This is a genomic window from uncultured Sphingomonas sp. (assembly GCF_964237335.1).
GTDB lineage: Bacteria > Pseudomonadota > Alphaproteobacteria > Sphingomonadales > Sphingomonadaceae > Sphingomonas.
The window spans coordinates 56,307-113,977 of the sequence record NZ_CAXSHM010000006.1; the positions used below are offsets into that span (position 1 = coordinate 56,307).

General features: G+C 69.9%; 42 protein-coding genes and 1 pseudogene (2 of these 43 cut by a window edge). 29 read left to right on the top strand and 14 right to left on the bottom strand.

Annotation, left to right across the window (positions count from 1 at the left end; genetic code table 11):
* The 3 genes in view from malQ to ACFE65_RS05095 are tightly spaced (at most 33 nt apart) and all read left to right on the top strand, a layout consistent with a single transcriptional unit that may run on beyond the window.
* On the top strand, window positions 1-1,738 hold the 3' portion of the coding sequence (gene malQ, locus ACFE65_RS05085; protein WP_375381310.1) for a 4-alpha-glucanotransferase. It extends 233 nt beyond the left edge of the window; only the last 1,738 of its 1,971 coding nucleotides appear in the window; the start codon falls outside the window, past its left edge; it ends in the stop codon at window positions 1,736-1,738.
* Window positions 1,735-4,137: a malto-oligosyltrehalose synthase gene (treY, locus tag ACFE65_RS05090; RefSeq protein WP_375381261.1), complete on the top strand. Its 2,403-nt coding sequence runs from the start codon at window positions 1,735-1,737 to the stop codon at window positions 4,135-4,137. Before malQ ends, treY begins: the two co-directional genes overlap by 4 nt.
* 33 nt (window positions 4,138-4,170) lie before the next feature.
* On the top strand, window positions 4,171-6,633 hold the full coding sequence (locus ACFE65_RS05095; protein WP_375381262.1) for a glycogen/starch/alpha-glucan phosphorylase: 2,463 nt from the start codon (window positions 4,171-4,173) through the stop codon (window positions 6,631-6,633).
* A gap of 30 nt (window positions 6,634-6,663) precedes the next feature.
* Here ACFE65_RS05095 and ACFE65_RS05100 read toward each other — a convergent pair whose 3' ends face one another.
* Genes ACFE65_RS05100 through ACFE65_RS05110 form a run of 3 tightly spaced genes read right to left on the bottom strand, consistent with a single transcriptional unit; the run spans window position 6,664 to window position 12,782 of the window.
* Complete coding sequence (locus ACFE65_RS05100) at window positions 6,664-8,256, bottom strand: efflux transporter outer membrane subunit (protein WP_375381263.1); 1,593 nt, start codon at window positions 8,254-8,256, stop codon at window positions 6,664-6,666.
* Complete coding sequence (locus ACFE65_RS05105) at window positions 8,256-11,564, bottom strand: multidrug efflux RND transporter permease subunit (RefSeq protein WP_375381264.1); 3,309 nt, start codon at window positions 11,562-11,564, stop codon at window positions 8,256-8,258. The genes ACFE65_RS05100 and ACFE65_RS05105 overlap by 1 nt, the downstream gene beginning before the upstream one ends.
* A gap of 6 nt (window positions 11,565-11,570) precedes the next feature.
* A complete protein-coding gene (locus ACFE65_RS05110) occupies window positions 11,571-12,782 on the bottom strand; it encodes an efflux RND transporter periplasmic adaptor subunit (protein ID WP_375381265.1) in 1,212 nt (403 codons plus the stop codon).
* A 389-nt stretch (window positions 12,783-13,171) separates the two neighbouring features.
* On the opposite strand from ACFE65_RS05110, the gene ACFE65_RS05115 reads away from it, so the two are divergent.
* From ACFE65_RS05115 to ACFE65_RS05130, 4 genes are read left to right on the top strand one after another with little or no spacing between them, the layout of a single operon-like run.
* Window positions 13,172-15,412: a DPP IV N-terminal domain-containing protein gene (locus ACFE65_RS05115; RefSeq protein WP_375381311.1), complete on the top strand. Its 2,241-nt coding sequence runs from the start codon at window positions 13,172-13,174 to the stop codon at window positions 15,410-15,412.
* A gap of 56 nt (window positions 15,413-15,468) precedes the next feature.
* Window positions 15,469-16,497, top strand: a complete 1,029-nt coding sequence (locus tag ACFE65_RS05120) for an aspartate-semialdehyde dehydrogenase (RefSeq protein WP_375381266.1) — start codon at window positions 15,469-15,471, stop codon at window positions 16,495-16,497.
* A complete protein-coding gene (locus ACFE65_RS05125) occupies window positions 16,497-16,940 on the top strand; it encodes a hypothetical protein (protein ID WP_375381267.1) in 444 nt (147 codons plus the stop codon). Before ACFE65_RS05120 ends, ACFE65_RS05125 begins: the two co-directional genes overlap by 1 nt.
* Before the next feature lie 26 nt (window positions 16,941-16,966).
* Window positions 16,967-17,728: an alpha/beta fold hydrolase gene (locus tag ACFE65_RS05130; protein ID WP_375381268.1), complete on the top strand. Its 762-nt coding sequence runs from the start codon at window positions 16,967-16,969 to the stop codon at window positions 17,726-17,728.
* A gap of 15 nt (window positions 17,729-17,743) precedes the next feature.
* On the opposite strand, the gene ACFE65_RS05135 is transcribed toward ACFE65_RS05130, so the two are convergent.
* The 3 genes from ACFE65_RS05135 to ACFE65_RS05145 form a co-directional block, all read right to left on the bottom strand.
* Window positions 17,744-18,271, bottom strand: a complete 528-nt coding sequence (locus ACFE65_RS05135) for a hypothetical protein (protein ID WP_375381269.1) — start codon at window positions 18,269-18,271, stop codon at window positions 17,744-17,746.
* An 86-nt stretch (window positions 18,272-18,357) separates the two neighbouring features.
* The gene (locus ACFE65_RS05140; RefSeq protein ID WP_375381270.1) at window positions 18,358-19,809 is read right to left on the bottom strand and encodes an AMP nucleosidase; all 1,452 of its coding nucleotides are present in this window, start codon (window positions 19,807-19,809) and stop codon (window positions 18,358-18,360) included.
* A gap of 97 nt (window positions 19,810-19,906) precedes the next feature.
* On the bottom strand, window positions 19,907-20,386 hold the full coding sequence (locus ACFE65_RS05145) for a peroxiredoxin (RefSeq protein ID WP_375381271.1): 480 nt from the start codon (window positions 20,384-20,386) through the stop codon (window positions 19,907-19,909).
* Between the two features lie 114 nt (window positions 20,387-20,500).
* On the opposite strand from ACFE65_RS05145, the gene ACFE65_RS05150 reads away from it, so the two are divergent.
* From ACFE65_RS05150 to trxA, 10 genes are all read left to right on the top strand, one after another.
* Entirely contained in the window at window positions 20,501-21,061 is a 561-nt protein-coding gene (locus tag ACFE65_RS05150; RefSeq protein WP_375381272.1) for a YqgE/AlgH family protein, read from the top strand.
* Window positions 21,062-21,111: 50 nt separating this feature from the next.
* Entirely contained in the window at window positions 21,112-21,945 is an 834-nt protein-coding gene (locus tag ACFE65_RS05155; protein ID WP_375381273.1) for a sterol desaturase family protein, read from the top strand.
* A 106-nt stretch (window positions 21,946-22,051) separates the two neighbouring features.
* Window positions 22,052-23,467 carry an adenosylhomocysteinase gene (ahcY, locus tag ACFE65_RS05160; protein WP_375381312.1) on the top strand — a complete coding sequence of 472 codons (1,416 nt, stop codon included), beginning with the start codon at window positions 22,052-22,054 and terminating at the stop codon, window positions 23,465-23,467.
* Between the two features lie 273 nt (window positions 23,468-23,740).
* Window positions 23,741-26,107, top strand: coding sequence for a PAS-domain containing protein (locus ACFE65_RS05165; RefSeq protein WP_375381274.1), 2,367 nt, complete (start codon window positions 23,741-23,743; stop codon window positions 26,105-26,107).
* A 10-nt stretch (window positions 26,108-26,117) separates the two neighbouring features.
* Window positions 26,118-26,561: a tRNA (adenosine(37)-N6)-threonylcarbamoyltransferase complex ATPase subunit type 1 TsaE gene (tsaE, locus tag ACFE65_RS05170; protein ID WP_375381275.1), complete on the top strand. Its 444-nt coding sequence runs from the start codon at window positions 26,118-26,120 to the stop codon at window positions 26,559-26,561.
* Window positions 26,558-27,529, top strand: a complete 972-nt coding sequence (locus tag ACFE65_RS05175; RefSeq protein ID WP_375381313.1) for an aminoglycoside phosphotransferase family protein — start codon at window positions 26,558-26,560, stop codon at window positions 27,527-27,529. The genes tsaE and ACFE65_RS05175 overlap by 4 nt, the downstream gene beginning before the upstream one ends.
* Window positions 27,526-28,281, top strand: coding sequence for a nucleotidyltransferase family protein (locus ACFE65_RS05180; protein ID WP_375381276.1), 756 nt, complete (start codon window positions 27,526-27,528; stop codon window positions 28,279-28,281). The genes ACFE65_RS05175 and ACFE65_RS05180 overlap by 4 nt, the downstream gene beginning before the upstream one ends.
* Window positions 28,282-28,291: 10 nt before the next feature.
* Entirely contained in the window at window positions 28,292-31,246 is a 2,955-nt protein-coding gene (gene addB / locus ACFE65_RS05185; protein ID WP_375381277.1) for a double-strand break repair protein AddB, read from the top strand.
* A 6-nt stretch (window positions 31,247-31,252) separates the two neighbouring features.
* On the top strand, window positions 31,253-34,687 hold the full coding sequence (addA, locus tag ACFE65_RS05190) for a double-strand break repair helicase AddA (RefSeq protein WP_375381278.1): 3,435 nt from the start codon (window positions 31,253-31,255) through the stop codon (window positions 34,685-34,687).
* Between the two features lie 52 nt (window positions 34,688-34,739).
* On the top strand, window positions 34,740-35,063 hold the full coding sequence (trxA, locus tag ACFE65_RS05195; protein ID WP_375381279.1) for a thioredoxin TrxA: 324 nt from the start codon (window positions 34,740-34,742) through the stop codon (window positions 35,061-35,063).
* Window positions 35,064-35,112: 49 nt separating this feature from the next.
* Here the strand turns inward: trxA and argJ are convergent, their stop codons facing one another.
* The gene (gene argJ, locus ACFE65_RS05200; RefSeq protein ID WP_375381280.1) at window positions 35,113-36,333 is read right to left on the bottom strand and encodes a bifunctional glutamate N-acetyltransferase/amino-acid acetyltransferase ArgJ; all 1,221 of its coding nucleotides are present in this window, start codon (window positions 36,331-36,333) and stop codon (window positions 35,113-35,115) included.
* A 242-nt stretch (window positions 36,334-36,575) separates the two neighbouring features.
* On the opposite strand from argJ, the gene ACFE65_RS05205 reads away from it, so the two are divergent.
* From ACFE65_RS05205 to ACFE65_RS05235, 7 genes are all read left to right on the top strand, one after another.
* Complete coding sequence (locus ACFE65_RS05205) at window positions 36,576-37,202, top strand: energy transducer TonB (protein ID WP_375381281.1); 627 nt, start codon at window positions 36,576-36,578, stop codon at window positions 37,200-37,202.
* Between the two features lie 43 nt (window positions 37,203-37,245).
* Window positions 37,246-38,052 (top strand): energy transducer TonB, encoded by an 807-nt coding sequence (locus ACFE65_RS05210; protein ID WP_375381282.1) that lies wholly within the window; start codon window positions 37,246-37,248, stop codon window positions 38,050-38,052.
* A gap of 71 nt (window positions 38,053-38,123) precedes the next feature.
* A complete protein-coding gene (locus ACFE65_RS05215) occupies window positions 38,124-38,387 on the top strand; it encodes a hypothetical protein (protein WP_375381283.1) in 264 nt (87 codons plus the stop codon).
* Between the two features lie 93 nt (window positions 38,388-38,480).
* Complete coding sequence (gene secA / locus ACFE65_RS05220; RefSeq protein ID WP_375381284.1) at window positions 38,481-41,246, top strand: preprotein translocase subunit SecA; 2,766 nt, start codon at window positions 38,481-38,483, stop codon at window positions 41,244-41,246.
* Between the two features lie 182 nt (window positions 41,247-41,428).
* Entirely contained in the window at window positions 41,429-42,886 is a 1,458-nt protein-coding gene (guaB, locus tag ACFE65_RS05225) for an IMP dehydrogenase (RefSeq protein WP_375381285.1), read from the top strand.
* A 102-nt stretch (window positions 42,887-42,988) separates the two neighbouring features.
* A complete protein-coding gene (locus tag ACFE65_RS05230) occupies window positions 42,989-44,176 on the top strand; it encodes an RsmB/NOP family class I SAM-dependent RNA methyltransferase (RefSeq protein WP_375381286.1) in 1,188 nt (395 codons plus the stop codon).
* Between the two features lie 34 nt (window positions 44,177-44,210).
* Window positions 44,211-44,720: a tetratricopeptide repeat protein gene (locus ACFE65_RS05235; RefSeq protein ID WP_375381287.1), complete on the top strand. Its 510-nt coding sequence runs from the start codon at window positions 44,211-44,213 to the stop codon at window positions 44,718-44,720.
* A 152-nt stretch (window positions 44,721-44,872) separates the two neighbouring features.
* Here ACFE65_RS05235 and rsmA read toward each other — a convergent pair whose 3' ends face one another.
* The 4 genes from rsmA to ACFE65_RS05255 all read right to left on the bottom strand — a co-directional run bounded on the left by rsmA (window position 44,873) and on the right by ACFE65_RS05255 (window position 50,549).
* On the bottom strand, window positions 44,873-45,718 hold the full coding sequence (gene rsmA, locus ACFE65_RS05240) for a 16S rRNA (adenine(1518)-N(6)/adenine(1519)-N(6))-dimethyltransferase RsmA (RefSeq protein ID WP_375381288.1): 846 nt from the start codon (window positions 45,716-45,718) through the stop codon (window positions 44,873-44,875).
* A complete protein-coding gene (gene pdxA, locus ACFE65_RS05245; RefSeq protein WP_375381289.1) occupies window positions 45,715-46,767 on the bottom strand; it encodes a 4-hydroxythreonine-4-phosphate dehydrogenase PdxA in 1,053 nt (350 codons plus the stop codon). Before pdxA ends, rsmA begins: the two co-directional genes overlap by 4 nt.
* Window positions 46,745-48,220, bottom strand: a complete 1,476-nt coding sequence (locus ACFE65_RS05250) for a peptidylprolyl isomerase (RefSeq protein ID WP_375381290.1) — start codon at window positions 48,218-48,220, stop codon at window positions 46,745-46,747. Before ACFE65_RS05250 ends, pdxA begins: the two co-directional genes overlap by 23 nt.
* A 64-nt stretch (window positions 48,221-48,284) precedes the next feature.
* Window positions 48,285-50,549 (bottom strand): LPS-assembly protein LptD, encoded by a 2,265-nt coding sequence (locus tag ACFE65_RS05255; RefSeq protein ID WP_375381291.1) that lies wholly within the window; start codon window positions 50,547-50,549, stop codon window positions 48,285-48,287.
* Between the two features lie 187 nt (window positions 50,550-50,736).
* On the opposite strand from ACFE65_RS05255, the gene ACFE65_RS05260 reads away from it, so the two are divergent.
* The 4 genes from ACFE65_RS05260 (at window position 50,737) to ACFE65_RS05275 (ending at window position 53,828) form a co-directional block, all read left to right on the top strand.
* Complete coding sequence (locus tag ACFE65_RS05260; RefSeq protein WP_375381292.1) at window positions 50,737-52,209, top strand: leucyl aminopeptidase; 1,473 nt, start codon at window positions 50,737-50,739, stop codon at window positions 52,207-52,209.
* A gap of 111 nt (window positions 52,210-52,320) precedes the next feature.
* Window positions 52,321-52,791, top strand: coding sequence for a DNA polymerase III subunit chi (locus ACFE65_RS05265; RefSeq protein WP_375381293.1), 471 nt, complete (start codon window positions 52,321-52,323; stop codon window positions 52,789-52,791).
* A gap of 82 nt (window positions 52,792-52,873) precedes the next feature.
* Complete coding sequence (ndk, locus tag ACFE65_RS05270) at window positions 52,874-53,296, top strand: nucleoside-diphosphate kinase (RefSeq protein ID WP_375381294.1); 423 nt, start codon at window positions 52,874-52,876, stop codon at window positions 53,294-53,296.
* 13 nt (window positions 53,297-53,309) lie between these two features.
* Window positions 53,310-53,828, top strand: coding sequence for a GNAT family N-acetyltransferase (locus ACFE65_RS05275; RefSeq protein ID WP_375381295.1), 519 nt, complete (start codon window positions 53,310-53,312; stop codon window positions 53,826-53,828).
* A 9-nt stretch (window positions 53,829-53,837) separates the two neighbouring features.
* Here the strand turns inward: ACFE65_RS05275 and ACFE65_RS05280 are convergent, their stop codons facing one another.
* The 3 genes and pseudogenes from ACFE65_RS05280 to purM all read right to left on the bottom strand — a co-directional run bounded on the left by ACFE65_RS05280 (window position 53,838) and on the right by purM (window position 56,416).
* Window positions 53,838-54,434 carry a hypothetical protein gene (locus ACFE65_RS05280; RefSeq protein ID WP_375381296.1) on the bottom strand — a complete coding sequence of 199 codons (597 nt, stop codon included), beginning with the start codon at window positions 54,432-54,434 and terminating at the stop codon, window positions 53,838-53,840.
* 284 nt (window positions 54,435-54,718) lie between these two features.
* A pseudogene (gene purN, locus ACFE65_RS05285) lies at window positions 54,719-55,267 on the bottom strand (phosphoribosylglycinamide formyltransferase); the annotation flags it as partial.
* Window positions 55,268-55,309: 42 nt separating this feature from the next.
* Window positions 55,310-56,416, bottom strand: a complete 1,107-nt coding sequence (gene purM, locus ACFE65_RS05290) for a phosphoribosylformylglycinamidine cyclo-ligase (RefSeq protein ID WP_375381297.1) — start codon at window positions 56,414-56,416, stop codon at window positions 55,310-55,312.
* Window positions 56,417-56,479: 63 nt separating this feature from the next.
* On the opposite strand from purM, the gene ACFE65_RS05295 reads away from it, so the two are divergent.
* Window positions 56,480-57,671 carry the 5' portion of a heavy-metal-associated domain-containing protein gene (locus ACFE65_RS05295; RefSeq protein ID WP_375381298.1) on the top strand. The gene runs 65 nt beyond the window's last position, so the window shows 1,192 of its 1,257 coding nt (coding positions 1-1,192); the start codon lies at window positions 56,480-56,482; its stop codon lies off the right edge, out of view.

Sequence of the window (57,671 nt, forward strand, 5' to 3'; positions counted from 1 at the left end):
CTGGGCCGAGGCGACGTTGGTGTTGGAGGACGGGACCGAGCGCCGGGTCGAAAGCGGCTTTTCGGTCGCCGCGATCGGCTACCATCGGCTGATCCGCGGCGAGGAGGACGTCCGGTTGGCGATCGCGCCGCCGCGGTGCTTCCGCGTCGGCGACGCGGCGGGCGGGCGGCGGGCGTGGGCGGCGGCGGCGCAGATCACGTCGCTCCGCGATGCGCGCACGACGCCTTATGGCGACCTGGGCACGCTCGCCGAGACCGTCCGTGCGCTCGGCCGACGCGGCGCCGATGCGGTGGCGATCAGCCCGACGCATGCGCTGTTCCCGGCCGATGCCTCGCGGTACAGCCCCTATGCGCCGTCGAGTCGGCTGTTCCACAACATCCTGCTGGGCGATCCCGCGCTCGCGGCCATGGCGGTCGCGTCAGACCCCGGCGACGAGCTGATCGACTGGAGCACCGCGATCCCCGCCCGCCTGGCGCAACTGCGCACCGCCTGGCGGGGCGCACGCGAGCCCGTCCGCGACGCGGTGGCGCTGTTCCGCGAGCGGGGCGGCGGCGAGCTGGAGCGGCACGCGCGGTTCGACGCGTTGCACGCGCACTTCTTCGCGGCCTCGGACGCGCGGGGCTGGCGGGAATGGCCATCGGAGTATCACGATCCGGCCGGCGACGCGGTCGCGCGGTTCGCCGAGGCTCACGCGGACGACGTCGCCTTCTACGCCTTCGGCCAATGGCTCGCCGCCGCCAGCCTCGACGCGGCGCAGGGCGCGGCGCGGCAGAGCGGGATGGCGATCGGGCTCGTCGCCGATCTGGCGGTCGGCATGGACCCGGGCGGCAGCCATGCGTGGAGCCGGCCGGACGACCTGCTGGTCGGCCTGTCGATCGGCGCGCCGCCCGACCTGTTGGGTCCCGACGGCCAGAGCTGGGGCATCACCGGCTTCGCCCCCGCCGCGCTGCGCCGGACCGGGTTCGACGCGTTCATCGCCACGCTGCGGGCGGCGATCGGTCGGGCAGGCGGCATCCGCATCGATCACGCGCTCGGTCTCGCGCGGCTGTGGGTGGTGCCGGACGGCGCGTCGGCGAAGGAGGGCGCCTATCTGACGATGCCGATGGATGACCTGATGCGGATCGTCGCGATCGAGTCGGTCAAGTTCCGGGCGATCGTGATCGGCGAGGACCTCGGCACCGTGCCGCCGGGCCTGCGCGACGCGATGGATGCGCGGGCGATGCTGGGAATGCGTGTGCTCCAGTTCGAGCGCGACGGGAACGGCGGCTTCACTCCGCCCCGCAACTACGAGTCGGGCACCGCGGCGATGACCGGCACGCACGATCTGCCGACGATCGCGGGCTGGTGGCGCGGGCGCGACATCGACTGGACATGGGATCTGGGCCGCACCAGCCGCGCGCCCGACAAGGCGCACGACCTCGCCACGCGCGAGGAGGACAAGGCGGCGTTCTGGACGGCGGCGGTCACGGCCGGGGTCGGCGAGGGCATCCAGCCGGACCGCGACGAGCCCGATCGCGCGGTGGATACCGCCATGGCGTTCGTCGGCGCCACGCCCTCGGTCCTGGCGATCGTGCCGCTGGAGGACATCGCCGGCGCGATCGAGCAGCCCAACATCCCGGGCACGATCGACGAACATCCCAACTGGCGTCGCCGCCTTGCCGAACCGACCGAGGCGATCCTCGACCGACCTGCCGTCGCGCGCCGCATCGCCGACCTGAAAGCCGCCCGCACGTCATGACCGTCCCCCGCGCGACCTATCGTTTGCAGTTCCACGCCGGCTTCACCTTCGCCGACGCGGAAGCGCTGGTGCCGTATCTCGATCGGCTGGGGATCAGCCACGTCTACGCCTCGCCGATCACCGTCGCCACCAAAGGCTCGACGCACGGCTATGACGTCGTCGATCCGACGCGGATCAGCCCGGAGCTGGGCGGCGAGGCCGGGTTCCGCTCGCTCGTCGCGGCGCTGCGCGCGCGTGGCATGGGGGCGATCATCGACATCGTGCCCAATCACATGGGGATCGCGGGCGGCGAGAACGCGTGGTGGCAGGACGTGCTCGCGAAGGGGCAGGGAAGCGAGTGGGCGCGCTTCTTCGACATCGACTGGCGCCGGCCGGTGATGCTGCCGGTGCTGGGCGATTCGCTCGCGGCGACGATCACGGCGGGTGGGCTGTCGGTGGTGCACGAGGATGGCCGCTGGCACGTGGCCCAGGGCGACAGCCGCTTCCCGATCCGCGACGAGGATCAGGCCGGCGCGGGCGACGCCGATCTCGCCACGCTGCTCGATCGCCAGCATTACCGCGTCGCCTATTGGCGCACCGCCGACGACGAGCTCAACTGGCGCCGGTTCTTCACCGTCAGCGAACTCGCTGGCCTCAGGGCCGAGGACCCGGTCGTGTTCGAGACGACGCATGCGCTCTACCTGCGCCTGTACGCGCAAGGGCTGATCGACGGCCTGCGCGTCGACCATGTCGACGGGCTGACCGACCCGGCCGGCTATTGCCGGACGCTGCGCCAGCGGCTCGATGCGATCAGGCCCGGCGGCTATCTGGTTATCGAGAAGATCCTGGGCGCCGGCGAGGCGCTGGCGAGCGACTGGGGCGTGGACGGCACCAGCGGGTACGACTTCATGGAGGAAGTGTCGGCGCTGCTCCACGATCCCGCCGGGGAGGCATCGCTCGGCGCCTTGTGGCAGGACGTCGACGGGCAGTCGGCGGCCTTCCCGCCCGAGGAACTGCGCGCGCGGCAGGAGATGCTCGCCTGGTCGTTCGAGGGCCAGCTTGCCGCCTGTGTCCGCGCGTTCGAGGGACTGGTCGCGTCCGGCCCGGCGGCAGGCGGCGTCACTGGCGGCATGCTCCGCCGCGCGATCGAGCGATTGTTGTGGGTCTTTCCGGTCTATCGCACCTACGGCACCGGCGATGCCGCGCCGGCGAGCGACACGGCGGTCCGCGACCGCGCGCGTGAGCGGGCGCTCCCGCTTGCGGCACCGGGGGAGGCGGGCATCGTCGATCTGGTCCTCGCGTGGCTGGCGGGCGAGGGGCCGGGCGATCCGACGCTCGCGGCCGAGGCGGTGCGCCGGTTCCAGCAACTGTCCGCGCCGATCGCCGCCAAGGCGGTGGAGGACACCGCTTTCTACCGCTACGGCCGGCTGCTCTCGCGCAACGACGTGGGCTTTGCGCCCGAGCTGTTCGCCTCGTCGGTGGAGGACTTCCACGTCGCGATGGCGGCGCGTGCCGCGCGCTTCCCGCACGCGATGCTCGCGACCGCCACCCACGACCACAAGCGTGGCGAGGACGTGCGCGCCCGGCTCGCGGGGTTGAGCGGCATTCCGGGCGAGTGGGGCGATGCGGTGCAGCGCTGGCACGAGACCGGAGCGGAGGCACTCGACCCCATTGATCCCGTCGACGCCTACATGCTCCTCCAGACGCTGTACGGCGCCTGGCCCGCCGGGCTATCGACGGATGATCGGGCGGGGCTGGTCGCATTCGCCGACCGCGTGATCGCCTGGCAGGAAAAGGCGCTGCGCGAGGCGAAGCTGCGGTCGTCGTGGCAGGCACCCGATGATGAATATGAGACACGCTGCGCCGACGCCGTCCGGCTGCTGCTCGATCCTGCCCGATCGCCTGCGTTCTTGGGCGACCTCGGACAGTTCATCGCGGACACCGAGCCTGCCACGCTGGCGACCTCGCTCGCCCAGGTGGCGTTGCGCTTCACCGTCCCGGGCATGCCCGACTGCTATCAGGGGACGGAGCTTGCCGACCTGTCGCTGGTCGATCCCGATAACCGGCGTGCCGTCGACTACGCCGTCCGCGAGCGGCTGCTGGCCCACGGTGGCGACGCTAAGCTCGCGCTGATCCAGCATCTGCTCGCGCTGCGGCGCGCCGATCCGGCCCTGTTCGCCGACGGCGGCTATCGTCCGCTTCGCGCGACCGGGCGCCGCGCCGAGCATGTCGTCGCGTTCGAGCGGCACTTCGAGGGACGTCGCCTCCGATGCGTGGTCGGCATCCGCCTGTCCACCGCCCTGTTCGGTGCGGGCGCGCCCGTTCCACCCCGCGAGTGGTGGGGCGATACTGTGCTCGAAGACGGCAGTTCGGTCGGCGATCTGATCGCCGCCTCACCCATCTGGACCGAATTGACGTAGATTAGCCCTGGCGGGTTCAGCTAGGGCTGCGGCATGGCTTCCGATGCGTCCGTTCCGCCCCGCCCGCTCCGCGTTTCCGAGCTGACCCCCGCCGCACTCGCCGAGGCGATCGTCGACACGCTCGTCCACCGGATCGGCAAGGACGCGAAGGCCGCCCGCCCGCACGACTGGCTGTCCGCGACGATCCTGACGGTGCGCGACGACATCATCGACCGATGGATGGACTCGACGCGCGCCGCGCACGCCGCCGGCGCCAAGCGCGTCTATTACCTCAGCCTGGAGTTCCTGATCGGGCGGCTGCTGCGCGATGCGCTCAATAACCTCGCCATGGACGATCGGGTCGGGCAGGCGCTCGCCTCGCTCGGCGTCGACTTGGCGATGATCGAGGAGATCGAGCCCGACGCCGCGCTCGGTAATGGCGGCCTCGGGCGGCTGGCGGCCTGTTTCATGGAGAGCCTCGCGACGCTCGACCTGCCGGCCTATGGCTACGGCATCCGCTATGTGAACGGCATGTTCCGCCAACGGATCGACGACGGCTGGCAGGTCGAGCTGCCCGAGACGTGGCTGAGCCACGGCAATCCATGGGAGTTCGAGCGCCGCGAGAGCGCCTATTTCATCGGCTTCGGCGGCGAGGCGGTCGCCAACGCAGCGGGCGCGGTCCACTGGAAGCCGGCGGAAGGCGTCGAGGCCGTCGCGGTCGACACGCCGGTGGTCGGCTGGCGCGGCCAGCGGGTCAACACGCTCCGCCTGTGGACGGCGCGCGCGTTCGATCCGATCCGGCTCGACCGGTTCAACGCGGGCGACTTCGACGGCGCGCTGGCAGGGCAGCTCCGCGCCGAGACGCTGACGCGGGTGCTCTATCCCAATGATTCCACCGCCGCCGGGCAGGAACTCCGGCTGCGGCAGGAGTATTTCTTTTCCTCCGCCTCGATCCAGGACATCGTCCGGCGTCACATCCAGTATTTCGGCGAGGTCCGCACGCTGCCCGACAAGGCCGCGATTCAGATGAACGACACGCATCCGGCGGTGGCGGTCACCGAGCTGATGCGCGTGCTGATCGACCATCACGAGCTGTCGTTCGACGAGAGTTGGGACATCACGCGCGCGACCTTCGGCTATACCAACCACACGCTGCTTCCCGAGGCGCTGGAGAGCTGGCCGCTGCCGCTGTTCGAGCGGCTGCTGCCGCGGCACATGCAACTCGTCTACCAGATCAACGCCTGGCTGCTGCGCGAGGCGCGGGCGGCGCCCGGCATCGACGACGGCGCGGTGCGCGCGATCAGCCTGATCGACGAAGGTAGCGATGGGGGCGGCGAGCGACGCGTCCGGATGGCGAACCTCGCCTTCGCCGGGTCGCACAGCATCAACGGCGTCGCGGCGCTGCACACGCAGCTGATGAAGCAGACGGTGTTCGCGGACCTGCACCGGCTCTACCCGACGCGGATCAACAACAAGACCAATGGCATCACGCCGCGCCGCTGGTTGCAGCAGTGCAACCCGGGCCTGACGGCGCTAATCCGCGAGGCGATCGGTGACGGCTTCCTGGACGACGCCGAGCGGCTCGCGGACCTGGCGCCGTTCGCCGATGACGCGGCGTTCCGCGACCGGTTCGCCGCGGTGAAGCTCGCCAACAAGCAGGCGCTGGCGACGTACCTCGGCGGGGAGATCGCGCTGCGGCTCGATCCGCATGCGATGATGGACGTGCACATCAAGCGCATCCACGAATATAAGCGCCAGCTACTCAACATCATCGAGACGGTAGCGCTGTACGACCAGATCAGGAGCCATCCCGAGCGCGACTGGACGCCGCGCGTGAAGCTGTTCGCGGGCAAGGCGGCATCGAGCTATGTCGTCGCCAAGACCATCATCAAGCTGGCGAACGACGTCGCGCGGCGGATCAACGCCGACCCGATGGCCAGCGACCTGCTGAAGATCGCGTTCGTGCCCAATTACAACGTCTCGCTCGCCGAGCGGATCGTGCCGGCGGCGGACCTGTCGGAGCAGATCAGCACCGCCGGGCTGGAAGCGTCGGGCACCAGCAACATGAAGTTCGCGCTCAATGGGGCGCTCACGATCGGCACGCTGGACGGCGCGAACGTGGAGATCCGCGACCGGGTGGGGGCGGAGAACATCGAGATCTTCGGCCTGACCGCGCATGAGGTGGCGGACCTGCGGCGTGACGGATACCGACCGCGCGACTTCATCGATCGCTCGCCGGAACTGGCGCAGGCGCTGTCGGCGATCGCGTCCGGCGTGTTCTCGCCCGACGATCACGACCGCTATCGCGGCCTGATCGCCGGGCTGTACGACGACGACCGGTTCATGCTCGCCGCCGACTTCGACGCCTATGCCGCGGCGCAGCGCCGGATCGACGCGCGCTGGGCCGACGGCGCGGGCTGGACGGCGGCCGCGATCCGCAACGTCGCCAACGTCGGCTGGTTCTCGTCGGACCGCACGATCCGGGAGTATGCCACGGAGATCTGGGGCGTGATGTAGCGGCGCGCGTAGACGCCGCCGGCAACCCGGTCAGCGCGTCGGCAGCCGCTGCTCGGGAACGACGGTCGGGCCACTCGCGGGCGCATCGAGCGTCGAGTCGCCGCCGAGCACCTGGTAGAGCGTCACCAGATTGTCCGCCGCGGTCAACTCGGTCTCCACGAACGTCTGCTGCGTCGTATAATAGGTGCGTTGCGCGATGAGCGTGTTGAGGAACGTGTCGACGCCGCCGGTGTAGCGCGCGCTCGCCAGCGTCAGCGTGTCCGCGGCGGCAGCCAGGTTGCGCGTCTGCGCCGCGACCTGATCCGCGATCGTGCCGCGCCGGGCGAGCGCATCGCCGACCTCGCGGAACGCAGTCTGGATCGTGTGCTCGTACGTGGCGAGCGCCACGTCGCGTTCCGCCTTGGAATAGGTGACGTTGGCCCGCGCCGCGCCCGCCTGGAAGATCGGATAGGTGACCGACGGCGCCGCCGAATAGCTGAACGCGCCGGCCGTGAAGAGCGACGAGAAAGCGGTGCTGGCGAACCCGGCGATCGAGGTGATCGACACGGTGGGGAACAGTTGCGCCCGCGCCGCGCCGATCTGGGCATTGGTGGCCCGCAGCGAATATTCCGCCTCCACAACGTCCGGGCGCCGCAGCAGCACCGACGAATCCACCCCCGCGGGCAGCGGCACGACCGTCGCCGCCGCTTCGTCCAGGCTATGCGGCAGCAGCGCCGGATCGACCGGCGCGCCGACCAGCAGTTGCAGCGCGTTGACGTCCTGCGCCACCAGCGTCGTCTGGCTGGCGAAATCGGACTGGGCGGTCGCCAGCACGGTGATCGCCTGCGTCAGGTCGCTGCGCGGCGCGATCCCGCCGGTCAGCCGTGCCTGGGTCAGCTGCACCGTCTTGCCCGCGCTCTGCACCGTCTGCTGCGCGATCGTCAGCAGGCTGCGGTCGGCCGCATATTGCAGCCAGTCGGTCGCGATCTCGGCCACCAGCGTCAGCCGGGTCGCGCGCGCTGCGGCCTCCTGCGCAAAATAACGATCCTGCGCCGCGCGGCTGAGCGAGCGGACGCGACCGAACAGATCGATCTCGAACGCGGTCGAGGCAAGGCCCAGCGAGAAAGTATTGCCGGTAGGGCTGACCGAGTCGACCGAGCTGGAACCGCCGCTACCCGTCGTCCCCGTGGTTCCGGTCGTGCCGCTGCCCGTTCCTGTCGTGCCGGTGCCAGTTCCTGTGGTTCCGGTGCCGGTGGTTCCGGTGCTCGTTCCCGTACCGGAGGAGGCGACCGCTCCGTTACCGTTACCGTAGCCGGACCGGGAATATCGCGCCGAGGCGTCGATCTCCGGAAACAGGTCCGCGCGCTGGATGCGGTATTGCGCGCGCGCCGCGACGATGTTGGCGAGCGCCACGCGCAGGTCGCGGTTGTTCGCCAGCGCCTCGCCGATGATCGCCTGCAACCGCGGATCGCGGAACACGTCGCGATAGCTGACGCTGGGCAGCGCCGCCTCGGTCTGCCGCAGATACGCATCCCCGACCGGCCACGACGGCGGCACCGGCAGGTCGGGCCGCACGTAATGCGGATCGAACGAGCAGCCCGCCAGCGCCGAAAGGGCGAGCAGGCACGGCAGCAGGCGACGCATCAGGCGGGCTCCGGCGCCGGCAGCAGCGGCGTGTCGCCGGGACCCGTCAGGAGCGGCTGGTCGCCGGGTCCGCCCCTCGGCTTGCCGCTGTCCTTGCCGTCGCTATGATCGTCGGTGCCGCCGCGAGGCTTGCCGTGACGGCTTCCCGTCGGATCGCGCAGGCCGGCTCGGACGAGCACGAAGAAGAACGGGATATAGAAGATCGCCAGGAACGTGGCCGTCAGCATCCCGCCGATCACCGCGGTGCCGATCGCGACGCGGCTGTTCGCGCCGGCACCCGTCGAGATGGCGAGCGGCAACACGCCCAGGATGAACGCGAACGACGTCATCAGGATCGGTCGGAGCCTGATCTTGGCCGCTTCCATTGCGGCGTCCATCGGGCTCTTGCCCCCGCGTTCCGCTTGCTCGGCGAACTCGATCATCAGGATCGCGTTCTTGGCGGCGAGGCCCATCGTGGTGAGCAGCCCGATCTGCAGATACACGTCGTTGATGAGGCCGCGCAGCGTCACCGCGAGCACGGCGCCCACAAGCCCGAGCGGGATGACCAGCAGCACGGCGAACGGGATCGACCAGCTTTCGTACAGCGCCGCCAGGCACAGGAAGACGACCGTCAGCGACAGGCCGTAGAGGATCGGCGCCTGACCCGAGGACAGCCGCTCCTGGAACGACAGGCCCGCCCAGGCGACGCTGGTGCCGGGTATCTGGCCGGCAAGCTTCTGCATCTCCTCCATCGCCTGGCCCGAACTCTGCCCGGGTGCGGCCGAACCCTGAAACTCGTAGGAAGGCTGGGCATTGAAGCGAGACAGGCTGACCGGCGCCTGACCCCAGCTCGACGAGGAGAAGGCGGGGAACGGCGTCATCGCGCCGGTCGATCCGCGCACATACCATTGGTCGAGGTTCGTCGGGTCCGAGCGGTACGGCGCATCGCCCTGGACGTACACGCGTTTCACCCGGCCACGATCGATGAAGTCGTTGACGTAGGTGCCGCCCCATGCGGTCGAGAGTGTCGTGCTGACGTTCGCCTGCGTCAAGCCGAGCACCGCGAGCCGCTGCGGATCGGCGTCGACCTTCAGGGTCGGCGTGTCGGGCAGCTCGGTGATGCGGACGCCGACGAGCAGCGGATCGGCGAGCGCCTTGGCCTGCAGTGCATCCCGCGCGGCCTCGAACTTCGCCTGGCTCATCGTGCTGGTGTTCTGCAGCTCCATCGTGAAGCCGTTGGATTGGCCAAGACCGCGGATCGAAGGCGGGATCAGCGCATAGACCTGCGCGTCGCGCACGCCGCGGAACGCGCTCGACGCGCGCGCAGTGATCGCGTCCGCGCCGTTCGCCTTGCTCTCGCGCTTGTCGAAGTCCGATAGCGCGATGTAGGCGAGGCCGGTATTCTGGCCGCCGGGAACGCCGCCGAAGGCCCGGCCGACGGCGGAAAACAGGGTCTGGGTGTTTCGGCCTTCGTATTGGCTAAGATAGTCTTCGATCGAGTCGCGTACCGCTTTCGTCCGGTTGAGCGTGGCACCGGCTGGAAGCTGGAATTGCACCAGCACGATCCCCTGATCCTCCGTCGGCAGGAAGCCGGTGGGAAGGCGCAGGAACAGGATCGCCAACAGCGCCACGACGCCGGCGTAAATGAGCAGGAACAGCCACCGCCGGGCGATCACGACGCGCACGCCGCGCTGGTATCTGTCGCCCGCCGCCTCGAACCCGTTGTTGAACTTGTCGCGGGCGAGGGCGACGACATGCGCGACGCGCGGCAGCCTCCGCGCGAACCCGCTGTCCTCGACGGGATCGCCGTCGTCGCCCTTCTTCTTCTGCTTCAGCAGCGTGGTGGTCAGCGCCGGCGACAGGATCAGCGCGACGAGCACCGACAGGACCATCGCCGACACGATCGTCAGCGAGAACTGGCGATAGATGACGCCCGTCGATCCGCCGAAGAACGCCATCGGCAGGAACACCGCGGAGAGCACCAGCGCGATCGCGATCAGCGCGATCGTGATCTCCTCCATCGAGGCGATCGTGGCGTCGCGCGGACTCATGTCCGGGTTCTCCTCCATCAGCCGTTCGACGTTCTCGACGACCACGATCGCGTCGTCGACCAACAGGCCGATCGCGAGCACCAAACCGAACAAGGTCAGCGTGTTGATCGAAAAACCCGCGAGATAGAAGATCGCGAACGTGCCCAGCAGCACCACCGGGACGGCGATCGCGGGGATCAGGGTCGCGCGCCAGCTCTGCAGGAACACGAACATGACGATGACGACGAGGATGATCGCCTCGATCAACGTCTTCACCACCTCCACGATCGACAGCTTGATGAAGTCGGTGGAATCGTTGGCGTAAGCGACCTTGTAGCCGTCGGGGAAACCCTTGGCGAGCGTCGCGATCTGCGCCTTCACGAGCTTCGCGGTCGCCAGCGCGTCCGCTCCCGGTGACAGCAGCACCGCGATGCCCGCTCCCGGATGCCGGTTGACCAGGCTTTCGGTGGAATAATCCTCCGGCCCGAGCTGAACGCGGGCGACGTCGCGGATCCGCACGGTCGCGCCGGTCGGCAACGTTTTCAGGACGATGTCGCCGAACTGCGCGGGCGTCTGCAGCCGCGACTGCGCGGTCACGGTCGCATCGAGATACTGGGCGGGCCCGGTCGGCTGCGCGCCGATCTCACCGGCCGAGACGTCGGTGTTCTGCGCCGTGATCGCGGTGTTGACGTCGCTCGGCATCAACTGGAACGCGTTGAGCTTGTTGGGATCGAGCCAGATCCGCATGCCGTATTCGGAGCCGAACACGTTGGTGTTGCCGACGCCCTTGATGCGGCCAAGCGGATCCTGGATCGTCGACGTCAGCACGTCGGACACGTCCCCGGAGGTCGCCTTGTTCGTCGAATCATAGACAAGGGCGATCAGCAGGAAGTCCGGGTTGGACTTGCGCACGATCAGCCCCTGGGACTGGACCTGCTGCGGCAGGCGCGACAGCGACTGCTGCACTTGGTTCTGCACCTGAACCTGCGCGATGTCGGGGTTCGTGCCCTTCACGAAGGTGACGGTGATCGTCACCTGTCCGCGACTGGAGGACGAGGATTGGAAGTACAGCAGCCCGTCGATGCCGGTCAGCGTCTGCTCCACCACCTGCGTCACCGCGTTCTGCAGCGTGGTGGCACTGGCGCCCGGATAGGTGGCCTGGATCGTCACCTGCGGCGGCGCGACGTCGGGATATTGCGCGATCGGCAGGCCCAGGATGCCGCCGATGCCGGCCATCATCACGACGATGGCGAGCACCCAAGCGAAGATCGGACGATCGATGAAGATGCGGGAGATCATCCGGCGTCAGCCCGCCTTCGCCGCGCCACTGCCGCTGGCGCTCTTGTCGCCCTTCTTGGGTGGCGCGATCTTCTGGGGCGTGTTGTCCGGCACCGGGCGGATCGCCTGGTTGGGCTTCAGCGTCGCGAGCCCTTGCGTGATCACCTTGTCTCCCGGCTTCAGCCCGCTCGTCACGACCCAGAAGGGGCCGTCGGTACGATCCGCGGTGACGGTGCGCTGGATCGCGTGGTTGTTCGCGCCGACGAGGTACAGCGTCGCGGCGCCCTGCGGATCGCGCGTGATCGCCGGCTCCGGCACCTTGATGGCGTTCTGGTCGGTCGCCTGGGCGAAGTTCGCGCGCACGAACATGCCGGGCAGCAGGACGCCCTGCGGATTGGGGAAGCGCGCGCGCAGCGTCACCGTGCCGGTGGACTGGTCGACCACGACCTCCGAGAACTCGACGCTGCCGGTCTGGCCATAGTCGCTGCCGTCGTCGAGCTTCAGCCGAACCACCGCGCGGGTCGGCACGATGCCGTCGTCCTTCGACAGCGCGCGGCGGAGCGCCAGGAGGCTGGAAGCGGACTCCTGGATGTCGACATAGATCGGGTCGAGCTGCTGGATCGTCGTCAGCGGATCGGTCTGGCTCGTCGTCACCAGCGCGCCGACCGTGAACAGCGATCGGCCGATCCGGCCGGTGATGGGCGCGGGAACGGTGGTGTAGCGCAGGTTGATCCGTGCCGTCTCGAGCGCCGCCCGGTTCTGGAGGACCGCTGCGCCGCCCTGGCGCGCGGTGGCGAGCGCGTTGGTGTAATCCTGCTTCGACACCGCCTCGATGTCGGCCAGCGGCTTGTAGCGATCGGCCTGGAGGCGCGTGGCCTCCGCATTCGCCTGCGCGCTTGCGAGGTTTGCGTTCGCCTGGTTCACCGACGCGCGATAGAGGCTGGGATCGATCTGATAGAGCGGCTGCCCCGCATGGACGATCGATCCCTCGACGAAGTACCGCTTCTGGACGAGGCCGGATACCTGCGGCCGTACGTCCGAACTCTGGTAGGCCACGGTACGCCCGGCGAGTTCCGTATCGAGTGCCACGCTGCTGGCTTGGACGACGACATAGCCGACCTGCGTCGGGCCGTGGGCGCCCGGTCCACCCTGCTTACCCTTGCCCCCACCACCGCCGGCCCCATCGCCGCTACCGCTGCTGCTGCTGCAGCCGGCGAGCGCAGAGGCCAACAGGGCCACGCCGACCAGTGCCGCACCGCTCGAGGATGGCGCGCCGCGGCGCCGGATTGGTTCACTCAGCAAGGTCGCCCGATCTGCCAGAAAGCCGAACGTCACCCGGGCCAGCGATGACCGGACCGGAAACGCTGCCCCCTTAGCGCCGCTTCGTGCAGGTGCGAAGCCGAATCGACCGAGGGAGGCTGATCCAGGCGTTGAAGACTCACCGGAGCGCGTCGGCCTTTACGTGCCCCTTCGCCCGCGCGATAGCGGCGCGCCAGCGTTCGTCGGCGGCATATGAAGGTGGCGGGATGCGGACATGGGTGGCCGGGATCATGGTGGCGCTGGCGGGGTCGACGTCGGCATGGGCGACGCCCGGGTTGGGGACGCCCGGGTCGGTGGCGGGGGCCGCGATGGCCGCTGACCCGCCCGTCCAGACGCCGGCCGCGCCCGCGACACCGGCAGCGGAGGCGGCTCGCCCCGCCGGAGCGCTGACGCTCGCCCGCGTCTTCGCCAACCCCGAGCTGTCGGGACCGCAGCCGCGCGCGCTGAAGCTGTCGCCCGACGGCGCGCTGCTGACGTCGCTGCGCAACCGGGCGGACGAGAAGGAGCGGTTCGATCTGTGGGCGACCGACACGCGCACCGGCGTCGCGCGGCTGCTGGTCGATTCCAAGAAGGTCGGCTCGGGCGCGGAACTGTCGGAGGCGGAGAAGATGCAGCGCGAGCGCACGCGCATCGGCGGCCAGCGCGGCATCGTCGGCTATGACTGGGCGCCCGACGGCAGCGCGATCCTGGTGCCGCTCGATGGCGACCTGTACCTCGCCGACGTCAGCGGTGGCGTGCGCCGGCTGACCACTATGCCCGGCGGCCAGTTGAACCCGGCGATCAGCCCGCGGAGCGGCTTCGTCAGCTTCGTGCGCGGCCAGAACCTGATGATCCAGCCGCTGAGCGCCAGTGGAGCCGGGAGCGGCGAGGCGAGGGCGGTGACGCAGCGCGGCGGCGGAACGATCCACTGGGGCGAGGCCGAGTTCGTCGCGCAGGAGGAGATGCACCGCGACACCGGCTATTGGTGGGCGCCCGACGAGAGCCGGATCGCGGTCGAACGCTTCGACGAGGCGCCGGTCGGCGTCGTCACCCGGGCCGCAATCGGCGCGAACGGCACCAAGGTGTACGACCAGCGCTATCCCGCCGCCGGCACCCCCAACGTGACGGTGGAGCTGTACGTCACCCGGATCGACGGGTCGGGCCAGGTGAAGGTGGATCTCGGCGCCGATCCCGACATCTACCTCGCCCGCGTCGACTGGACGCCAGACGGCAAGACGCTGCTGGTGCAGCGCGAGACGCGCGACCAGAAGCGGCTCGACATGCTGCGCGTCGATCCCGACACGGGCAAGTCGACGGTCTGGTTCACCGAGAAGTCCGGCGACCGCAGCTGGCTCAACCTGTCCGACGCCTATCACGCGATGCCGAACGGCGACCTGATCTGGAGCTCGGAGCGCGACGGCTATCGGCACCTCTATCGCTTCAGCAAGGGCAAGTGGACGCAGCTGACGCATGGGCCTTGGGTGGTGACCGACCTCGTCGGCGTCGACGAGAAGGCGGGGCGGCTGTACTTCACCGGCACGAAGGACGACGTGCTGGAGAACCAGCTCTATTTGCTCGACATCGCGCATCCGGCGCAGGTCACCCGGCTGACCGAGCGCGGCTGGACGAACGGCGCCACGATGGACGTGGCCGCCACGCGCCTGATCGTCAGCCGCTCCAACCCCGGCCAGCCGCCGCAGCAATATCTCGCCGACACGGCCGGCAAGCGGCTGGCGTGGATCAACGAGAACGCGCTGGTGCCCGGGCACCCCTATTACCCCTATGTCGCCCAGCACCAGCGGACGCAGTTCGGGACGCTGAAGGCCGATGACGGCACGACGCTGTATTGGGAGATGATCGCGCCGCCGGCCGTGCCGGGCAAGCGCTACCCGGTGTTCTTCCAGCACTACGGCGGCCCCGGCACCGGCCAGCAGGTGACGCGCGGCTGGCAGGGCGCGCTGCCGCAATATCTGGTCAGCCAGGGCTGGGTGTTCTTCCAGATCGACAACCGCGGCTCGTTCAACCGCGGCAAGGCGTTCGAGGACAAGATCTATCGCGCGATGGGCAGCGTCGAGGTCGCGGACCAGTTGAAGGGCGCCGAGTATGTGAAGTCGCTGCCGTTCGTCGATCCCGATCGCATCGCGATCTATGGCTGGTCCTACGGCGGCTACATGACGCTCAAGATGCTGGCGGCGAACCCGCACGTCTATGCCGCCGGCGTGTCGGGCGCGCCGGTGACCCGGTGGGAACTGTACGACACCCACTATACCGAACGCTATATGGGCAGCCCGAAGACGGACGCCGCCGCCTACCTCAAGTCCGACGCGCTGACGGACGCGACCGCGATCGCCGACCCGATGCTGCTGGTCCATGGCATGAGCGACGACAATGTCGTGTTCGAGAACTCCACCGCTCTCGCCGCGAAGCTGCAGGCGGCGGACCGGCCGTTCGAGATGATGTTCTACCCGGGCTACACGCACGCGGTGCGCGGGCCGGGGATCAGCGAGCATCTGTGGGGCACGATCCTCAACTTCCTCGATCGGGAAGTGAAGGACAAGCCGGCCAAGTAAGGCTATCCGGCCTCGAACGGCGGGCGCGCTGCAGACGTCCGTGAAAGGATTGATCGATGGGTTACCGGATCGTGGTCGCGGGCGCGACGGGCAACGTCGGGCGCGAGATGCTCAACATCCTCGCCGAGCGCGAGTTTCCCGCCGACGAGATCGCCTGCGTCGCGTCGTCGCGCTCGATCGGCGAGGTGGTGGACTATGGCGACACCGACCGTCAGTTCACCGTCAGGAACATCGAGCATTTCGATCCCGCCGGCTATGACATGGCGCTGTTCGCGATCGGGTCGGAGGCGACCAAGGTCTATGCCCCCAGGTTCGCGGCCGCCGGCTGCACGGTGATCGACAACTCGTCGCTCTACCGCATGGACCCGGACGTGCCGCTGGTCGTGCCGGAGGTGAACCCCGAAGCGATCGACGGCTACAAGCGGCGCAACATCATCGCCAACCCCAATTGCTCGACCGCGCAGATGGTCGTCGCGTTGAAGCCGCTGCACGACGTCGCGCGGATCAAGCGGGTGGTGGTCGCGACCTATCAGTCCGTGTCGGGCGCGGGCAAGGCGGGGATGGACGAGCTGTTCGAGCAGAGCCGCAACATCTTCGTCGGCGATCCCGCCGAGCCGCGGCTGTTCACCAAGCAGATCGCCTTCAACGTCATCCCGCACATCGACAGCTTCCTCGACGACGGGTCGACGAAGGAGGAATGGAAGATGGTGGTCGAGACCAAGAAGATCCTCGATCCCAAGATCAAGATCAGCGCGACCTGCGTCCGCGTGCCCGTGTTCGTCGGCCATTCGGAGGCGATCAACATCGAGTTCGAGGACGAGATCAGCGCCAACCGCGCGCAGGCGATCCTGCGCGAGGCGCCGGGCGTGATGCTGATCGACCGGCGCGAGGACGGCGGCTACATTACGCCTGTCGAATGCGTCGGCGAGTTCGCGACCTTCGTCAGCCGGGTGCGCGAGGACCCGACCGTTGAGAACGGCCTGTCGCTGTGGTGCGTGTCCGACAACCTCCGCAAGGGCGCGGCGCTCAACGCGGTGCAGATCGCCGAGCTGCTCGGCCGGCGGCACCTGCAGAAGGCGGCGTGATGCGGCGGGCCGCCCTGCTGACCGGCGTCATGCTGGTCGCGGGCTGCTCGCCCAATCCCCGCAACGAGATACCGGCGATCGCCGCGGCGGCGCTGACCGACATGGCGAGCACCGATCCCGGCCGGCACCTGTGCGTCCAGCGGACCATCGCGCCGTGGCGGCCGGCGGCGGAGGCCGGCCGCTACGATCCGCCCGCGCCGCCGGGGTTCGGGCCGCTGTACGCCGCCGAGTTCCACGGCGGCGGCGGGCTGAAGGGCGCGTCGGTGGGCGGCGTTCCGGTCGGCGGCGGGGCCGGGTGCGTCGACTTTCGCGGGCCGTTGGTGAGCGGCGACCGCGCGATGATCGAGGCGCATCTGGGCGAGGCGAGTCTCAACAACTGGTTGCGACGGACCGACGGCGACTGGCGCGTGGTGATGACGACGTCGAGCACATACCGGCGCTAGGGCCGCCCAGCCGAGGATCGACAGACATGACACCCGCTTCGATCGAACCGCACTATTTCGCTGCCGATGACGGCACCCGGCTCGCCTGGCACGAGGTGGGCGAGGGGAGGGCCGTCGTCCTGATCCACGGCTATCTGTCCGACGCGCGGACGAACTGGATCAGGTTCGGTCATGCCGCGGCCATCGCGGCCAGGGGCTTTCGCGTCGTGATGCCGGACCTGCGCGCGCACGGAAGCAGCGACAAGCCGCATGACCCGGCGCGCTATCCGCCCGACGTGCTCGCGGGCGACGGGCACGCGCTCATGCGCCACCTCGGCCTGACCGATTATGACCTCGGCGGCTACTCGCTCGGCGCGCGCACCGTCTGCCGGATGCTGGCGACCGGCGCCGCGCCGCGCCGCGTCGTGTTCTCCGGCATGGGGCTGGACGGGTTGACCGACGTCGCGCGGCGCGCGGGTCATTTCCGCCATGTGCTGACCAACCTTGGCCGGCACGAGCGCGGCTCGCCGGCGTGGATGACGGAGGCGTTCCTGAAGACGACCGGCGGCGATCCGGTCGCGCTGCTCGCCATCCTCGACACCTTCGTGGCAACGCCCCGAGCCGTGATCGAGGCGTTCGACGAGCCCGCGCTGGTCGTCAACGGCGCAACGGATCACGACAACGGCTCGGCCGCTGCGCTCGCCGACGCGCTGCCGCACGCGCGTTACACCGAGGTGCCCGGCAACCACATGAGCGCGGTCACACGCCCCGAACTGGGGGAGGCGATCGCGGACTTCCTCGCGGGGTGACCGGCGGGTCCGTCCTCAGGCTTCCTCGGGGATCGTGCTTTCGTCGGCGATCCCGGCGCCGAACGACTTGGTCGAGTCGGTCCCGTCCGGCTGGTGCGCCTTGACGTCGGGCGCCACCGGCGGCTCCTTCGGCTTGGGCGTGCTGCCCCGGAGCGCGAAGACGGCGGCGGTCGCGGCCGCACCGGCGGCGGCCAGCCCACCGGCGATCGCGACGGAGCCCCAGCTCCGGCCCGACTTGGCCGGCGTCTTCTTGCCGCGACCCTTGCCGCCGGTCGGGGGCGTGGCGCGCTTGGCGGCGCGGGGCTTCACCGCCTTGGCCGCGGACCTCGCCGCGCCCGCGACCGCCGCGGCGGGCTTGCTGGCGGCGTCGACGACGGCCTCCTCGGCCTTGGCGATCGTCGACTTCACCGCACGCGGCTTGCGCGCCGGCTTGGGAGCGGCGCCCTCGGGCTTGACGGCGGCCGGACGGCCCACGCGGCGACGGGTCGGCGCTGGAGCGGGCGCGGTCTCGGCGGCAGGGGCGTCGGGCGTGTCGTCGGCCATGATCGGTTCCTGTGCAGTAGGGACGGGTCGTCAATCAACGCATCGCCGCCACTTGGTTTCCCTGCCGCAACGATTCCCGCCTGGCGCTACCGGAACGGCGGCTCGTCGAACGCGCGCAGCTTGCGGCTGTGGAGCTTGGGGCCTTCGCGTCGCAGCTCCTCGCACGTCTCGATGCCGATCTTCATATGCTCGGCGATCGCGCGCTCGTAGAAGCGGTTGGCCTGGCCGGGGAGTTTGAGCTCGCCGTGCAACGGCTTGTCCGACACGCAGAGCAGCGTCCCGTACGGCACGCGGAAGCGATAGCCCTGCGCGGCGATCGTCGCCGACTCCATGTCGATGCCGACCGCGCGCGACAGCGAGAAGCGCAGCGCGGACTGCGAATAGCGCAGCTCCCAATTGCGGTCGTCGGTCGTCACGATCGTGCCGGTGCGCAGCCGACGCTTGAGCTCGTCCCCCGACTGGCCCGAGATAGTGGCGGCGGCGCGCGCGAGCGCCTGCTGCACCTCCGCAATCGCCGGCACCGGGATCTCGGGCGGCAGCACGTCGTCCAGCACATGATCGTCGCGCAGATACGCGTGGGCGAGGACATAGTCGCCGATGCGTTGCGAGGGCCGCAACCCTCCGCAATGCCCGATCATCATCCACGCCTCCGGGCGCAGCACCGCGAGATGGTCGCAGATCGTCTTGGCGTTGGACGGGCCGACGCCGATGTTGACCAGCGTGATGCCGGTGCGGTCGGGCGCGATCAGGTGATAGGCCGGCATCTGATGCCGCCGCCATGCGCTGTCCGTCACCAGCCGCTCGACGTCGGCTCCGTCATCGATCACCACCCCGCCCGCGCCCGACAGCGCGGTGAACCGACTTCCCTCACCCAATTGCGACGCACCCCAGCGGACGAACTCGTCGACGTAGCGATGGTAGTTGGTGAACAGCACGTATCTCTGGCAATGCTCGGGCGGGGTGCCGGTGTAATGCCGCAGGCGCGCGAGGCTGAAGTCGGTGCGCAGCCCGTCGAACAGCGCGAGCGGCCGCTCCGCCTCCGACGATTGCCAGAGCCCGTCCGCGATCTCGTCGCCGATATGCGCGAGCTCGGTCGCCGGGAAGAAGCGCGCGATCTCCGACGCCGACACCTCGTCGAGGCTCAGCGCATGGCCGGGATCGAGCACATAGGGGAAGGGGATTTCCTGCCGCCCCGCCGCCGCCTCGACGGTGACGTCGTAATCCTCGATCAGCAGCGTCAGCTGTTCGGTCAGATAGTCGGCGAACAGCGCGGGCTTGGTCACGCTGATCCGATAATCGCCCGGGATCGACAGCCGGCCGAACGAACGCATCGGCGTCGCGCGCACCGCGCCGCCCTCCGACGGGTCGCCGCGATACGTCAGGCGGATCTCGGGATAGGCGAACGATCCGTCGCGCCGTGTCTCCGGATCGGGCGGGGAGCCGTCGCGGATATAGGCGGTGAGTGCTTGCTGGAGCCGATCGACCGAGGCGCGGTACAGACGGTCCAGCTTGGCGACGATGTCGGCGGCTTGGGTCATGCCGGGGTGGCTACGGCGCGGGTATGACGCTGGCAAGACCGGTGCCGCCCGCCGGCCCACACTGCGACGGGCGGAAGGGCGGGCAGGCGGGATCGGGTCAGATCTGATCGAGGAGATGCTCGGCCGAGCTCACCGAATATTGGCCCGGCTCCTCGACGTTCAGCTGCTCGATCACGCCGTCCTTCACCAGCATCGCATACCGCTGGCTGCGCTGGCCGAGGCCGAACTTCGATCCGTCCATCGTCAGACCCAGCGCAGTCGCGAAATCGCCGTTGCCGTCCGCCAGCATCGTGATTGCGTCCGCGCCCGTCGACTTGGCCCAGGCGGCCATCACGAACGGGTCGTTGACGGAGGTGCAGGCGATCTCGTCCACGCCCTTCGCCTTCAGCTCGCCCGCCTTGTCGATGTAGCTCGGCAGGTGGCGCGCCGAGCAGGTGGGCGTATAGGCGCCGGGCACCGCGAACAGCGCGACGGTGCGGCCCGCGAAGAAATCGTCCGAGCTCACCTGGTCGGGACCGTCGGCGGTCACCTTGGTGAGGGTGGTGGTGGGCACGCGCTGGCCGGTGCTGATCGTCATCGGGAGGTCTCCTGGCTGTCGCGCTGTGGATGCGCGGCCGCGCTCCACCTCGCAAGCGCGGCGACTGATTTCAAGCATGGCGACACCGCCGCCCGCCGCCTAGGATGGCGACGAATGGAGACCAGCAACTTCCTGACCGGCCAGTTCCTCCTCGCGATGCCCGGCATCGGCGACCCGCGCTTCGATCGTGCGGTGATCGCGATGTGCAGCCATGACGAGGACGGCGCGCTCGGGATCGGGCTGGGCAGCACGCTTCCGGGCCTGGGGCTCCACGACCTGCTCGGCCAGCTCGACATCGACCTGGGCACCGCCCCGGACGCGCCCGTCCATCTCGGCGGGCCGATGGAACCGCGGCGCGGCTTCGTCCTGCACTCCACCGATTGGGGCGGGCAGGACACGGTGGACGTCGCAGGCCGGTGGGCGATGTCGGCCACGCTCGACATCCTGAGCGCGATTGCCGGCGGGTCGGGGCCGAGCCGCTGGGCGGTGGCGCTCGGCTATGCCGGCTGGGGCGCGGGGCAGCTGGACGGCGAGATGACGCGCCACGGCTGGCTCAACGTACGCGGCGACGCGGGCCTGCTGTTCGACGTGCCCGCGGACGGCCGCTGGGAGCAGGGCTTCGCCTCGGCCGGGATCGACTGCCGGCTGCTGGCGGCATTCACCGGGACGGCCTAGCCCGAGCCGCATTTAGCAGTTGGCAAGGTGACCCCGATTATCTGGACGTCATGGATACCCTGATCCACCTTTCCGCCGTCCTGCGCGCGACGGCCATCGCCTGGTGTTTCAGCCTGTCGATCATGACGGCAGTGGAGCTGACGCTTCCCCGCGATCGCTACCCGGTATCCGGCCGCCTGGCGGGCGTGATGTTCTGGACGTTATGGCTGTCGGCCAATGCGACCGCGGTCGCGCTGTTCCACCTGTTATGGCGAAGCCTCGGCATCCAGCCGATCGTCCTGCTGCCGACGAGGGCCGCGTGGGCCGGTCCGCTGGCCTGCGTGATCGCGCCTCTGCTGGGATCGATCGTGTACGACTTCTTCTTCTACTGGTGTCATCGCGCGCAGCATCGCTGGCTGTGGAAATATCATGCGGTGCATCACTCGATCACTGAACTTTCGGCAGTGAACGCCTTTCACCATATCAGCGAGCCGTTGTTCCAGATCGCCCTGATCGCGATCCCGTCGAGCCTGATCGCCGCGGACCTCACCGTCGCGATGCCGATCGTGATCATCCTGCTTCAGCTGCAGGCGGCCTTCATCCACTCGTCGACGACGCTTCACCTGGGGCCGCTTCGCTGGCTGCTCGTGGACAACCGGTTCCACCGCATCCACCATTCGGTCGAGCACCGGCATTTCGACTATAATTTCGGTGCGATGACGACGATCTGGGATCGTCTGTTCGGCACGGCCTGGATGCCCGCGAAGGACGAGTGGCCGGAGACCGGCATCGCCGAAGTCGGTCAGCCTGCGACGCTACGCGACTGGGTGATGCTGCCCGCCGATTACACGGCGGCCGTCGAGCAGGATCCGGTCGTCGCTCGGCGGACTGTTCCCGCCGCATGATATAAAGACATCTTTATATTTGCATGCGAAACCTGGAACCGGTAGGGCGCACGCCATCAAACCTGCCGGAGATACGACCGTGGCCACCGTCCTCGACACCCCCCCCATCCAGACAGGCGCCAGGACGCAGGACTATGTCGTCCGCGACATCAGCCTTGCCGCGTTCGGTCGCAAGGAGATCGACATCGCCGAGACGGAGATGCCCGGCCTGATGGCGCTGCGCACCGAGTTCGGCGCGTCTCAGCCGCTGAAGGGCGCGCGGATCACCGGGTCGCTGCACATGACGATCCAGACGGCGGTGCTCATCGAGACGCTGACCGCGCTGGGCGCTGAGGTCCGCTGGGCGACGTGCAACATCTTCTCGACGCAGGACCATGCCGCCGCCGCGATCGCCGCGACCGGCGTGCCGGTGTTCGCGGTCAAGGGCGAGAGCCTGGCCGAGTATTGGGACTATGTCGGCGACATCTTCAACTGGGGCGCGGACGCGGATGGCGACACCGCCAACATCATCCTCGACGACGGCGGCGATGCCACGATGTTCGCGCTGTGGGGCGCGAAGATCGAGGCCGGCGCGACGCTGGGCGAGCCGGAGAACGACGAGGAGGTCGAGTTCCAGCGCGCGCTGAAGGCGTATCTCGCCAAATATCCGGGCTATCTGACTCGTACCGTCAAGAACCTGAAGGGCGTGTCGGAAGAGACCACCACCGGCGTCCATCGCCTGTACGAGATCGCCAAGAAGGGCGAGCTTCCGTTCCCCGCAATCAACGTCAACGATTCGGTGACCAAGTCGAAGTTCGACAATCTGTACGGCTGCAAGGAGTCGCTGGTCGACGCGATCCGCCGTGCGACCGACGTGATGCTCGCCGGCAAGGTCGCCTGCGTCGCGGGCTTCGGCGACGTCGGCAAGGGCTCGGCCCAGTCGCTGCGCAACGGCGGCGCGCGCGTGATGGTGACGGAAGTCGACCCGATCTGCGCGCTGCAGGCGGCGATGGAGGGCTTCGAGGTCGTGACGATGGACGAGGCGGTGAAGCGCGCCGACATCTTCTGCACCGCGACCGGCAACGCCGACGTCATCACCGCCGAGCATATGGCGGCGATGAAGCCGATGAGCATCGTGTGCAACATCGGCCATTTCGACAGCGAGATCCAGATCGCCGCCCTGTCCAACTACGCCTGGGACGAGGTGAAGCCGGGCACCGACCTGGTGAAGTTCCCCGACGGCAAGCAGATCATCATCCTCGCCAAGGGCCGCCTGGTAAACCTGGGCTGCGCGACGGGGCACCCGTCGTTCGTGATGAGCGCGTCGTTCACCAACCAGACGCTGGCGCAGATCGAGCTGTTCACCAAGGGCGAGAACTACAAGAACCAGGTCTATGTCCTGCCCAAGCACCTCGACGAGAAGGTCGCGGTGCTGCACCTCGAGAAGCTGGGCGTGCACCTGTCGCAACTGACGCCCAAGCAGGCCGGCTATATCGGCGTGCCCGTCGAGGGCCCGTTCAAGCCCGACCACTACCGCTACTGATCCGCTCGCGGATCGCCGGGCAGCGAGGCCGCGTCCGTCATCCGACGGGCGCGGCCTTGCTTTGTTGGACCGAAATGGCAAGCAAGGAGCCGCTCTTTGCTTCGTCGGGTAAGTTTGCCGTCCGGCACATGGCGCGCCCACACCCTCCGCGCGTACGCGAGGAGGGTGCGACTTTAGGGACTTTTGCCGCATGGCGCGCCGCCGATTGCCGCCCCCCGGCGGGATGGCCTAAGAGCGACGGATGACGGGGCAGGCCAGCGACGCTACGGGGCGATGGGCGTGATTGGGACGACCGCGCTCCTCCTGGCCGGCGCCATCGTCGCCGCGCTCGTCGTGGGCGGCGCGGCGATGCTGTTCGTCGGCGTACGGGCGCGCAAGGCGGCCTCGGGCGAGGCGCACACCGCCCGCCGGCTGCAGGCGATGGTCGCCTCCGCGCCGCTGCAGGCGATGGTCGTACGTGTGGACGGCCAAGTGGAGCTGTCGGACCGGCTCGTCGGCTGGCTGGGGCTGACGTCGTCGCCGCGCTATCTGGCCGATCTGCAGAGGCGTGATCCTGACGGCGGTGGCGGGTTGACGCAGGCGGATGCGGCCGCGCTCGCCGCCGATGTCGCCGCCGCCGCAAAGGCGGCCCGCCCGTTCTCGCGCAGCCTGCGACCGCAAGGATCGAACCGGGTGCTGGTCGCCCGCGGCGCCCGGGCGGCGGCCGGCGCCGCGCCGCACGGCGCCGTCGTCGTCTGGATCTTCGATGCGACCGAACGCGAGGAGGAACTGGCGCGCGTCGCCGGCGAGGCGGAGCGGCTGCACGCAGCGTTCGAGGCACTGGCCGGGCTGATCGAGGCGGCGCCGCTGCCGATGTGGTACCGCGGCGCGGACCTGTCGCTGATGCTCGCCAACACCGCCTATGTCGCGGCCGTCGAGGGCGTGGATGCGGACGACGTCGTCTCGCGCGGGCTGGAACTAGTGGAGGCGACGGGCGCCGGCGGGCCGCTTGCGGGCGCCGCCGCGGCGCGCGACGCCGGGCGCCCGCACGAGCAGGTTGTGCCCGCGACGATCGACGGTGCCCGCCGGATGCTCAAGGTCGTCGACGTGCCGCTCGCGACCGGCGGTGTCGCCGGCTATGCGATCGACGTCGAGGAGCTCGAACAGGCGCGTGCCGGGGTCAAGCGCTTCGCCGATGCCCAGCGCGCGATGCTCGACCGCCTGTCGTCCGCGGTCGCGCAGTTCGGTGCCGACCGCAGCCTGGTGTTCTGCAACCAACCGTTCCGCCGGCTGTTCGCGATGCGCGCCGAGTGGCTGTCCGACCGGCCCGAGTTCGACCGCGTGCTCGAACGGATGCGCGAGGCCAATCGCCTGCCCGAAGTCCGCGACTTCCCCGCCTGGCGCGCGGAGCGGAGCGAGTGGTTCTCGACCACCGGTGCCGGCCACGAGGAGAACTGGCATCTGCCGGGCGGCGTCCACCTGCACCTGGTGGGCCAGCCGCTGCCCGACGGCGGCCTGCTGCTGGTGTTCGAGGATCGCACCGAGCAGGTGCAACTCGCCGGCGCGCGCGACACGTTGCTGCGCGTGCGGACGGCGACGTTCGACAACCTGTTCGAGGCGCTGGGCGTGTTCGCCGCCGACGGCCGGTTGCAGTTGTGGAACAACCGCTTCCGCTCGCTGTGGGGCGTCGAGGAAGAGTTCCTGAACGCGCACCCGCGGGTCGACGCGATCGCGGAAGCGGTCGCGAACAGGCTCGCGACGCCCGCCCGCGCCGCGCTGATCGCCGAGCTGGTCCGGTCGGCCACCGTCGAGCGCCAGCAGCGCGGCGGGCAGGTGGCGTTCGCCGACGGCCGGCATTTCGAGTTCGCCGCCGTGCCGCTGCCCGACGGCAACGCGCTCTTCACCATGCTCGACATCTCGGACAGCCGCCGGATCGAGCAGGCGCTGCGCGACCGGAACGAGGCGTTGGAAGATGCGGATCGCGTCAAGACCAGCTTCGTCGCCAACATGAGCTACGAGCTGCGGACGCCGCTCACCTCGATCAGCGGCTTCGCGGAGATGCTGCACGGCGGCTATGCCGGCAAGCTGACGCCGCAGGCCGACGGCTATGTCGAGGCGATCCTCGACTCCGTGGAGCGGCTGGGCGTGCTGGTCGACGACGTGCTCGACCTGACGGGCGGCAAGGACGGCGGCGCGCCGATGGAGCGCGAGGACGTCGATCTCGGGAGTGTCGCGCGGGCGGCGGCGGAGACGGTGATGCCGTCGGCCAAGCGGCACCGCATCGACTTCGCCGTCGAGATCGCGCGGTCGACCGGGCGCGTGACTGGCGATCGGCGACGGTTGAAGGAGGTGATCGAGCACCTGCTGCGCCACGCCGTCACCGCCAGCGCCGAGGGTGGCCGCATCCTGCTCCACGCCGACGGCAATGCGACGCGGGCGCGGATCGTGGTCTCGGACGACGGCGCCGGGATGGACGCGGATGCCGTCGCGCACGCCTTCGATCGGTTCGCCGGGTCCGGCGTGACGACCAGCGGCGAGCGGGCGCTCGGACTGGGCTTGCCGCTCGCCCGCCAGTTCGTCGAGGCGCATGGCGGCACCGTCGAGCTGGTCAGCGAGCCCGGCCAGGGCACACTGGTGACGGTCGAGCTTCCTCGTCGGTGAGAGCCGCGCGATGATCCTGGCCGATGCGGCCGAGACCGACAGGCTAGGTCGGCGGCTCGGCGCGCTCGTGCGGCCCGGCGACGTGATCGCGCTCGAAGGTCCGCTCGGCGCCGGCAAGACGAGCCTTGCGCGCGGCCTGCTCGCGGCCCTGGGGCTCGCGGGCGAGGCGCCGAGCCCGAGCTTCGCGATCGTCCAGCCCTATGCGCCGCCCGAGACGCGGCTACCGGTGCTCCATGTCGACCTCTACCGGATCGAACGGGCGGACGAGCTGGACGAGCTGGGCCTGGACGAAGCGCTCGCCGAGTCGGTTCTACTGGTCGAGTGGCCGGAGCGGGCCGGTGACGGGCATTGGCCCGACGCGCTGAGGCTGTCGCTCGCGATCCGGCCGGACGAGGGGCGCGCCTTGACAGCCCGGGTGCCCGCGGCATGGAAGGACCGATGGCCACCGACATGACACCGCCTGCGGGCGCGCCGGCGTTCCTCGCGGCGCACGGCTGGGATGGGGCCGCCATCGCGCCGCTGGCGGGGGACGCGTCGTTTCGGCGCTATTTCCGCGTGACGGACGGCTCCCGCTGCGCCGTCCTGATGGACGCGCCGCCGCCGCGGGAGGACCCGCGTCCGTTCCTCGCCGTCGCCGCCTGGCTTACGGAACACGGCTTCCGCGCGCCGATCGTCCACGCCGCGGACCCGTCGGCGGGGTTCGTGCTGCTGGAGGACCTGGGCGACGACCGAATGCGGGAGGCGATCGACGCCGATCCCGACGCGGCGGTCGGTCTGTACGAGCAGGCGATCGAGGTCCTGGTCGGCTTGCGGGCGCATCCCGCCGGCCCCTTCCCGCCCTATGACAAGGCGGTGCTCCATCGCGAGGCCGCGCTGTTCGTCGACTGGTATTGCCCCGCCGTCGGGCTGACGCTGGATGCGACCGGGTATCGGCGGGCGTGGGACGCGGTGCTTGATCCGGCGATCGCCGACGAGCCGGTGACGGTGCTACGGGATTACCACGCCGAGAACCTGATGTTGACGGGTAGCCCGCCCGCGCTCGGCTTGCTCGACTTCCAGGATGCGCTCGCCGGTCACCCTGCCTATGACCTCGTCTCGCTGCTGCAGGACGCGCGGCGCGACGTCGATCCCGAGCTGGAGCGGTCGATGCTGGCCCGCTATGTCGCAGCGACCGGCGAAGGGGAGCGGTTCATGGACGCCTACCATGTGCTGGGCGCGCAGCGGAACGCGAAGATCCTCGGCATCTTCACGCGGCTGTGGCGACGCGACGGCAAGTCCCGTTACGCCGCGCTGTGCCCGCGGGTGTGGACCTATCTGGAGCGGGACTTGAGCCATCCGGCGCTCGAGCCGGTGGCGCGCTGGTTTGACGGGAACGTGCCGCGTGACAGGCGCGGCGATCCGCTGCTGCTGGCGGCCCAATGACGCTGCCGGTCATGCTGCGCCCCGATCCGGGCGGCGCCGTGCCGCAAACCGCGATGGTGCTGGCCGCAGGGCTGGGCAAGCGGATGCGACCGCTCACCGCCACCCGACCCAAGCCGCTGGTCGAGGTGGCGGGCAAGCCGCTGATCGATCACGTGCTCGACCGGCTGCGCGCCGCGGACGTGCGGCGCGTGGTGGTCAACGTCCATTACCTGGCGGATGCGATCGAGGCGCATCTGGCGGCGCGGGCTAGCGACCTAGATGTCGTGATCTCCGACGAGCGCGACCGGTTGATGGAAACCGGCGGCGGCCTGGCGCGCGCGCTGCCGCTGCTGGGAGACGCGCCTTTCCTGTGCGTCAACAGCGACAATCTGTGGGTCGACGGACCGGCCGACGCGATCCGGCTGCTGGCGGCGCAGTGGGACGATGAGGCGATGGACGCGCTGCTGCTGATGGTGCCCTATGCGCGCGCCGCCAATCACCAGGGGCAGGGCGACTTCCACCTCGATGGGCGCGGCCGGATCGTCCGGCGTCGTCAACCCGGCCGCGTCGCGCCGTTCGTCTACACCGGCGTGCAGATCCTATCGCCGCGCCTCATCGCCGACTGGCCGGCGGGGCCGTTCTCGACGATGTTCTTCTGGGAGCGCGCCATCGCCGCAGGGCGCGCGTTCGGGGCGGTGCATCAGGGGCTATGGTTCGACGTCGGGACGCCGGGCGCGATCGCGCGCACCGAGGCGCGGCTGGCCGAGGGTTGAGCGACACGCCATGGCGCTTCACCTCTACACCATACCCGCGGTCCGCTCGTTCGCCGACGCGCTCGCCGGCGGCCTGATCGACCGCTACGGCGGCGATCCGCTAGGCCTCGCCCGGGGCCTGGTGCTGCTGCCCAACAACCGCGCGCGCCGGGCGGTGACCGACGCGTTCGTGCGCGCCAGCGGTGGCGGGCTGCTGCTGCCGCGGCTGGTCGCGATCGGCGACGTGGAGGCGGCGGAGGGCGTCGGTGCGCTCCTCGAACCGGCCGGTGCCGAAGCCGTACCGCCCGCGGTGGCACCGCTCCATCGGCGCATGGTGCTGGCCCGCCTGGTGGGCGAGGAACGTCGGCGTGCCGGCGCGCCGGTGGACGCGGCCGAAGCCGTACGCCTGGCGGGTGACCTTGCGCGGACGCTCGACCAGTTGCTCGTCGAGGAGATCGCGCCGCATCGGCTGCGCGATCTGGAACTGGCCCCCGAGTTATCCGCGCATTGGCAGCGCAATCTCGCGTTGTTCGAGCTGTTGCTCGATCGCTGGCCCGACGAGCTGGCGCGGATCGGCTGCGTCGATCTCGCGACCCGGCGCGCCATATTGCTCGATCGCGTCGCCACGCGGTGGCGCGGTGAGCCGCCGCCGGGGTTCGTCTGCGCTGCCGGCATCACGGACGCGGCACCCGCCGTGGCGCGGCTGCTGCGCTGCGTCGCGGGCCTGACCCGCGGGTCGGTGGTGCTCGCCGGCCTCGGCATCGACCTTGATCAGGAGGAATGGGACGCGATCGGGCCGTTCGTTCCCGACTCGGTGACCGGCCGCGCGCGCCGCCCGTCCGAGACGCACCCGCAATACCATTTGAAGCGACTGCTCGACCGGATGGGCGTCGCGCGCGGCGAGTTCGCGGTGTGGCGCGACCGGACCGGGCCACGGTCGACGCCGGCGCGGGCCAAGGCGATCGCCAGCGCCTTCGCCCCTGCCGAGCTGACCGGCCGCTGGACCGATCTGCCGGCCGAACAGCGCCGGTTGAGCGGCGTCGCGCTGGCCGAGTTCGCGACGGCCGCCGACGAGGCACAGGGTATCGCGCTCGCGCTGCGCGAAACGCTGGAGACGCTCGAGCGGACGGCTGCGCTGGTGACGCCCGATCGCGCGCTCGCCCGGCGCGTCGCGGCGCATTGTCGACGGTGGGGGATCGACATCGACGACACCGCCGGGAGGCCGCTGTCGATCCTGCCGCCGGGCACACTGCTGACCGCGATCGCCGAAGCTGCGGCGCAGCGGTTCGCGCCGCTCGCGCTGCTGGCGCTCGTCAAACACCCGCTGGTGCGGGCGGGCGACCGGCGGCTGCGCTGGCTTGACGGGGCACGGGCGCTGGATCGGGCGCTGCGGGGGCCGCGGCCGGCGGCCGGGCTGGGCGGGATCGACGCGCACCTCGCCGACCGGTCCGGTCGCGACAAGCAGGTGCGCGCGGCGGCCGCGGCATGGTGGCCCGAGGCACGCATCCTGCTGGAGCCGGTGGCCGAACATTTCGACGATCGTCCCCGGCCGCTCGCCGCGCTCGCCGCCTGCCTCCGCGAGGCGGCGCAGGAGTTGGCGGGGGACGAGGCATGGACGGGACCCGCCGGCCGGGCCGCCGCCGAGCTGCTCGCCGACCTGGAGGCGCAGCCGGACGGGCCGGCCGAGGTCGATCCCGCCAACCTCGCCCAGTTGCTGGTCACGCTGATGGATGAGGTGGCGATCCGGCCGCCACAGGGCGGCCATCCGCGCCTTGCGATCTACGGCCTGATCGAGGCGCGGCTGCAGTCGGCGGACCTGATGATCCTGGCCGGCCTCAACGAGGGTGTCTGGCCCGGTGGCGGCGCGCCGGACCCGTGGCTCGCGCCGCGCCTGCGTGCCGATCTCGGCCTCGCCGGGCTCGACGCCCGCGTCGGTGTCGCCGCGCACGATCTGGCGCAAGGGCTCGGCGCGCCGGCGGTGCTGCTGACCCGCTCGCGCCGCGATGCGCGCTCGCCCGCGCTCGCGTCGCGGTTCTGGCTGCGGCTGGAGGCGCTGGCGGGCGACCGGTTCGATCGCGCCGACGATCTCGTCGGCTGGGTCCATGCGCTGGACGATGCGGGCGAGCCGCAGCCTGCCGCCCGCCCGGCGCCGATGCCGCATGCCTCGCTTCGGCCCAAGGCGATCGCCGTCACCGAGGTCGATCGGTTGAAGGCCGATCCCTACGCCTTCTACGCGCGCCGCATCCTGCGCCTGTCGCCGCTCGACGCGGTGGATGCCGACCCGAGCGCCGCGTGGCGCGGCACCGCCGTGCACGACGTGCTCCAGCGCTGGGCGCAGGAGGACGATTGCGCGCTCGAGAAGCTGCGCCCGCGCGCCGCGGCGATGATCGCGGATGAGCGCACCCACCCGCTGCTCCGTGCCTTGTGGTGGCCGCGCCTCGCCGAAGCGATCGACTGGACCGCGGCCGAGATGGCGCGGTTGCAGGCGGAAGGGCGTGACGTGCTGGCGGTGGAGGGGAGCGGCGAGGCCGAGCTTGCCGGTGTGACGCTCACCGGCCGGTTCGACCGGATCGACCGTTTGCCAGGCGGCGGGCTCGGCATCGTTGATTACAAGACTGGCAAGCCGCCGTCGGCGCGCGCGGTGGCGGAGGGGTTCAGCCTACAGTTGGGGCTCCTGGGCCATATCGCGGCGGCGGGCGGTTTCGGACATGTCGATGGCGAGCCGGGCGCGTTCGAATATTGGTCGCTGGCGCGCAACCGTCAGGGTGGGTTCGGCTATCGGGAAAGCCCGTGCGACCCCGACGGCAAGCGGGACAAGGTGGTGACGTCGGAGTTCGTCACACTCGCGCAGGCCAGCTTCGCCGAGACCGCGCGGCGGTGGCTGACCGGCGAGGAAGCGTTCGTCGCCAAGCTGCACCCCGAATATGTGCCCTATGCCGACTACGACCAACTGATGCGCCAGGACGAATGGTACGGTCGTGAGTAGGGGCCTGTGAGTAGGGCCGCCTCCGGCACGCTGCCGATCCTGAAGGCCGCGCAGGCGCAGGCGAGTGCGCCCGATCGGCATGTCTGGCTCGCCGCCTCCGCCGGCACGGGCAAGACGCAGGTGCTGGCGGCGCGAGTCTATCGCCTGCTGCTGCGCGGCGTCGATCCGTCCGCCATCCTGTGCCTGACCTTCACCAAGGCGGGCGCGGCGGAGATGGCGGGGCGCATCAACGGCCGGCTCGCGGCCTGGGTGCGGATGCCCAAGGCGGACCTGCGCAAGGACCTGCTCGCGCTGGGCGAGGAAGCGTATGACGACGCGCTGGTGGCGCGGGCCCGCACGCTGTTCGCCAAGGTGCTCGACGCACCTGGTGGTGGCCTTCGCATCCAGACGATCCACGGCTTCTGCCAGTCGCTGCTCGCCGCCTTTCCGCTCGAGGCGGGGCTCGTGCCCGGCTTCCGGCCGCTGGAGGCGCGCGAGGAGGCGATCCTCGCGCGCGACACGCTGGCCACCCTGCTGGTCGATGCGGAGCGCGAGGGCAGGCCCGCGCCGGTCGCGACGCTCGGCGCGCTCAGCATCCGGCTGGGGGAGGGCGGGGCCGAGGAGTTCTTGCGCGCCTGCACCCATGCCGGCGAGGCGTTGAACGCGCTCGCGTCGCCGATCGCGCCGTGGCTGCGCGGACAGCTGGGGCTGCCCGACGGCCCGATCGAGGATCACCTGACCGGTGCCTGCGGTGACGACGCGTTCGATCGCGAGGCGCTGGAGGCGGTGGCGGCGATGAACCGGCAGTGGGGCACGAAGGGCGGCGTCGGTCGCGCGGAGGCGATCGGGCTCTGGCTCGCCGGCGCGGCGGAGGCGCGCAGCGCGGGGCTGGAGGCGCTGCATCAGGTGTGGGCCAAGTCGGATGGCGATCCCCGCTCGTTCGCCAAGGGACAGGCGCCCACGGATCCGCGCTATGCGGACCTCGCCACCCGGCTGCACGGCCGCTGCGCCGAGCTGCTGTCGCTGCGGGTGCGCGCGGCCTATGCCGACCTGCTCGCCGACGCGCTGACGGTGGGTCGCGACTATGCCGATGCCTACTCGCGGGCGAAGCGGCGGACGGGCGCGGTCGATTTCGACGACCTCATCTCGGCGACCGTGCGCCTGCTCGGCGAGCCGGGCATGGGCGACTGGGTGCGCTACAAGCTCGACCTCTCGACCGATCACATCCTGATCGACGAGGCGCAGGACACCAATGTGCGCCAGTGGCAGATCGTCGGCGCGCTGGCGGGCGAGTTCTTCGCCGGCGAGGGCGCGCGGGCCAGCCGTACCCGCACCTTGTTCACGGTCGGCGACTACAAGCAGGCGATCTTCGGATTCCAGGGTACCGACCCGCTGTTCTTCGCCGCCGCGGAGAAGCATTTCGAGAAGCTCGCGACGGCGGCGCCCGACGATCCGGCCGACGCGGGCCCCGAGTGGACGCGATTGTCGCTGATGCAATCGTTCCGGTCCACCCGGCCGATCCTCGAGTTCGTGGACGTCGCGGTCGACCAGATCGCGGCGCCCGGCATGGGGGACGCCGCGCCGGCCGAGCGTCATGCGAGCGAGGTGCCCGGTCCCGGCGCGGTCGAGCTGTGGCCGCCGGTGATCCTCGGCGGCGACCCCGACGACGAGGAGAGCTGGGTCGACGACGCCATTCGCGAGCTGGCGAAGCGCATCGCGCGCCGGGTGCGCGGCTGGCTTGATGAGGGTCTAATCCTCGGCAGCCGCGGCCGCGCGCTCCGGCCCGAGGACGTCATGATCCTCGTCAAGCGCCGGGGCGAGCTTGCGTCGCTGCTCGTCGCGCGGCTCCATGCCGAGGGCGTGCCGGTCGCGGGCGTCGATCGGCTGCGGCTCAACGGTCCGCTCGCGGTGCAGGACCTGCTCGCCGCGGTGCGGTTCGCGCTCCAGCCGGAGGACGACCTGTCGCTCGCCTGCCTGCTCGTCTCGCCGCTGATCGGCTGGAGCCAGGACGATCTGATGGTGGCCGCGCCGCGCGAGCGGGGCAGCCTGTGGCTGCATCTGCGCACGACGCAACCGCCCGAGAGGCTGGCGCCGCTGTCGGCGATGCTGGCGCGGGTCGACCTAATGACGCCGTACCAGTTCCTGGAGGAGCTGCTGTCGGGTCCGCTCGGCGGTCGCCGATCGCTGCTACGACGGCTGGGGCGCGAGGCGCGGGACCCGATCGACGAACTGCTCGCCGCCGCGCTCGATTTCGAGACCAAGACGGCGCCGTCGCTGCAACGCTTCCTCGACTGGTTCGATCGCGGCGAGGTGGAGGTGGTGCGCGATCCGTCGGCGCCGCTCGACGCTGTCCGGGTGATGACCGCGCATGGCGCCAAGGGGTTGCAGGCGCCGCTGGTGATCCTGGCCGATGCCTGCGTCGATCCGACGCTCAGCCCGCGCTCGACGCTGCGCTGGACGCCGGAAGACGGCGCGTTACCAGTGCCTGTGATCCGCCCGCGTGCCGGAGAGCGGGGCGGCCCGCTCGATGACGTGGTGACGGAAGCGGACCGGCGCGAGCTGGAGGAGCATTGGCGGCTTTTCTATGTCGCGGCGACGCGGGCGGAGGAGCGGCTGGTGATCGCCGGCTCGCTGGGTTCACGCGCCAAGGGCATCCCGCCTGCGCAAAGCTGGTACGCCACCGCGGCGCGGGCGATGGACACGCTTGGCGTCGGCGGCGAGCCCGCCGAGCGCCTGTTCGTCGGAACCGATCCGCAGCCGCCGGTGCGCGCCACGGCGAAGACGCGAGCCGAGCGCGCCGACCCCGCGCCACTGCCGACCTGGGCGGGCCGCCCGGCGCCACAGGAGGCGCGGCCGCCGCGCCCGCTTGCCCCCTCGTCGCTGGGGGTGGACGAAGTGACCGATCCGCCGCCCGGCCCGGCGATGCGCAGTGCCGCCGAGCGCGGGCGGCTGTTGCATGGCTTGTTCGAGCGACTGCCCGACGTGCCTGGTCCACGGCGTGCGGACGCCGCCGACCGGTGGCTGGCCGGGCAGGGCATCGCCGATCCGGCGGAGCGGGCGGCGATTGCGAACGACGTGCTGGCTATCATCGACGATCCCCGCTTCGCGGCGTTGTTCGGTGCGGGTTCGCTGGGCGAGGCGCCGATCGCGGCGGTCGTCGCGGACGGGGTCGTGGTGTCGGGCACCGTCGATCGGCTGCTCGTGACCGACGAGCGGATCCGCGTGGTCGACTTCAAGACCGGCCGCCGCGCGCCCACCGGACTGGACGAGGTGCCGCCTTATCATCTGCGACAACTCGCGGCCTATGCGGCGGCGCTGGGGGTGATCTTCCCGGGCCGGCCGGTGGAGGCGGCGCTGCTCTATACCGCGGGGCCGGTGCTGATCGAGCTGCCGCCCGAAATGCTCGCCGCGCACAAGCCGGGATTGCCGACGACGGAGCAAAGCTTGGCCGCGGGCGGTTGAGCGCGGGAACGCAACGCCCTACCTTTGATCCAGCACCAAGGAGCAGCCCCAGATGGCCACCAAGAAGATCACCGACGACAGCTTCCACGCCGACGTCATCAGCGCCGACAAGCCGGTGCTGGTCGATTTCTGGGCCGAGTGGTGCGGCCCCTGCAAGATGATCGGGCCGAGCCTGGAGGAGCTGTCCGAGGAACTGGGCGAGCAGGTGACGATCGCCAAGATCAACATCGACGAGAACCCCGACGCACCCGGCCGCTATGGCGTGCGCGGCATCCCGACGATGATCCTGTTCAAGGCCGGCGCCCCCGCCGCAACCAAGGTCGGCGCCTCTCCCAAGGGCCAGATCAAGGGCTGGTTGCAGGGCGAACTGGCTTGATGCCCATGGCCCCGGGTCGCTACCGGGGCCAACGCGACCGGAGCGCCGTTCAGCTCCGGTAATGCGCGTTGATGGTGATGTAGCCGTGCGTCAGGTCGCAGGTCCAGACGGTCGCTCGGCCGTCGCCTAGCCCGAGGTCGACGCCGATCTCAACCTCCTGACCCTTCAGGTGCGCCGCCACCGGCGCCTCGTCATACCCCGCAACCACCTGCCCCTCGCGCGCGACGAGCGTGTTGCCGAAGCGGATCGTCAGCAGGTCGCGCTCGGCCGATTCGCCCGCCTTGCCGACCGCCATGACGACGCGGCCCCAGTTGGCGTCCTCCCCCGCTACCGCGGTCTTCACAAGCGGCGAGTTGGCGATGCTCATCGCGATGCGGTGCGCGCTGCGGTCGCTTGTCGCCCCCGTCACCGCAACCTCGATGAACTTGGTCGCGCCCTCGCCGTCGCGCACCACCAGCTTGGCGAGGCGCAGGCACAGGTCGGCGAGCGCCGCGCGGAAGGCGTCGGCGCCCGCGCTCTCGTCATCCACCAATGCCGCGTTGCCCGCCGCACCGGTCGCGAAGGCGAGCACGGTGTCGCTGGTCGATGTGTCGCCGTCGACGGTGATGCATGAGAAGCTGCGCGCGTTCGCGTCGGCCAGCGCGCGCTGGAGGAAGGCGGGCTCGGCCGCAGCGTCGGTGAACACGAAGCCCAGCATCGTCGCCATGTCGGGCGCGATCATCCCCGATCCCTTGATGATACCGACCAGCGTCACCTCCCGCCCGTCGACGATCGCGGTGGTGCTCGCCGCCTTGGGGAAGGTGTCCGTGGTGCCGATCGACGTAGTGGCATCGAGCCATGTGGTGGCGGGCGCGACGAACGCGGCGGCGAGCCCCGCTTCCGCCTTATCGACCGGCAGGGGCACGCCGATCACGCCGGTGGAGGCGACGAACACGTCCGAGGGCGCGCAGCCCGCGTGGCGCGCGACCGCGGCGGCGATCGCCTCGACCGCCTCGCGTCCCCGCCCGCCGGTGAAGGCGTTGGAGTTGCCCGCGTTCACCACCAGCGCGCGCGCGTGGCCGAGCACCAGCGCGCGGCGGCACCATTCCACCTCGGGCGAGGGACAGCGGCTGTTGGTCAGCACACCCGCGACGCTCGTGCCGGCGGGGAAGGTGGCGAGCGTCAGGTCGCACCGATCCCAAGCCTTGTACCGCGCCCGTGCGACCTGGAGCGAGACGCCGGCGACCGGCGGTAGGTCGGGGAATGGCTGGGCGAGGGGGGAGGTTGTCATGGGTGCAAATCCGAGCCGGGGGGAAAGTAGGTAACAGTAGGTAACACCAAAAACGTGTTTTGGCGCATGCATGCCCGGGAGGAAGGCAGGATGGCTGCCCTGGAGGCACGAGAGAGGCGAGCGTGACGGTAGCCGCGTCGCTTTGACATGGAATGGGCGCTGTAGGACAGCGCGGAGTGCGTGACCGGGCGTCGGACGATCCGCCTGATTGCCCCGGGGACGATCTGGCGTAAGAGGAGGTCGTGCCGCACCTGTTGCCGCCCGCTCCCTTGTCGATCGCCCGGCCGGTGCGGGGCGATCCCGGTGCATGGTTCGACGCCGACAGCTATCCCGCCGCCGCGATACGACGGTCGGCGCAGGGCCGCACCGTCGCCCGGCTCGCGATCGGCACCGACGGGCGCGTGACCGGCTGCACGATCCTGACCTCGAGCGGTGATGCCGATCTGGATGCCGCGACCTGCGCGGTGTCGTTGCGAGCAGGTCATTTCGCGCCGGCGCGCGGCGCGGATGGAGCAGCGATAACCAGTAGCTATACCCTGCCTGTCCGCTGGGTGCTGCCGCGCGACGACGACACGCCGGCAAGGTCGCGATCGGACGATCGGCCGTCGCACGATCGTGGCTGGTTCGAACGGGTGATGGCCGCGCATCATCTGATCGGCGGGATCATGGCGCTGGTCGCGTTTTTGAGCACCCGGGTACGACGGAGGCTAGTCGGCCGGGGCGATCGGCTGGCGGGTTGGCCCGACGGCGATCGTCTTGCCGTCCGGCGGCGGTGGCCACGTTGGTTGGACAGTCGCGCGGGCCGGGTCGGCAGGATCGTGGCGCCGGCAGTCCTGCTGGCGCTGCTGTTCGCGTGGCTGGGTTGGTGATTCCCGCATGACGCCCGCGCCCGGATCGTCTACCTCGTCAGCCGTGCGCCTACTGCTGACTCTTTCCGCTGTCCTGTACGCGCTGTCGGGCATGGTGGAAGCTGATCGGCTCCCGGAGACGACGGTCGTCCGCGACGGGCCGGTGACACCACCACTTGGCGAGCCGGGACGCGTTTTTGGGCCTGACAATTACCCGCCGGAAGCGAGGCGTGCGCACGAGGAGGGGCGGGTCGTCACGCAACTGCTGGTTGATCGCACCGGCCGGGTTTCGGACTGCGTCATATTGGGCTCCAGTGGATCGGTCATCCTCGACACCGCGACCTGTCGTTTGGCGAAGACAATACCGTATCGCCCGGCACGCGACGCGAAGGGGCGGGCGGTCTCCGCGAAGTTAGCGCTGGCGGTTCGTTGGGAGGCTCCATCTATGCTGGAGTCGCATTCACGAGTGATCGAGACCTCGTACAATGATGATGGAACGTTGCGGAGCTGTCAGGAAACATTAGGTCAGCGCATGCTGGCCAACTCGGCTGAGTGCAGCGTCCTCGCCGGTCAACCCGTGCAAGCTCTGCCGGGTGCCGAGTCGCTCAACGCCCATACCGTGCGGTTCGAAACATGGTTCGGGTACGCTGGCGTTCCCGACGCGCCGCACGATCCTTTCCAAGGTTTTAATGTCGTCCATGTGAGCACGATCCGGTCGCACGTTTTGGCCAACGGCGTGGTGAGCAGTTGCCAGGAAGAGCATGGTGGCCAGGCGTGGGTTGGCGCAGGACCATCATGCCATCTGACCGATGTCGCGACAGGCAAGCCGTACGACGAGACGGTGGTGCTGACGTGGGGCGTCAAACCTTAGCGTCGTATCGGCGCGAGGCAGTTGGCCCGACTTCGTTGGACGTCGGGCCTTGCATCTACTAGATAACGTGGGTGCGCCTCCTATTGCTCCTGTCCGCGTTGCTGTCCGCCTTGTCGGGGCTGGGTGGCACGCGTGCGCAGGCGCAGTTCCCGGTAGCCGCGAGCGCAGCCGGCGCTCTGTCCCAGACTGCCGGGAGCGGGTTGATCCGCCGCGTGCCGTTGCCGTTCGCGCAGCCGTCGCCGACCGGCGCCTCGCCTGCCGCGCTGCCCGCGACGCCGACGCTGGTGTCGGCCGTGCTCGCCCGCCGCCTGTTCGCGGAGCGTCGGCGGGAATAGTCGGCGGGCCGGCCACGGCCCTGCGTTCCGCCTGACCCTTTCGACCGGCGCCACCGCGCGTCGGCACTCCCTCGCTATCTCAGGAACACGCCCATGCTCGGCGCCCTCGCCAAGTCGCTCTTCGGTTCGTCCAACGACCGATACGTCAAGTCGCTCAACCCGATCATCGCGAAGATCGCCGGGTTCGAGCCCATGCTCCAGGGCCTCGACGACGCCGAGCTCGCCCGCCAGACGGAGCGGTTCCGCGAGCGGCTGGCGGGCGGCGAGGCGCTCGACTACCTGCTGCCGGAGGCATTCGCGACGGTGCGCGAGGCGGCGCGGCGGGTGCTCGGCATGCGGCATTTCGACGTGCAGATGATCGGCGGCATCGTCCTCCACCGCGGCGAAATCGCGGAGATGCGGACGGGCGAGGGCAAGACGCTCGTCGCGACGCTCGGCACCTATCTCAACGCGCTGCCGGGCAAGGGCATCCACGTCATCACCGTCAACGACTATCTCGCCGCGCGCGATGCGGAATGGATGGGGCAGGTTTACAAGTTCCTGGGGCTGACCGTCGGCGTCATCATCCCCAACCTGACCGACGAGCAGCGGCGCGAGGCGTACCACTCCGACATCACCTATGGCACTAACAACGAGTTCGGCTTCGATTACCTGCGCGACAACATGAAGTACGACCGCGCGTCGATGGTGCAGCGGCCGTTCGCGATGGCGCTGATCGACGAGGTCGATTCGGTGCTGATCGACGAGGCGCGCACGCCGCTCATCATCTCTGGCCCGACCGACGACAAGTCCGAACAGTATCTGGCGGTCGACGCGGTCGTGAAGCAGCTCGTGCCCGACGATTACGAGCTGGACGAGAAGCAGAAGACGATTATCCTGACCGAGGACGGCACCGAGCGGGCGGAGCGCATCCTGGAGGGCGCGGGGCTGCTGGAAGGCGCGAACCTGTATGATTTCGAGAACACGCAGATCGTCCACCACCTGAACCAGGCGCTGCGCGCGAACATGATGTTCAAGCGCGACGTCGATTATCTGGTGAAAGACGACAAGGTCATCATCATCGACGAATTCACCGGCCGGATGATGGACGGGCGCCGCTGGTCGGACGGGCTGCACCAGGCGGTGGAGGCCAAGGAGGGCGTGCGGATCGAGCCCGAGAATCAGACGATGGCGTCGATCACCTTCCAGAACTATTTCCGCATGTATCCCAAGCTCGCGGGCATGACGGGCACGGCGGCGACGGAAGCGGCCGAGTTCTACGACATCTACAAGATGAACGTGGTGACGATCCCGACCAACGTGGCCGTGCTGCGCGTCGACGAGGAGGACACGTTCTACAAGACGATCGAGGACAAGTTCCGCGGCATCGCGCGGACGATCCGCGAACATGCCAAGCGTGGCCAGCCGGTGCTGGTCGGCACGGTATCGATCGAGAAGTCGGAGCTGCTGAGCGAGTTCTTGACGCAGGAGGGCGTCGTCCACTCCGTCCTCAACGCGCGCTTCCACGAGCGCGAGGCGCATATCGTCGCGCAGGCGGGGCGTGCCGGCGCGGTGACGATCGCGACCAACATGGCCGGACGCGGTACCGACATCCAGTTGGGCGGCAACCTCGAGTTCCGCGCCGAGGACGATCTGGCCGGCGTGCCGGAAGGCCCGGAGCGCGAGGCGGGGCTCGCGCGTATCCGCGCCGAGATCGCGGCGGAGAAGGAGCGGGTGCTCGCCGCGGGCGGCCTGTTCGTGCTGGCAACCGAACGCCACGAGAGCCGGCGGATCGACAACCAGTTGCGTGGTCGTTCGGGGCGCCAGGGGGATCCGGGGCTCAGTCGCTTCTACCTGTGCCTCGACGACGACCTGCTGCGCATCTTCGGGCCGGACACGATGTTTTCCAAGATGATGCGCTCTTCGATCGAGGACGGCGAGGCGCTGCCGCCGTCGCGCTGGATGACGAAGGCGATCGAGACCGCGCAGAAGAAGGTGGAGGCGCGCAACTACGACATCCGCAAGCAGGTCGTCGAATACGACGACGTGATGAACGACCAGCGCAAGGTGATCTATGAGCAGCGCGCCGACATCATGGATGCGGACGCGGTCGACGACGTGGTGGGCGACATGCGCGTGGAGACGGTGAACGGGATCGTCGGCGCGGCCTGCCCGCCCAACAGCTACCCCGAGCAGTGGGACGTGGAGGGGATGAAGAAGGGGCTCGCCGAGCTCCTGAACCTGGAGCCGCCGGTGGACGACTGGCTGAAGGAGGAGGCGATCGACGCCGAGACCGTCGAGACGCGCGTGCGCGACGCGGCGGACGCGATGATCGCGGCCAAGGCGGCGGGCTTCGACGAGGCGACCTGGACGCAGGTGGAGAAGTCTATCCTGCTCCAGAACCTCGACCATCATTGGAAGGAGCATCTGTCGACGCTCGACGCGCTCCGCCAGGTCGTCCACCTGCGCGCCTATGCGCAGAAGACGCCGATCAACGAATACAAGCAGGAGGCGTTCGCGCTGTTCGAGCGGATGCTGTCGGTGATCAGGGAGGACGTGACGCGGACTATCGCGCACGCGCAATTTCAATTCGAAGCCGCCCCGACGCTTCCCGAGCTTCCCGATTTCATCACCACCCACTTCGATCCGTTCACTGGCGAGGACGATTCGCGGGATGTGGACGCGGGCTCGGCCTGGGGGTCGGGCGGCGGCTCCCTCGGCCTAGTCTCGACGCAGATCGCGCCGATGCAGATGGTGCAGCCGACACCCGAGGAATTGGGTGAAGACCCCGCCGCCTGGGAAGGCCGTGTCAACCGCAACGCACCGTGCCCGTGCGGATCGGGGCGGAAGTACAAGCATTGCCATGGGGCGGTGGGGTAGGCTCACTCGTCCGTCATCCCGGCCTTGAGCCGGGACCCCGCTTGTTCTCTGGCACGCAAGTAGGAAAGAAGCGGGGCCCCGGATCAAGTCCGGGGTGACGGAGGGAGTGGGCTAGCGCCGTCCCCACCCGCTGGTTACATGGGCCGCCACTCATCCACCCCCCTCGCGAGATCTGGCACCCCATGGACATCCGCCTCGGCCTGACGTTCGACGACGTGCTCCTCGTGCCCGGCGAGTCGGACGTGCTGCCGAGCGGCGCCGACACGCGGACGTTCGTGACGCGCGAGATCGCGCTGACCATCCCGATCCTATCCGCGGCGATGGACACGGTTACCGAAGCCGACATGGCGATCGCGATGGCGCAGCTGGGCGGCATCGGCGTGCTCCACCGCAACCTCGACGTCGCCGAGCAGTGCGAGGCGGTGCGTCAGGTGAAGCGGTTCGAGAGCGGGATGGTCGTCAACCCGATCACCATCACGCCGGGCGAGACGCTGGCCGACGCGCGCGCGCTGATGGCACGGCACAGGATCAGCGGCATCCCGGTGGTGGAGGCGAACAAGCGGCTGGTCGGCATCCTGACCAACCGCGACGTGCGCTTCGCCGAGAACCCGCGTCAGCCGGTCGCCGAGCTGATGACGCGCGACAATCTGGTGACGGTCAGCGCGGGCGTCGGTCAGGAGGAGGCGCGGCGGCTGCTCCACGGGCGGCGGATCGAGAAGCTGCTGGTGGTGGACGACGATTATCGCTGCATCGGGCTCGTGACGGTCAAGGACATCGAGAAGGCGGTGACCTACCCCGACGCGACCAAGGACGCGGCCGGCAGCCTGCGCGTCGCAGCTGCGACCACCGTCGGCGACAAGGGCTTCGCGCGGACGGAGGCGCTGATCGACGCCGGCTGCGACCTGATCGTGATCGACACCGCGCACGGTCACAACCGCGACGTGGCGCGCGCGGTCGAACGCGTGAAGCGGCTGTCCAACGCGGCGCAGGTGATCGCCGGCAACGTCGCGACCGCGGAGGCGGCGCGCGCGCTGGTCGGCGCGGGCGCCGACGGGATCAAGGTCGGCATCGGCCCCGGCTCGATCTGCACCACCCGGGTGGTCGCGGGCGTGGGCGTGCCGCAGTTGACGGCGGTAATAGACGCGGCCGAGGAGGCGGCGAAGTCGGGCGTGCCAGTGATCGCCGACGGCGGTTTGCGCACGTCGGGCGACCTCGCCAAGGCGCTCGCGGCTGGCGCGTCGACCTGCATGGTCGGCAGCCTGCTGGCGGGTACCGCCGAGGCTCCGGGCGAGACGTTCCTGTACCAGGGCCGCGCGTACAAATCGTACCGCGGCATGGGATCGGTCGGCGCGATGGGCCGCGGGTCGGCGGATCGGTATTTCCAGGGTGACATCAAGGACCAGATGAAGCTGGTTCCCGAGGGGATCGAGGGGCAGGTGGCGTTCAAGGGCCCGGCGCGCGACGTGATTCACCAGCTCGTCGGCGGCATCCGCGCGGCGATGGGCTATACCGGCTCGGCGACGATCCCGGAGCTGCAACGGCGCGCGCGCTTCGTGCAGATCACGGGCGCGGGGTTGCAGGAGAGCCACGTCCACGACGTGACGATCACCCGCGAGGCACCGAACTATCCGACGCGGTGATGGTTTTGGTCGTCACCCCAGCGAACGCTGGGGTCTTGTCGTGATAAGGGCTTGGTCACGGAGAGATGCCAGCCTTCGCTGGCATGACGGGGTTTGGCAGGCGTGACCCCCGGCGCGCGCATCCAGGCGGCGATCGAGCTGCTCGACGACATCATTGCCGCCGCCCGCACCGGCGGCGCGGCGGCGGACACATTGGTCGCGCGATACTTCGCTACGCGGCGCTATGCCGGGTCGAAGGACCGGCGGGCGGTGCGCGCGCTCGTCTACGCCGCGGTCCGCCGCGCGGGCGAGGTGCCGGCAAGCGGGCGGGCGGCGATGCTGGGCCTCGCCGACGAGGATGCGACGGTGGCCGCCGAGTTCGACGGATCGCCGCACGGCCCGGCGCCAATCACCGCTGACGAGCCGTGCGCACCAGCCGGCATCGCTCCGGCGTGGCTGGAAGCGGTGCTCGACCGGTCGCAGGTGCCCCGCGCCGGCTGGCCTGCGCTGGTGGCACGCGCGCCGCTCGACCTGCGCGTCAACACGCTCCGGGTCACCGTCGCGGAGGCGCGAGCAGCGCTGCCGGATGCGGAGCCGGTGCCGGGCGTGCCAGACGCGCTGCGCCTGCCGACCGGCAGCGCGATCGAGCGTCACCCGCTGTTCCTGGACGGCGGCGTCGAGGTGCAGGACGCGGGCAGCCAGATGATCGCGTTCGCCGCTGGAGCGGAGCCGGGGATGACGGTGGTGGACCTGTGCGCGGGCGCGGGCGGCAAGACGCTGGCGCTCGCCGCGGCGATGGGGGGATTGGGGCAAGGCGGGGGCGCGCTGATCGCCTGCGACATCGACCGCGCGCGGCTGTCGCGCCTCGCGCCTCGCGCGGCGCGGGCGGGTGCCGAGGGCATCGTTACCCGTCTGCTCGATCCCGGCCGCGAGCTGGAGGCGCTGGCCGATCTGGTCGGGCAGGCGGATGTGGTGCTGGTGGATGCGCCCTGCTCGGGCACCGGCACGTGGCGGCGCAATCCGGAGGCACGCTGGCGGCTGACGCCCGACCGGCTCGCGCGGCTGGTGGCGAGCCAGGCGCATGTCCTGCGGGTCGCGCGCGCGCTGGTTCGGCCGGGTGGCTCGCTCGTCTATGCCGTGTGTTCGGTGCTCGACGACGAGGGCGCCCAGCAGGTCGCGCCGCTGATCGCGGAGGGCTGGCTGCCGGAGCCGCTTCCAGTCGGCACCCCGCGCGGCGCCGGTGTTCGGCTGATCCCGGCCGAGCACGGCACCGACGGATTTTTCCTCGCACGGCTGCGGCGGCCATGCTAGCCGCGACGCCATCGTGCAAACGCCGGAGACGATCATGCGTGTCTCGTCCGTAGCCCTCGCCGCCGCGCTGACGCTGGTGTGCGTCTCGGCGACGCTCCATGGCCAGCGGCCCGACGATCAGATCGACCCGCGGTCGATGACGTGGCTGGCCAAGGGTCGCTCGGCGCAGGCGGCAGGCGACTTTCAGGGCGCGACCGATGCGCTGGAGACAGCGGTGGCGGTGGACCCGCGCAACCGGCTCGCGTTCGACACGCTTGGCCAGGTGGCCGACCAGAGCGGCCTGCCGGGCAAGGCGATCGGGCTGTATCGCGAAGCGCTGCTGCTCGATCCGCGCGATGTCGTGGCGCTGAAGGGGCAGGGCGAGGCGCTGGTCCGCAAGGGCGCGGTCAACCGCGCGCGCGACGATCTGGTGAAGCTGAAGGCGGTATGTAGATCGGGCTCGTGCCCGGAGGCGACGCAACTTGCGGCAGCGATCGCCAAAGGTCCGCCGATCGCGACCGCGCAGGCGACGACGACGGTGGCACCGCAGCCGACGAAGGATTAATTAGAGCTCTGCTGTGGCGGCTTTATCCTCCCCCGCCAGGGGGAGGTGGCTCGCGCAGCGAGACGGAGGGGGAGGTGTAGCTGACTTCTCGGCTGCCTCCCCCTCCACCAGCTTCGCTGGTCCCCCTCCCCCTTGCGGGGGAGGATTAATTATCATCTAGCGAAGGGTGCGAGCCTATTCTCCATCACCCGCGCGACGCTCACGAAATCCTCGATCGCAACCGTTTCCGCCCGCCGCGTCGGATCGATCCCTACCGCCACCAGCGCCTCCAGCGCGCCTGGCAGGCCCTTGAGCGACTGGCGCAGCATCTTGCGTCGCTGTCCAAACGCCTCTGCCGTCAGCCGCTCGAGCGTGCGGACGGACACGCCGGCGGGGGCCGCGACGGGCTCGATATGCACCACCGCCGACATCACCTTGGGCGGCGGGGTGAAGGCGGAGCGGTGGACGGTCATCGCGATCCGCGCGGTCGAGCGCCACTGCGACAGGATGGCGAGCCGGCCGTAGGCGTCGTCGTCCGCGCCGGCGACGATCCGGTCCGCCACCTCGCGCTGGAACATCAACGTGCAGCTTTGCCACCATGGCTGCCAATCCGCCGACAGCCAGCGCACCAGCAGCGCGGTGCCGACGTTGTAGGGCAGGTTGGAGACGATGTGCGGCCGACCCGCAAACAGCGCCGGAGCATCCACTTCCAGCGCGTCGCCGTCGATCACTCGCAGCCGGCCGGGATAGGCTTCGGCCAGTTCGGCCAGCGGCGCCAGGCAGCGCGCGTCGCGCTCCACCGCCGTCACGCGCGCGCCGGCGGCGAGCAGCGCGCGGGTCAGCCCGCCGGGGCCGGGTCCGACCTCGAACACTTCCGCGTCGGTCAGGTCGCCGGGGACGCGCGCGATCCGGTCGAGCAACTGGCCATCGAACAGGAAGTTCTGCCCCAGCGCCTTGGACGCCGTCAGATTATGCCGCGCGATGACCTCGCGCAGCGGTGGCAGCCGAACGGCCGTCAACCCGCTTCGGCGCTCGCGGCGCGGTGGTCGGCGGCGGCGGCGGCCATGCGGATCGCGGCGATCGTGGCGCCGGGATGCGCGCGATCCTGGCCCGCGATGCCGAACGCGGTGCCGTGATCGGGCGAGGTGCGCACGATCGGTAGTCCCAGCGTGATGTTCACGCCCTCGTCGAAATACAGCGTCTTGATCGGGATCAGCGCCTGGTCGTGATAGCCGCACATGGCGACGTCATAGTCGGCGCGCGCGGATGCGTGGAACATCGTGTCGGCCGCGAACGGCCCGCGTGCGTCGATGCCCTCGGCGCGAAGCTGGTCGATCGCGGGGATCAGCACGTCGATCTCCTCGCGGCCGATCGCGCCACTCTCGCCCGCATGCGGATTGAGTCCTGCGAACGCCAGCCGCGGCGCGGCGATGCCGAAGTTCCGGTCCAGCCCCCGCGCGGTCACGCGCGCCTTGGCGAGCACAAGCTCGATCGTGAGGAGATCGAAGACATCGGCCAGCGGGACGTGGGTCGTCATCGGCACGACCCGCAGGCCGGGTCCGGCGAGCATCATCACCGCATTGTCGCGCGAGATGCCGCAGCGTTCCGCGACGAACTCGGTCTGCCCGGGATAGGTGAAGCCGATCGCATAGAGCTGTGCCTTGGACACCGGCCCCGTCACCAGCGCGCGCGCGGCGCCCGATTGCACCAGCCCGGCGCCGAGTTCCAGCGCGCGGATGGCGCAGCGCGCGCCCTCGACGTCGGGCGTGCCGGGCACGATCTCGCCCGCGTCGTCGATGGTCAGCACCGGCAGCGCGCCGTCGAACGCCCGGGCGACGTCGGCCAGGTCGGTGATCCGCGCGACCGGCCCGTCCCACACGCGCGCGATCGCGCCGATGTCGCCGATCGCCACAAACGGCGGCAGCGCCTCCGCATGGCGGCGCGCCCAGGCCTTGGCGATGATCTCCGGGCCGATCCCTGCCGGATCGCCCATCGAGACCGCCAGCGGCGCGGTCACGCGCGCCGTGCCCGGGCGACGGAATTGCTCATCGATATTCGATGATCGCATCGCGCCGCAGGTCGCGCAGCGTCTGCTGCGCGCGCAGGTTCACCCGCTGCTGCTGGATCTGGTCCTGCACCGTCTCGACATTGGGGGCGACGCCGTTCTGCGGATCGTCGCGGCCGCACAACACGAGCGCGCGAACCCCATCCGTCGGCGAGCCGAACGGCGGCGACGACTGGCCCACCTGCATCTTGAGCAATATGTCCTGCAACTGCGGCGGCAGATCACGGATGCGGACCGTGTCGTTGGTGACGACCTCGGCGCCGACGGACGCGGCGATCTTGTCGACCGATCCGCAGCCCTGGATCGCCTGTGTCGTCTTGGCGAAGGCGGAGGCACGCGCGGTCGCCTGCGCCTCCGTGGTGCCGGCCGGGAAGCGAACGGTGAGCTGCTTCAGGTTGAGCTTGGCGTCGCGCGGGTCGGCGGTCAGCACCTGGCGCTTGTCGACGAGGTACAGAATCGAGAAGCCATCCGAATTGGGGATCGGGCCCGCGATTTGGCCGACCTGCATCTCGGTCGCGGCGGTTCCGAGTTCGGTCGGGAGCTGGTTGGCGCGGATCCAGTCGAGATCGCCGCCGACGATCTTTGTGGGGGAATCGGACTGCTGACGCGCCAGCGTCTCGAACGGCGTTTTGCCGCTCTTGATGATGTCCATCACCTGGCTCGCCCTCGCGGCGGCAGCCTGTGCCCGGTCTCCGCTGCCGCGGATGTAGATTTCCTTCAGATGGTATTCCTGCGTGCCCTTGGCGGCTTCGATGCGGGCGATGATCGCCTTCACCTCTTCCTCGCTGACGTTGACTTTGGGTTCGATCTCGCGACGCAGGTAACGGTTCCAGGCGAGCTCGCCCTCGATCTGGCGTTTGAGCGATTTCTCCGACGAGCCCTGCGATCGCAGGAACTTGGTGAAGTCGGCGGGCGAGCGGTTGAAATTGCTCGCGACGCGATCGTAGCTGTCCTGAATCTCCTGCGACGTCACGTCGATGTCGTGGCCCTTCGCCTCCTGGATCTTCAGCGTTTCGTCGATGATCTGGCGCAGCACCTGCAGCTTCAACTGATCGCGTTCGGCATCCCCGATCTCCAGGTTGTTCGCGGCGGTGAGCAGGCCCACGCGCTGATCGACGTCGGTGCCGGTGATGACGCTCTCGTTGACGATCGCGGTCGCCTTGCGGACGTTGGGATCGAGCTTGCCGAAGATCTGGAGGTTCGCAGGGATGTCGAGCCCGGTTTCGGGCACCTGTGTGTCGGGGACCGACTGGTTCGGTGCCTGCGACGGGGCCGACTGGCTCGACACCTGCGGCTGCGCCGGAGGCTGAGTTTGGGCGGCCTGGGCCGGAGGCTGCGCCAAGCTACCACCGGCCTGTGCCGATACACCGGCCGCGAGTGCGAGCGCCGTCGCCGCACCGGCCGCCCGAAAGCCGATCATCCGGGCCGAACCCTGCCCGCGCCTGTTACCTGTCACGTGATCCATCGTCCTGTTGCGCGGTGTTCCGACCGGGCATCGCGCGCCCGGCGTGAACCAGGGCTTAGCGCCCGAGGTTTTTGAAGGAAAGCGACAACAGATAGCCGTTGCCGGCCCGCGCATCGCCGACGGTGGAATAATCGCGCCGCCAGGTGAAGGCGAGCTTCAGGCAATTGTCCTCGTACGCGACGCCCGCGCGGTGGCGGATCGGGCTGAAGCCGTTGGTGAGCGACAGCGGGTCCTGCGCCTGCGTCGTCAGGTCGATCAGGATCGATCCGAACGCCGACAGGTAGCGCGAGAACTGCACGCGCCCGGCGACGCGCGCCTCCTCGTGATCCTCCAAGTCCTCGGACAGCGACTGGATGTTGCGGTTGAGGCTCAGGTAACCAAGCAGCAGATAGGTACTGGTCGAGCCGATCGTCGCGTCCACCTCGGCGCGGCGGATGGCAAAGTCGCTCTTGTCGAGCCGGTAGCGGACGGTGAGCGAGAAAAGGTCGTGATAGTGGACATCGCTCCGCCCGACGATGTCGGACACCTTGTCCGACAGGCCGGTGCCCGGGAAGAACAGGTCCGAACGGCTCGCGAAGCGATAGCTCTGCCCGATCTGGTTATCGAGCGACAGGCCCGGGAAGTTCAGCGCCCAGTCGACGCCATAGGTGGCGCGGCTGGAGTCCTCGTACCGGTCGTAGCCCGGGAAGCGGTTGAGCGCGAACAGGTTGGTGTCGTCGAGGTCGACGGCGCGCGAGTCCTCGTTGGGGATCGACAGGTTCTTGATTCTGGGGCTGGCGACGAGCTGGAACCGCGGCGTCACCGTCTGCGTCCCGCCCCAGATCGCGCCGACGAGCGGCCATTGCATGTCGACCGCGAGCGCGCCGATCGCCCGGCCCTGGAACCCCGGCGTTCCCTGATACGAGGCGACCGGGTCGGCAAGCGTGTCGCTCGTATGGTACAGGTCGCCGCGCCCATAGGCGGTGAACGTCACCTCCTGGCCGAGCGTCGTCAGCCGGCGCAGGTCCCAGCGAAGCGAGGCGAACGCGCGTTGCGTGTCCTGCCCCTCGGTGCGGGTGAGCGCGAGCGTGTTGACCTCCGCCTCCACGATCCCGCCCAGCGGGCCGTCGGCACGGCGGCGGTAGTCGACCTCGGGCAGCGCGATCGGCTGCATTCCCTGGGCGTCATCGAGGCGCAGCGTCTGGACATACCAGCCGGCGATCGACAGATAGCTGTCGTCGTCGATCCGCTCGATCTTCGCCGTCGTGCGCAGCCGATCGTCGTAGGTCAGGTCATAGCGGCGCAGGAACGTCTTGTCCGTCACGAGCCGCACCGATCCCGAGATGCTCCACTCGGGCGACAGCTGGAACCGCGCGACGCCATCGAGATAGCCGCGGAAGCTCTCCTGCGTGCCCGTCACACCGGTGATGAGGTCGTCGCTGCGCCGGCTGACGGTGGCATAGGCGGTGATGCGGTATGCGCCCGTGCCGCTCAGCTTCTCGTAGGACACCTGCGCCATCGGCAGCGTGCCGGTGTAGATATGCGGCGTCAGCGTCAGCGCCTCGTTGGGCGCGAGCCGCAGGAAGTAGGGCACCGCGACCTCGAACCCGTTGACGCGCTCGATCCGCAGCTCGGGCTCCAGCAGCCCCGAGCTCGCCTGACCGCCGACCGGGTTGGACAGGCTGGGCAGCGGCACGGTGATGAAGTCGAACAGGTGCAGCTTGGCGCCGTTATAGTACATGCGGCTCTGGTCGGGGCGGTAGGTCACGCGCACGGCGGTGATCTTCCACGTCGGCTCCTTGGGGCAGCCGTTGGGACCGGTGACGTCGCAGGGCGTGTAGGCGGCGTCGGCGAGCACGTAAGAGCCGTCCTCGTTGCGCGTGCCCTTCGCCGCCGCGATCCGTCCGCCGCGGGCCAGCACGACGAGCATGTTGTCGACCACACCGTCCTTCAGGCTGTCGGTCAGGTCGATCGAGTCGCCATAGGCGGTGTCGCCCTGCGGGTTGACGGTGGCGACGTTGCCGGTGGCCAGCACCTTGCCCGTCTTGCGGTTCCAGGTCACCTTGTCGGCGCGCAGCCGCTGGCCCTGGCGGAACATGCGCACGTCGCCGGTGGCCGTCACGATGTCGGCGCGATCGTCATAGTCCAGCGCGTTGGCCGAGAACTGGACCTGATCGTCCGCTGTCGGCGTGGCCGACGCAACGGGCGCGGGCGGCGCCACCGGGCGGGGCTGCAGGTCCTGCGCGGCCGCCGGCGCGGACACGCCGAGCGCCAGGGCGAGAGCGGAGGCGATCGGCCACCTGCCGGCCAGATACTCGACCAGATACTCGAAACGCGTCACGGCCTTTGAACACCACCCCGTCGACGGCCTCGAACCGGACCCCCGCCGCGCGCTATCGCATCAGCCGGCGCGCGGCAATGCGAGGCTCGCAATGCTCTGCCGCGCATCCCGCGCGATCCGCGATTGCCCGGCGCGGCGAAGCGCTTAAGTGTAAGGGGGTGACACGCCCGCAAGGACAACGACCCTGATGAAGATCGAGTTTACCCCCGAAGCCGCGTCGGACGCGCCTGTGCTTGCCCTGCCGGTCGAGACCGGCGGATTGGTGCGGATGCAGGCCGGATCGCTTGGCGACGCAGGTCTGCGGGTCGTGCGCGCCGCCGCGGCGGGCAACCGGTTCGAGGGCGAGGCGGGATCGGTCGTCGAGGCCTTCGTGCCCGCCGGCGAAGCAGTCCGATGCGTCCTGCTGCTCGGCACCGGCGGCGGCAGCGAGGCGGATTGGGAGAAGGCGGGCGGCGCTCTGACCGCCAAGTTGCTGACGTCGGGCGTGCAATCGATCACCGTCGACCTGTCGAGCGCGTCCCCCACGCCCAAGGCGGCGGCGCGCTTCGCCGGCGCGGCGGCGCAGCGCGCGTGGCGGCACGACGCCTATCGCGCGAAGCTCGCCGACAAGGCGAAGCCGACGCTTGCGTCCGTCACGATCGCGGGTGCTCCTGACGGTACGGAGGCGGCCTTCGCCGCCGTCGATGCGGTGACGCAAGGCATGGCGCTGACCCGCACCTTGGTGGCCGAGCCGCCGAACCTTCTCTATCCCGAGACCTTCGTCGCGCAGGTGCGCGAGAGCGTGGAGGGACTAGGGCTAGAGATCACCGTGATCGACGAGGCCGGGATGGCCGAGCTCGGCATGGGCGCGCTGCTGGGTGTCAGCCAGGGCTCGCGGCGCGAGGCGCAGGTGCTCGCGCTCAAGTGGAGCGGCGCCGGGGAGGGCGATCCCGCGCTGGCACTGGTCGGCAAGGGCGTGACGTTCGACACCGGCGGTATCTCGATCAAGGGTGCGGCCGGCATGGAGGACATGAAGTGGGACATGGGCGGCGCGGGCGCGGTCGTCGGCGCGATGAAGGCGATCGCCGGCCGCAAGGCCAAGGCGAACGTCATCGGCGTCTGCGGGCTCGTCGAGAACATGCCCGACGGCAACGCGCAGCGGCCGGGCGACATCGTCACCAGCATGTCCGGCCAGACGATCGAGGTCATCAACACCGATGCCGAGGGGCGGCTGGTTCTGGCGGACGTCATCACCTGGGTCCAGCGGACGCACAACGTCAAGACGATCGTCGATCTCGCGACGCTGACTGGCGCGATGATCGTCGCGCTGGGCCATGAGCATGGCGGGCTGTTCGCCAACGACGACGCGCTGGCCGACCAATTGCTGGCGGCGGGGCTGGCGAGCGGGGACCTGTTGTGGCGCTTCCCGCTCGCGCCCGCCTACGACAAGATGATCGACTCGCCCATCGCGGACATGAAGAACATCGGCGGCAAGGGCGCCGGCTCGATTACCGCGGCGCAGTTCATCAAGCGGTTCGTGGACGACGGCGTCCGCTGGGCGCATCTCGACATCGCCGGCATGGTCTGGTCCGACAAGGCGGGACCGACGTTCGACAAGGGCGCGACGGGCTATGGCGTCCGGCTGCTCGACCGGTTCGTCGCCGACAATTTCGAGGGGTGATCGCTCATCCTTCCCGTCACCCCAGCGAACGCTGGGGTCTCCCCGACCGGCGGACCGGCCCGCATCGCGAGGAGACCCCATCGTTCGCTGGGGTGATGGTCTAGGCACACCATGCGGGTCGACTTCTACCACCTGACCACCCGCCCGCTCGACCGCGTGCTGCCGCCAATCGTGGAGCGCGTGCTGGGCGCGGGCGAGCGGCTGCTGATCGTCGCGGACGAGGAGCAGCAGCGGATCGCGCTCGACACGCTGCTGTGGACGTATGCGGCCGACAGCTTCCTGGCGCATGGGCTTGCGGGGGCGGGCGACGAAGGGGCGCAGCCGGTGTTGATCGCAGGCACGGTGGCGCCGGCGAACGGGGCGCGGCACGTCGCGCTGGTCGACGGACGCTGGCGCGACGAGGTGCTGGACGGGGCAGGATTGGACGGGGCACCACCGGTCTTCGAGCGCGCCTTCCACTTCTTCGACGAGGAGCGCATCCGGGAGGCGCGGCTCGCCTGGAAGGCGCTGGGTGGTCGCGACGGTATCGAGCGCAACTATTGGCAGCAGAAGAACGAAGGTGGATGGCGCAAGCAGGCGTGAGCGCCCCTTGGTTGCCAATCCGGGTGCCGCCGCCTAGGGCCAGCGCACTTTCCAGCCCCGTAGACAGGAGCCCGTGACCGTCATGGCCGTCACCCGTACCTTTTCGATCATCAAACCCGATGCCACGCGCCGCAACATCACCGGCGCCGTCGTCAAGATGCTGGAGGAAGCCGGCCTGCGCGTCGTCGCGTCCAAGCGCATCCACATGACGCGCGAGCAGGCCGAGGGCTTCTATGCCGTCCACCGTGAGCGGGCTTTCTTCGGCGCGCTGGTCGACTTCATGATCTCCGGCCCCGTCGTCGTGCAGGTGCTGGAGGGCGAGAACGCCATGCAGCGCAATCGCGACATCATGGGCGCGACCAACCCCGCCAACGCCGAGGCGGGCACGATCCGCAAGGAATTGGCGGAGTCGATCGAGGCGAACACCGTTCACGGATCGGACTCCGACGAGAATGCCGCGACCGAGATCGCGTTCTTCTTCAAGCCGGACGAGATCGTCGGCTGAGCGGACGTTTGCGATGACGTGGCGGCTGCGGCGGGCGGCCCCGGCGGACGCCGAGGCGCTGTCGCTGGTCGCGGGGGCGACGTTCCTCGAAACTTATCATGCGCTGATCGGGATGGCCGACATCGTCGCACACGTCGCGGAGAGATGCAGCCCTGCGACGTTCATGCGCTGGATTGACGATCCCGAAGCAGCGGTCTTCTATGCCGCATTGGAGGCGACGGACGCGCCGCTCGGCTTTGCGGTTGTCACCGCGCCGGATTTCCCGATCCCGCTTACCTCCCATGACATCGAGCTGCGGCGGATCTACACGCTGGCGATCGCTCACGGGCAGGGGGTCGGTCCCGCGCTGCTTGATGCCACGCGGAAAGAGGCGAGAAGGCGGGGCAAGCGCCGGATGCTGCTTGGTACGCATCCCGAGAACAAACGGGCGCAGCGATTTTACGAGCGTGAGGGCTTCAACCTGGTCGGACGGCGCCAGTTTCGCGTGGGCGACCGCGTGTTTGACGATCCGGTATATGCGTTGCCGCTGTAGCCGGCGGGATCAGTCCGCCGGCTTTTCCTTCGCCCATATGGCGTCGAGCCGTGCCTGGTCGCCACCTTTCTGGTGAAGCCTGAAATCGGTCAACCGCAGCGATCGGCCGAGCGGAAAGGGGTGGCCGCGGGTACGCCAGACAATGTCGTAGATGCCCTTGCCCCGGTGCTCGTCGCCATTCTCGTCGGCCCAGGCGAAGTCGATCAGCACCGGCAGCAGCCCGCTGCGGTCGCTCGGGCCGTCCGCGGAAGCCTTCAGCACCGGCTTCGCGATCCAGTCGCGCGCGATCCGATGATCGGTCGCGTCCTCCGCCGCGATGCCGAGCGCGGTCGGAAATGTGACGTGGACGTCGTGCAGTTCATGGCTCGCGTCATGGGACAGCGTGATCGCATCGCCGTCCTTGCCCGCCGCGCCGTGCAGCTCGAACCGGCTCCGCGCCTGAACGGCGGCGACGCGCTGGCCGGCCTTGTCCGCCTCCGCCGCCCGGCGTTCCGTCACGCTGTTCCACAGCGTCAGCGCCGCGATCAGCACGCCGAGCACCGCCACCAGCTCGGCGAGGTTGATCCAGCGGCGGCGCGTACGCTTCTGGTCCGCGCTCTCGCTCACCTGCCGCCGGCTTCGAGTAGCCCGGCGGGCGCGACCAGTTCCCAGCCATGCGCGATCCGATCGTCCACCGCCGGCCAGTCGACGTCACCGGCCAGGTCGACGTCCTCCCACCCCGCGGCCCCGCGCACGCGCAGTGCCCGGTCGTCTCGCACTGCCGCGAACGCTTCGCCGGCGACCAGGAAGGCGCTCTCGCCGTCGTCGACGCGTTCCTCGGCCTCCGGCAACTGGAGCGCGACCTGGCGGACGCGGTCGAGAGGCGAAGGCTCGTCTGATGCTGGCATGGTGCGGCAGTGCTCCGACAGGATATGGGGGTACAGGCGATGCTCCTCGACCAGCACGCGCGCGGCGAGCGTCTCTGCCGTGTCGTCCGCGAGGATCGGCACGCGCGCCTGGCCCAGGACCGCGCCCGCGTCGAGCTCCTCGGTGACGAGGTGGACCGAGCAGCCGGTCTCGGCGTCGCCGGCGGCGAGGGCACGCGCGTGCGTGTCGAGGCCCTTGTAGAGCGGCAGGAGCGAGGGGTGGATGTTGAGGATCCGCCCCCGCCACCGCGCGACGAGTTCGGGCGACAACAGGCGCATGTAGCCGGCGAGCGCGATCACCTGGACGCCGGCGTCGAGCAGGGCGTGGTCGAGCGCGGCCTCGTAGGCGGGCTTGCCGATGCCCCTTGGCGAGAGGGCGAAGGTGCGCAAGCCGTGGTCACGGGCCCAGGTGAGTCCGGGCGCGTCCGGTTTGTCGGATGCGATGAGGACAATGTCATAGCCATCGGCCCGCTCGACGAGGCTCATCATGTTGGAGCCACGGCCGGAGAGGAGGACGGCGACGCGCGTGTTCACCCTTCGTCATCCCCCCGAAAGCGGGGATGACGGGAGAGAGGGTCAGGCGTCATGCGTCGCCGTCCACTCGCCCCGCGCGCTCCAGTCCTCTACGCCGCCCGTCACGCTGCAACCCCGCTGCCCAGCCTCCACCGCGCCGATCCGGAACACCGTCTCCCCCGCCGCCGTCAGCGCCGCGGCGACGCCGTCCGTCTCGTCCGGTGCGACCACCGCAACCATGCCGATGCCGCAATTGAACGTGCGTGCCATCTCCTCCGGCTCGATGCGCCCCTGCGCCTGCAGGAACGCCATCAGCCGCGATTGCTCCCACGCGCCCGCGCCGATCACAGCGCGGCACCCCTCGGGCAGCACGCGCGGCACGTTCTCCAACAGGCCACCGCCGGTGATATGCGCCAGGCCCCGGATGTGCCCACCCTTAAGCAGAGGCAAAAGCGAGCGCACATAGATGCGCGTCGGCGCCATCAGCGCGTCGATCAGCAGCAGCTCGGGATCGAACAGCGCCGGCCGCGCCAGCTTCCACCCGCGATCCGCCGCCAGCCGCCGCACCAGCGAGAAGCCGTTGGAATGGACCCCCGATGAGGCGAGCCCCAACAGCACGTCGCCCGGCCGGATCGCTGCGCCCGTCAACAACTGCTCGCGCTCGACGGCGCCGACGCAGAAGCCCGCGAGGTCGTAATCCGCGCCAGCGTACATGCCCGGCATTTCGGCCGTCTCGCCACCGATCAGCGCACAGCCCGCCTGGCGGCATCCTTCCGCGATACCCGCCACCACCCGCGTCGCGACCGCCTCGTCCAGCCGGCCGCTGGCGTAGTAATCGAGGAAGAACAGCGGCTCCGCGCCCTGGACGATCAGGTCGTTGGCGCACATCGCGACGAGGTCGATGCCGACGCCATCGTGCCGGTCATGTTCGATCGCGAGTTTCAGCTTGGTGCCGACGCCGTCGTTGGCGGCGACCAGCAGCGGATCGATGAAACCCGCAGCCCTAGGATCGAACACCCCGCCGAAGCCGCCCAGCTCGGCGTCCGCGCCCGGCCGCCGCGTCGCGCGCGCGAGCGGCGCGATGGCGCGGACCAGCGCGTTGCCGGCGGCGATCGAGACGCCCGCATCGGCATAGGTGTATCCGGACGCGGGGGTGGATGTCTCGGCCATGCGGGCTTGCCTAGCCACAAGCCGCTTGGATTTCCACCGCCGGCCCGGCAAAAGGCGCCCACAATGACGCTTTCCCGGCTGCGGCCGCCTTTCCCTGCGCGCCTGTACGCGGCCGTCGCACTCGCCGCGCTGGCTACAGGCGTTGTCGTCGCGCAGATCGAGGGCGGCGACCGCGGCGTTGCGCCGGTGGACAGCGCCGGGGCGTACGAGGTCGACGGCGTCGCGGTGGACGTGTCGGCGAGCACCGCCGATGCGGCGCGCTATGCCGGCTGGCGGATCGCGCAGCGCAAGGCGTGGACGCAGCTCGCGCAGCGGCTGACCGGCAGCGGATCGACGCTGGCGGACGGTGCGCTCGACGGCCTCGTCTCTGGTATCGTCGTCCAGGACGAGCAGATCGGGCCGACGCGCTACATCGCCAAATTGGGCGTGCTGTTCGATCGCGCGCGCGCAGGCTCGATCCTGGGCGTCACCACCTATTCGCTCCGATCGCCGCCGATGCTCGTCGTCCCGGTGCAATGGTCGGGCGGCGTCGGCCAGGTGTTCGAGCAGCGGACGGCGTGGCAGCAGGCATGGGCGCGCTATCGAACCGGGAACAGCGCGATCGACTATATCCGCCCGTCCGGCACCGGACCTGATTCGCTGCTGCTGACCGTGGGGCAGGTGGGGCGACGGGGCCGGGCGTGGTGGCGCACGCTGATCAACCAATATGGCGCGTCGGACGTCCTGATCCCGACCGTGCGGCTGTATCGGCAATGGCCCGGCGGCCCGGTGATCGGCGTGTTCGAGGCGCGGCATGGCCCGGACAACGACCTGTTGACCAGCTTCACCCTGCGGGTCGGCAACGCGGACGGGCTGCCGCAGCTGCTCGACACGGGCGTCAAGCGGATCGACGACGCCTATCAGGACGCGCTGCGCAGTGGCCTGCTCCATCCCGACATGGCGCTGTCGCCACCGCCATCCGCGACGCCGGACAATGCTACGGACGACGGTGGGCTCGACAATCTGATGGATGCGCCGGACGAGACCGCGGCCGTCACTCAGGTCGGTATCCAGTACGATACGCCGACGCCCGGCGCCGTTTCGGCGACGGAGGCTTTGGTACGCTCGATCACGGGCGTGCGCTCGGCGGTGACGGCCAGCCTGGCGCTCGGCGGCACGTCGGTCATGCGCGTCGCCTTCGCGGGCGATCCCGACCTGCTGAAGGCACAGCTCGAGGCGCGAGGTCTGCAGGTGTTCGGCTCGGGCACGACACTGC

Coding starts and splice junctions, on each gene's coding strand:
- treY (WP_375381261.1), top strand. CDS start 1,735: ATGACCGTCCCCCGCGCGACCTATCGTTTGCAGTTCCACGCCGGCTTC.
- ACFE65_RS05095 (WP_375381262.1), top strand. CDS start 4,171: ATGGCTTCCGATGCGTCCGTTCCGCCCCGCCCGCTCCGCGTTTCCGAG.
- ACFE65_RS05100 (WP_375381263.1), bottom strand. CDS start 8,256: ATGCGTCGCCTGCTGCCGTGCCTGCTCGCCCTTTCGGCGCTGGCGGGC.
- ACFE65_RS05105 (WP_375381264.1), bottom strand. CDS start 11,564: ATGATCTCCCGCATCTTCATCGATCGTCCGATCTTCGCTTGGGTGCTC.
- ACFE65_RS05115 (WP_375381311.1), top strand. CDS start 13,172: ATGGCCGCTGACCCGCCCGTCCAGACGCCGGCCGCGCCCGCGACACCG.
- ACFE65_RS05120 (WP_375381266.1), top strand. CDS start 15,469: ATGGGTTACCGGATCGTGGTCGCGGGCGCGACGGGCAACGTCGGGCGC.
- ACFE65_RS05125 (WP_375381267.1), top strand. CDS start 16,497: ATGCGGCGGGCCGCCCTGCTGACCGGCGTCATGCTGGTCGCGGGCTGC.
- ACFE65_RS05130 (WP_375381268.1), top strand. CDS start 16,967: ATGACACCCGCTTCGATCGAACCGCACTATTTCGCTGCCGATGACGGC.
- ACFE65_RS05135 (WP_375381269.1), bottom strand. CDS start 18,271: ATGGCCGACGACACGCCCGACGCCCCTGCCGCCGAGACCGCGCCCGCT.
- ACFE65_RS05140 (WP_375381270.1), bottom strand. CDS start 19,809: ATGACCCAAGCCGCCGACATCGTCGCCAAGCTGGACCGTCTGTACCGC.
- ACFE65_RS05145 (WP_375381271.1), bottom strand. CDS start 20,386: ATGACGATCAGCACCGGCCAGCGCGTGCCCACCACCACCCTCACCAAG.
- ACFE65_RS05150 (WP_375381272.1), top strand. CDS start 20,501: ATGGAGACCAGCAACTTCCTGACCGGCCAGTTCCTCCTCGCGATGCCC.
- ACFE65_RS05155 (WP_375381273.1), top strand. CDS start 21,112: ATGGATACCCTGATCCACCTTTCCGCCGTCCTGCGCGCGACGGCCATC.
- ACFE65_RS05165 (WP_375381274.1), top strand. CDS start 23,741: ATGGGCGTGATTGGGACGACCGCGCTCCTCCTGGCCGGCGCCATCGTC.
- tsaE (WP_375381275.1), top strand. CDS start 26,118: ATGATCCTGGCCGATGCGGCCGAGACCGACAGGCTAGGTCGGCGGCTC.
- ACFE65_RS05175 (WP_375381313.1), top strand. CDS start 26,558: ATGACACCGCCTGCGGGCGCGCCGGCGTTCCTCGCGGCGCACGGCTGG.
- ACFE65_RS05180 (WP_375381276.1), top strand. CDS start 27,526: ATGACGCTGCCGGTCATGCTGCGCCCCGATCCGGGCGGCGCCGTGCCG.
- addB (WP_375381277.1), top strand. CDS start 28,292: ATGGCGCTTCACCTCTACACCATACCCGCGGTCCGCTCGTTCGCCGAC.
- trxA (WP_375381279.1), top strand. CDS start 34,740: ATGGCCACCAAGAAGATCACCGACGACAGCTTCCACGCCGACGTCATC.
- argJ (WP_375381280.1), bottom strand. CDS start 36,333: ATGACAACCTCCCCCCTCGCCCAGCCATTCCCCGACCTACCGCCGGTC.
- secA (WP_375381284.1), top strand. CDS start 38,481: ATGCTCGGCGCCCTCGCCAAGTCGCTCTTCGGTTCGTCCAACGACCGA.
- guaB (WP_375381285.1), top strand. CDS start 41,429: ATGGACATCCGCCTCGGCCTGACGTTCGACGACGTGCTCCTCGTGCCC.
- ACFE65_RS05235 (WP_375381287.1), top strand. CDS start 44,211: ATGCGTGTCTCGTCCGTAGCCCTCGCCGCCGCGCTGACGCTGGTGTGC.
- pdxA (WP_375381289.1), bottom strand. CDS start 46,767: ATGCGATCATCGAATATCGATGAGCAATTCCGTCGCCCGGGCACGGCG.
- ACFE65_RS05260 (WP_375381292.1), top strand. CDS start 50,737: ATGAAGATCGAGTTTACCCCCGAAGCCGCGTCGGACGCGCCTGTGCTT.
- ACFE65_RS05265 (WP_375381293.1), top strand. CDS start 52,321: ATGCGGGTCGACTTCTACCACCTGACCACCCGCCCGCTCGACCGCGTG.
- ndk (WP_375381294.1), top strand. CDS start 52,874: ATGGCCGTCACCCGTACCTTTTCGATCATCAAACCCGATGCCACGCGC.
- ACFE65_RS05275 (WP_375381295.1), top strand. CDS start 53,310: ATGACGTGGCGGCTGCGGCGGGCGGCCCCGGCGGACGCCGAGGCGCTG.
- purM (WP_375381297.1), bottom strand. CDS start 56,416: ATGGCCGAGACATCCACCCCCGCGTCCGGATACACCTATGCCGATGCG.